General features: G+C 64.9%; 56 protein-coding genes and 1 pseudogene (1 of these 57 running past the window's edge). 27 read left to right on the forward strand and 30 right to left on the reverse strand.

Annotation, left to right across the window (positions count from 1 at the left end; translation table 11 throughout):
- The first annotated feature begins 291 nt into the window (after positions 1–291).
- Together LKE06_RS06580 and LKE06_RS06585 are read left to right on the forward strand one after the other, a co-directional pair.
- Positions 292–558, forward strand: coding sequence for a FitA-like ribbon-helix-helix domain-containing protein (locus LKE06_RS06580; RefSeq protein ID WP_227997732.1), 267 nt, complete (start codon positions 292–294; stop codon positions 556–558).
- Positions 555–977, forward strand: a complete 423-nt coding sequence (locus tag LKE06_RS06585) for a type II toxin-antitoxin system VapC family toxin (protein WP_227997733.1) — start codon at positions 555–557, stop codon at positions 975–977. The genes LKE06_RS06580 and LKE06_RS06585 overlap by 4 nt, the downstream gene beginning before the upstream one ends.
- A 210-nt stretch (positions 978–1,187) precedes the next feature.
- On the opposite strand, the gene LKE06_RS06590 is transcribed toward LKE06_RS06585, so the two are convergent.
- Positions 1,188–2,177, reverse strand: a complete 990-nt coding sequence (locus tag LKE06_RS06590) for an oxidoreductase (RefSeq protein ID WP_227997734.1) — start codon at positions 2,175–2,177, stop codon at positions 1,188–1,190.
- A 142-nt stretch (positions 2,178–2,319) separates the two neighbouring features.
- Positions 2,320–3,390, reverse strand: a complete 1,071-nt coding sequence (locus tag LKE06_RS06595; protein ID WP_227997735.1) for a DNA polymerase IV — start codon at positions 3,388–3,390, stop codon at positions 2,320–2,322.
- Positions 3,391–3,557: 167 nt separating this feature from the next.
- On the opposite strand from LKE06_RS06595, the gene LKE06_RS06600 reads away from it, so the two are divergent.
- Together LKE06_RS06600 and LKE06_RS06605 are read left to right on the forward strand one after the other, a co-directional pair.
- Entirely contained in the window at positions 3,558–4,166 is a 609-nt protein-coding gene (locus LKE06_RS06600; RefSeq protein ID WP_227997736.1) for a DUF1707 SHOCT-like domain-containing protein, read from the forward strand.
- A gap of 50 nt (positions 4,167–4,216) precedes the next feature.
- A pseudogene (locus LKE06_RS06605) lies at positions 4,217–4,662 on the forward strand (PaaI family thioesterase).
- 193 nt (positions 4,663–4,855) lie between these two features.
- Here the strand turns inward: LKE06_RS06605 and lon are convergent.
- The 3 genes from lon to LKE06_RS06620 all read right to left on the reverse strand — a co-directional run bounded on the left by lon (position 4,856) and on the right by LKE06_RS06620 (position 9,148).
- Positions 4,856–7,309: an endopeptidase La gene (gene lon, locus LKE06_RS06610; protein ID WP_308188309.1), complete on the reverse strand. Its 2,454-nt coding sequence runs from the start codon at positions 7,307–7,309 to the stop codon at positions 4,856–4,858.
- Positions 7,310–7,722: 413 nt separating this feature from the next.
- On the reverse strand, positions 7,723–8,646 hold the full coding sequence (locus LKE06_RS06615; protein ID WP_227997737.1) for an NADP-dependent oxidoreductase: 924 nt from the start codon (positions 8,644–8,646) through the stop codon (positions 7,723–7,725).
- 106 nt (positions 8,647–8,752) lie between these two features.
- On the reverse strand, positions 8,753–9,148 hold the full coding sequence (locus tag LKE06_RS06620) for a MerR family transcriptional regulator (protein WP_227997738.1): 396 nt from the start codon (positions 9,146–9,148) through the stop codon (positions 8,753–8,755).
- A 45-nt stretch (positions 9,149–9,193) separates the two neighbouring features.
- On the opposite strand from LKE06_RS06620, the gene LKE06_RS06625 reads away from it, so the two are divergent.
- From LKE06_RS06625 to LKE06_RS06655, 7 genes are all read left to right on the forward strand, one after another.
- The gene (locus LKE06_RS06625) at positions 9,194–9,391 is read left to right on the forward strand and encodes a hypothetical protein (protein ID WP_227997739.1); all 198 of its coding nucleotides are present in this window, start codon (positions 9,194–9,196) and stop codon (positions 9,389–9,391) included.
- A gap of 395 nt (positions 9,392–9,786) precedes the next feature.
- A complete protein-coding gene (locus LKE06_RS06630; protein ID WP_227997740.1) occupies positions 9,787–11,142 on the forward strand; it encodes a DUF445 domain-containing protein in 1,356 nt (451 codons plus the stop codon).
- 132 nt (positions 11,143–11,274) lie between these two features.
- Positions 11,275–12,066 carry a TIGR03084 family metal-binding protein gene (locus tag LKE06_RS06635; RefSeq protein ID WP_227997741.1) on the forward strand — a complete coding sequence of 264 codons (792 nt, stop codon included), beginning with the start codon at positions 11,275–11,277 and terminating at the stop codon, positions 12,064–12,066.
- 332 nt (positions 12,067–12,398) lie between these two features.
- On the forward strand, positions 12,399–13,160 hold the full coding sequence (locus LKE06_RS06640) for a hypothetical protein (RefSeq protein WP_227997742.1): 762 nt from the start codon (positions 12,399–12,401) through the stop codon (positions 13,158–13,160).
- 55 nt (positions 13,161–13,215) lie between these two features.
- The gene (gene lhgD / locus LKE06_RS06645; protein ID WP_227997743.1) at positions 13,216–14,403 is read left to right on the forward strand and encodes an L-2-hydroxyglutarate dehydrogenase; all 1,188 of its coding nucleotides are present in this window, start codon (positions 13,216–13,218) and stop codon (positions 14,401–14,403) included.
- 147 nt (positions 14,404–14,550) lie between these two features.
- Positions 14,551–15,021: an SRPBCC family protein gene (locus tag LKE06_RS06650; protein ID WP_227997744.1), complete on the forward strand. Its 471-nt coding sequence runs from the start codon at positions 14,551–14,553 to the stop codon at positions 15,019–15,021.
- A gap of 10 nt (positions 15,022–15,031) precedes the next feature.
- Positions 15,032–15,610: a ribonuclease H family protein gene (locus LKE06_RS06655; RefSeq protein WP_227997745.1), complete on the forward strand. Its 579-nt coding sequence runs from the start codon at positions 15,032–15,034 to the stop codon at positions 15,608–15,610.
- Positions 15,611–15,704: 94 nt separating this feature from the next.
- Here LKE06_RS06655 and LKE06_RS06660 read toward each other — a convergent pair whose 3' ends face one another.
- From LKE06_RS06660 to LKE06_RS06700, 9 genes are all read right to left on the reverse strand, one after another.
- A complete protein-coding gene (locus LKE06_RS06660) occupies positions 15,705–16,511 on the reverse strand; it encodes a hypothetical protein (protein ID WP_227997746.1) in 807 nt (268 codons plus the stop codon).
- An 88-nt stretch (positions 16,512–16,599) separates the two neighbouring features.
- Positions 16,600–17,778 carry an MlaD family protein gene (locus tag LKE06_RS06665; RefSeq protein ID WP_227997747.1) on the reverse strand — a complete coding sequence of 393 codons (1,179 nt, stop codon included), beginning with the start codon at positions 17,776–17,778 and terminating at the stop codon, positions 16,600–16,602.
- The gene (locus LKE06_RS06670; protein ID WP_227997748.1) at positions 17,775–18,878 is read right to left on the reverse strand and encodes an MCE family protein; all 1,104 of its coding nucleotides are present in this window, start codon (positions 18,876–18,878) and stop codon (positions 17,775–17,777) included. Before LKE06_RS06670 ends, LKE06_RS06665 begins: the two co-directional genes overlap by 4 nt.
- Positions 18,875–19,966 (reverse strand): MCE family protein, encoded by a 1,092-nt coding sequence (locus LKE06_RS06675; RefSeq protein ID WP_227997749.1) that lies wholly within the window; start codon positions 19,964–19,966, stop codon positions 18,875–18,877. The genes LKE06_RS06670 and LKE06_RS06675 overlap by 4 nt, the downstream gene beginning before the upstream one ends.
- Positions 19,963–20,958 carry an MCE family protein gene (locus LKE06_RS06680; RefSeq protein WP_227997750.1) on the reverse strand — a complete coding sequence of 332 codons (996 nt, stop codon included), beginning with the start codon at positions 20,956–20,958 and terminating at the stop codon, positions 19,963–19,965. Before LKE06_RS06680 ends, LKE06_RS06675 begins: the two co-directional genes overlap by 4 nt.
- Positions 20,958–21,986: an MCE family protein gene (locus tag LKE06_RS06685; RefSeq protein ID WP_227997751.1), complete on the reverse strand. Its 1,029-nt coding sequence runs from the start codon at positions 21,984–21,986 to the stop codon at positions 20,958–20,960. The genes LKE06_RS06680 and LKE06_RS06685 overlap by 1 nt, the downstream gene beginning before the upstream one ends.
- Positions 21,983–23,491, reverse strand: a complete 1,509-nt coding sequence (locus LKE06_RS06690) for an MCE family protein (protein ID WP_227997752.1) — start codon at positions 23,489–23,491, stop codon at positions 21,983–21,985. The genes LKE06_RS06685 and LKE06_RS06690 overlap by 4 nt, the downstream gene beginning before the upstream one ends.
- A 6-nt stretch (positions 23,492–23,497) precedes the next feature.
- Positions 23,498–24,361, reverse strand: a complete 864-nt coding sequence (locus LKE06_RS06695; RefSeq protein WP_227997753.1) for an MlaE family ABC transporter permease — start codon at positions 24,359–24,361, stop codon at positions 23,498–23,500.
- Between the two features lie 4 nt (positions 24,362–24,365).
- Positions 24,366–25,184, reverse strand: a complete 819-nt coding sequence (locus LKE06_RS06700; protein WP_227997754.1) for an MlaE family ABC transporter permease — start codon at positions 25,182–25,184, stop codon at positions 24,366–24,368.
- 563 nt (positions 25,185–25,747) lie between these two features.
- On the opposite strand from LKE06_RS06700, the gene LKE06_RS06705 reads away from it, so the two are divergent.
- Positions 25,748–26,419: a chymotrypsin family serine protease gene (locus LKE06_RS06705; RefSeq protein ID WP_227997755.1), complete on the forward strand. Its 672-nt coding sequence runs from the start codon at positions 25,748–25,750 to the stop codon at positions 26,417–26,419.
- 40 nt (positions 26,420–26,459) lie between these two features.
- Here LKE06_RS06705 and LKE06_RS06710 read toward each other — a convergent pair whose 3' ends face one another.
- Both LKE06_RS06710 and lppU read right to left on the reverse strand, forming a co-directional pair.
- Entirely contained in the window at positions 26,460–27,911 is a 1,452-nt protein-coding gene (locus LKE06_RS06710) for an MFS transporter (RefSeq protein ID WP_227997756.1), read from the reverse strand.
- 44 nt (positions 27,912–27,955) lie between these two features.
- Complete coding sequence (gene lppU / locus LKE06_RS06715) at positions 27,956–28,606, reverse strand: LppU family putative lipoprotein (protein WP_227997757.1); 651 nt, start codon at positions 28,604–28,606, stop codon at positions 27,956–27,958.
- Between the two features lie 216 nt (positions 28,607–28,822).
- Here lppU and LKE06_RS06720 point away from each other — a divergent pair, with 216 nt between their 5' ends.
- The 8 genes from LKE06_RS06720 (at position 28,823) to LKE06_RS06755 (ending at position 36,903) form a co-directional block, all read left to right on the forward strand.
- Positions 28,823–29,353, forward strand: a complete 531-nt coding sequence (locus tag LKE06_RS06720; protein WP_227997758.1) for a DUF6764 family protein — start codon at positions 28,823–28,825, stop codon at positions 29,351–29,353.
- 116 nt (positions 29,354–29,469) lie between these two features.
- A complete protein-coding gene (locus LKE06_RS06725; RefSeq protein WP_227999305.1) occupies positions 29,470–30,729 on the forward strand; it encodes a serine hydrolase domain-containing protein in 1,260 nt (419 codons plus the stop codon).
- A 46-nt stretch (positions 30,730–30,775) separates the two neighbouring features.
- Complete coding sequence (locus LKE06_RS06730) at positions 30,776–31,420, forward strand: cytochrome P450 (RefSeq protein ID WP_227997759.1); 645 nt, start codon at positions 30,776–30,778, stop codon at positions 31,418–31,420.
- A gap of 136 nt (positions 31,421–31,556) precedes the next feature.
- On the forward strand, positions 31,557–32,459 hold the full coding sequence (locus LKE06_RS06735) for a L,D-transpeptidase (protein ID WP_227997760.1): 903 nt from the start codon (positions 31,557–31,559) through the stop codon (positions 32,457–32,459).
- Between the two features lie 186 nt (positions 32,460–32,645).
- Positions 32,646–33,575, forward strand: coding sequence for a carbohydrate ABC transporter permease (locus LKE06_RS06740; protein ID WP_227997761.1), 930 nt, complete (start codon positions 32,646–32,648; stop codon positions 33,573–33,575).
- Complete coding sequence (locus LKE06_RS06745; RefSeq protein ID WP_227997762.1) at positions 33,572–34,438, forward strand: carbohydrate ABC transporter permease; 867 nt, start codon at positions 33,572–33,574, stop codon at positions 34,436–34,438. Before LKE06_RS06740 ends, LKE06_RS06745 begins: the two co-directional genes overlap by 4 nt.
- 18 nt (positions 34,439–34,456) lie before the next feature.
- Positions 34,457–35,782, forward strand: coding sequence for an ABC transporter substrate-binding protein (locus LKE06_RS06750; protein ID WP_227997763.1), 1,326 nt, complete (start codon positions 34,457–34,459; stop codon positions 35,780–35,782).
- Between the two features lie 44 nt (positions 35,783–35,826).
- On the forward strand, positions 35,827–36,903 hold the full coding sequence (locus LKE06_RS06755; RefSeq protein ID WP_227997764.1) for an ABC transporter ATP-binding protein: 1,077 nt from the start codon (positions 35,827–35,829) through the stop codon (positions 36,901–36,903).
- 15 nt (positions 36,904–36,918) lie between these two features.
- On the opposite strand, the gene LKE06_RS06760 is transcribed toward LKE06_RS06755, so the two are convergent.
- From LKE06_RS06760 to LKE06_RS06770, 3 genes are all read right to left on the reverse strand, one after another.
- Positions 36,919–38,946 (reverse strand): M13 family metallopeptidase, encoded by a 2,028-nt coding sequence (locus LKE06_RS06760; RefSeq protein WP_255648892.1) that lies wholly within the window; start codon positions 38,944–38,946, stop codon positions 36,919–36,921.
- A gap of 270 nt (positions 38,947–39,216) precedes the next feature.
- A complete protein-coding gene (locus tag LKE06_RS06765) occupies positions 39,217–39,360 on the reverse strand; it encodes a hypothetical protein (RefSeq protein ID WP_227997766.1) in 144 nt (47 codons plus the stop codon).
- Positions 39,357–40,235 (reverse strand): alpha/beta fold hydrolase, encoded by an 879-nt coding sequence (locus LKE06_RS06770; protein ID WP_227997767.1) that lies wholly within the window; start codon positions 40,233–40,235, stop codon positions 39,357–39,359. Before LKE06_RS06770 ends, LKE06_RS06765 begins: the two co-directional genes overlap by 4 nt.
- A 68-nt stretch (positions 40,236–40,303) precedes the next feature.
- Between LKE06_RS06770 and LKE06_RS06775 the strand changes: the two genes are divergently transcribed.
- Complete coding sequence (locus LKE06_RS06775; RefSeq protein WP_227997768.1) at positions 40,304–40,927, forward strand: winged helix-turn-helix transcriptional regulator; 624 nt, start codon at positions 40,304–40,306, stop codon at positions 40,925–40,927.
- A gap of 53 nt (positions 40,928–40,980) precedes the next feature.
- Positions 40,981–41,235: a tyrosine-type recombinase/integrase gene (locus LKE06_RS06780; RefSeq protein ID WP_227997769.1), complete on the forward strand. Its 255-nt coding sequence runs from the start codon at positions 40,981–40,983 to the stop codon at positions 41,233–41,235.
- Positions 41,236–41,363: 128 nt separating this feature from the next.
- On the opposite strand, the gene LKE06_RS06785 is transcribed toward LKE06_RS06780, so the two are convergent.
- The 3 genes from LKE06_RS06785 to LKE06_RS06795 all read right to left on the reverse strand — a co-directional run bounded on the left by LKE06_RS06785 (position 41,364) and on the right by LKE06_RS06795 (position 44,687).
- Positions 41,364–42,344, reverse strand: a complete 981-nt coding sequence (locus LKE06_RS06785) for an ABC transporter permease (protein ID WP_227997770.1) — start codon at positions 42,342–42,344, stop codon at positions 41,364–41,366.
- Positions 42,345–42,423: 79 nt separating this feature from the next.
- A complete protein-coding gene (locus LKE06_RS06790; protein WP_227997771.1) occupies positions 42,424–43,383 on the reverse strand; it encodes an RNA polymerase sigma-70 factor in 960 nt (319 codons plus the stop codon).
- Between the two features lie 113 nt (positions 43,384–43,496).
- Positions 43,497–44,687 (reverse strand): NAD(P)/FAD-dependent oxidoreductase, encoded by a 1,191-nt coding sequence (locus tag LKE06_RS06795; protein ID WP_227997772.1) that lies wholly within the window; start codon positions 44,685–44,687, stop codon positions 43,497–43,499.
- A 246-nt stretch (positions 44,688–44,933) separates the two neighbouring features.
- Here LKE06_RS06795 and LKE06_RS06800 point away from each other — a divergent pair, with 246 nt between their 5' ends.
- Positions 44,934–46,148: an NAD(P)/FAD-dependent oxidoreductase gene (locus tag LKE06_RS06800; RefSeq protein ID WP_227997773.1), complete on the forward strand. Its 1,215-nt coding sequence runs from the start codon at positions 44,934–44,936 to the stop codon at positions 46,146–46,148.
- Between the two features lie 239 nt (positions 46,149–46,387).
- Here LKE06_RS06800 and LKE06_RS06805 read toward each other — a convergent pair whose 3' ends face one another.
- Positions 46,388–47,113 carry a Scr1 family TA system antitoxin-like transcriptional regulator gene (locus LKE06_RS06805; protein ID WP_227997774.1) on the reverse strand — a complete coding sequence of 242 codons (726 nt, stop codon included), beginning with the start codon at positions 47,111–47,113 and terminating at the stop codon, positions 46,388–46,390.
- 146 nt (positions 47,114–47,259) lie between these two features.
- Here LKE06_RS06805 and LKE06_RS06810 point away from each other — a divergent pair, with 146 nt between their 5' ends.
- The gene (locus LKE06_RS06810) at positions 47,260–47,808 is read left to right on the forward strand and encodes a hypothetical protein (RefSeq protein ID WP_227997775.1); all 549 of its coding nucleotides are present in this window, start codon (positions 47,260–47,262) and stop codon (positions 47,806–47,808) included.
- Positions 47,809–47,812: 4 nt separating this feature from the next.
- Here LKE06_RS06810 and LKE06_RS06815 read toward each other — a convergent pair whose 3' ends face one another.
- Entirely contained in the window at positions 47,813–48,298 is a 486-nt protein-coding gene (locus LKE06_RS06815; RefSeq protein ID WP_227997776.1) for a DUF4190 domain-containing protein, read from the reverse strand.
- Between the two features lie 35 nt (positions 48,299–48,333).
- Entirely contained in the window at positions 48,334–49,122 is a 789-nt protein-coding gene (locus LKE06_RS06820; protein ID WP_227997777.1) for a pirin family protein, read from the reverse strand.
- A gap of 261 nt (positions 49,123–49,383) precedes the next feature.
- Between LKE06_RS06820 and LKE06_RS06825 the strand changes: the two genes are divergently transcribed.
- Entirely contained in the window at positions 49,384–49,860 is a 477-nt protein-coding gene (locus LKE06_RS06825) for an NUDIX hydrolase (protein ID WP_227997778.1), read from the forward strand.
- A 9-nt stretch (positions 49,861–49,869) separates the two neighbouring features.
- Positions 49,870–51,228 (forward strand): MFS transporter, encoded by a 1,359-nt coding sequence (locus LKE06_RS06830; protein ID WP_372477289.1) that lies wholly within the window; start codon positions 49,870–49,872, stop codon positions 51,226–51,228.
- A 58-nt stretch (positions 51,229–51,286) separates the two neighbouring features.
- On the opposite strand, the gene LKE06_RS06835 is transcribed toward LKE06_RS06830, so the two are convergent.
- On the reverse strand, positions 51,287–51,838 hold the full coding sequence (locus LKE06_RS06835; protein ID WP_227997779.1) for a hypothetical protein: 552 nt from the start codon (positions 51,836–51,838) through the stop codon (positions 51,287–51,289).
- Positions 51,839–52,124: 286 nt separating this feature from the next.
- Between LKE06_RS06835 and LKE06_RS06840 the strand changes: the two genes are divergently transcribed.
- A complete protein-coding gene (locus LKE06_RS06840; RefSeq protein ID WP_227999307.1) occupies positions 52,125–53,702 on the forward strand; it encodes a glycoside hydrolase family 183 protein in 1,578 nt (525 codons plus the stop codon).
- A 62-nt stretch (positions 53,703–53,764) separates the two neighbouring features.
- Here LKE06_RS06840 and LKE06_RS06845 read toward each other — a convergent pair whose 3' ends face one another.
- The 4 genes from LKE06_RS06845 to LKE06_RS06860 form a co-directional block, all read right to left on the reverse strand.
- Positions 53,765–54,625: a 5-oxoprolinase subunit C family protein gene (locus tag LKE06_RS06845; RefSeq protein WP_227999308.1), complete on the reverse strand. Its 861-nt coding sequence runs from the start codon at positions 54,623–54,625 to the stop codon at positions 53,765–53,767.
- 10 nt (positions 54,626–54,635) lie between these two features.
- Positions 54,636–55,349: a 5-oxoprolinase subunit B family protein gene (locus LKE06_RS06850; RefSeq protein WP_227997780.1), complete on the reverse strand. Its 714-nt coding sequence runs from the start codon at positions 55,347–55,349 to the stop codon at positions 54,636–54,638.
- 12 nt (positions 55,350–55,361) lie between these two features.
- Positions 55,362–56,102 (reverse strand): LamB/YcsF family protein, encoded by a 741-nt coding sequence (locus LKE06_RS06855; protein WP_227997781.1) that lies wholly within the window; start codon positions 56,100–56,102, stop codon positions 55,362–55,364.
- Between the two features lie 124 nt (positions 56,103–56,226).
- Positions 56,227–57,073 carry the 3' portion of a sulfate/molybdate ABC transporter ATP-binding protein gene (locus LKE06_RS06860; RefSeq protein WP_227999309.1) on the reverse strand. It continues 269 nt past the right edge of the window, so the window shows 847 of its 1,116 coding nt (coding positions 270–1,116); its start codon lies beyond the right edge, outside the window; it ends in the stop codon at positions 56,227–56,229.

The raw sequence follows: 57,073 nt of genomic DNA on the forward strand, positions 1-57,073 counted from the left end.
GATCGCCGGTCGTGTCGCATTAGACCGGCAACCATCAAGTAGCCAGCTTGATACATCTATGCCCCTCGGAGGCAATCCCGATCGGCGTGAGCGAAGTGGTGGCTCATTCCTAACTACAAAGCCACCATTTCACTCGCACCGACATCCAGACCACATCCGCAGCCTGTCCACCCTCCCGACTTGCCTGAGTCAACCGTGCATGACCGCCCGTATCCGGCCTGGCCCGGTGGCCGGAATGGCGCTAGCATTGACAGCATTGAATGCATCGGCTGATGGATGGGGGCATGGGGCATGGCTATGGAGGTTCTTGCGGTGGCGACACTGACGGTGCGCGGATTAGATGACGACCTACACGCCCGGCTACGGGTACGAGCGGCACATAACGGCAGGTCGATGGAGGCCGAGGTACGGGAGATCCTGCGGGAACAGCTCACCAATCCGGTCGAGCCAGGCGGGCTCGGTAGCCGTATCCATGCGCGAGCCGCCGCGGTCGGCGGTTTCGAACTCGAACTACCCCCGCGCAACGAGTACGCCCGTCCGGTGGAGTTCGGCGGGTGATCATCCTCGACACGAACGTGTTATCGGAACTGCTTCGGCCGCAACCGAATCCGAACGTCACCGCGTGGGTCGATTCGTTGCCCACCGACGAACTCGCGACGACGGCGGTGTGCGCTGCGGAACTCTGGTACGGCGCCGCACGCCTTCGCGACGGGCGGCAAAAGTCCGACCTCGCGTATGTCATCGACGGCATGATCAATAAGGACCTACGTGGCCGTATCGAGGTTTTCGATGTTCATGCGGCGGCACAGTATGCGCTGATCATGGCGGACCGCGAGCAAATCGGGCGGCCGATCAGCATCTTCGACGGGCAGATAGCGGCGATCTGCCACACCCGCAACGCCGTACTGGCCACCCGAAATACGAAGGACTTCGAGAAGACCGGAATTGACCTCGTCAATCCATGGCAGCCGACATGAAGGCGTCGACGTGACAGTCCACTTCACTCGCGCCGACGTCCCCGCACCCAAGCCACATCCACGGCCGGTACGCCTTCCCGGGTTGCCTGAGTCGACCCTGGCAGCCAGCGGAAGGTGATCGCAGATGCGGGCTGATACGGACGGGCACAGCCGGACGCATAGGGCCAGCCGGGGTTGCCGCTGTGTCGTCACAGGCTGTCTTGCCCGAGATCAGAATTCACCCGCGACACCGAAAACTGTGCGACCAGAGTGGGTTCCGTGTTGGATGGCGTGCAGGACCTTACCGGCGTCGGTGATGGGGGAGAAGTGTTCGATTGTCGAAAGATGTTGGGGGCGTAGTTCTTTGCCGAGCTTCGCCCAGAAGTCGCGGCGCTTTTCGATTGCGATACTGACGGAGTCGATGCCGAGTAGGGCCACGCCGCGCAGGATGAACGGCAAGACGGTGGCAGGCAGGGCAGTGCCGCCGGTCAGGCCGCTGACGGCGACCGCGCCGCCGTAGCCGATGGAGCTGAGGATGTAGGCGAGGGATTCGCCACCAACACTGTCGACGGCGGCGGCCCACTGAGCCTTGGACAGCGGTCGGACCTTGGCGTCACCGGGTAGCCGGCCGATCACCTCGTTCGCGCCGAGTTCGGCGAGTAGATCGCCCGCGTCGGTTTTTCCGGTCGAGGCGATCACCTCGAACCCGAGCCCGGAGAGGATGTCGATGCTGACGCTGCCAACCCCGCCGGTCGCGCCGGTGACCAGCACGGGGCCGTCATCGGGGGTGAGGCCACGGTCGAGCAACGACTGCACGCTCAGCGCGGCAGTGAAACCGGCCGTACCGAGGGCGGCGGCGTCGCCAGGGCTCAGCCCATCGAGCTTGACCACCCATTCGGCGGGGACTCTGGCGTATTCGGCGAAACCGCCGTTATGTGAGACGCCGATGTCATAGCCGTGCGCGACCACCAGATCGCCGGGGACGAAGTCTTCGTCCTCCGACGCGACGACCTCACCGGTGAGGTCGATACCCGGCACAATCGGGTACTTGCGGACCACACCCGCGCCCGGGGTGATGGCCAACGCGTCCTTATAGTTCGCGCTCGAGTAGTGCACCTTGATCGTCACGGTGCCCGGCCCGAGGAACTCCTCGCTGATCTGCTGCCGCGCCAAGACGATCCCACTGTCCGATTCGCTTGCGACCATCGCCCAGAACTCCATGTGGAAAGCTTACGAGGGTCGGTGCGCGCCGGGCCAGAAGCCGTGGCGAGCTACCGACCGATTCGCGAAACTGCGGATGACAGCCCTTGCCGATGACAGCGCAATGCGCTGATGCGGCCGGCACGGGTAGTCGAAAGACGGCTCACTCCGGGACCAATTCGAGGCGGACTCCCAGTAGGCGCACCGGGCGCTCGAGGTCGAAACGGTCGATGATCCGCAGGGCCGTTTCCACGATCGGGACGATGTCGGTGGCTGGTTCGGGGAGTTTTTCCTGCTTGCTTCGAGTGTAGAAGGTGTTGGTGCGGACGGTGACCGAGACGCGGACGCTGATGCGGCCCGCGGCGGCCATTTCCTCGGCGACCTCGGTGGCCAGCCGCGCGACCTGGGTGCGGATCTCCCCGGGATCGGTGAGATCACGCGGAAACGTCTCGGATTTGCTGCGGCCCACCGGAATTCGCGGCTCGGTCGTGACATCGGTATCGCCTTTGCCGTGGCCGAGGACCCACAGATAGGGGCCGGTGTTCGGGCCGAATTCGGCGGCGAGGCGCTGGCGATCGGCGGCCATCAGGTCGGCGACCGTCTCGATCCCCAGCTCGGCCAGGCGTGCGGCGATCCGGCTTCCGATGCCCCACAGCGCATTCGTCGGCCGATGCGCCATCACCTCGGTCCAGTTCTCGGCCGTGAGCCGGAAGACGCCTTCAGCCGCACCCGCGCCCACATCCGGTGCCGCTGACGACTTGCCGGTTGATTTGGCGAATCCGGTGGCGAGTTTGGCGGTGAGCTTGTTGTCGCCGATCCCAACCGAGCAGCCGAGATCCAATTCGGCGATAGCACTGCGTATCTCGCGAGCAAGAGCGGCGGGATCGTCGGTGTCGGCAGCGAGGAATGCCTCATCCCAACCCCAAACCTCGACGCGGCCGGGGAAGGTCCGCAATAGCGACATGACCTCGTCCGATGCCTCCTCATAGGTGGCCATATCCAGCGGCAGGAACACCCCTTCGGGGCATTTGCGCTGCGCGCTGCGCAACGCCATGCCCGCACGCACCCCGAACGCGCGGGCCGGATAGGACGCACACGTCACCACCTTGCGCGGCTCGGTCGGGTCACCATTGCCGCCGACGATGACCGGCAGCCCACGCAACTCGGGATGGCGACGGAACTCGACCGCCGCCTGGAACTGGTCGAGATCGACATGCAACAGCCACCTGGCCATCCGCGCCACCCGCCTCTCCGCGTCTCCAGTCTGCCAGCGCTACCTGCGGCGGCCGACGCTCCGAAGTGTCGTACGTGCGATATCAGCTCATGGTTGGTGAGTTCGGACGGTACTCCAGCGCGGGTCCGTCGTAGGATCGCTGGCACACGAGCAAGGGAAACAATCCGATGACCGACGCACAGGAGAACCTGCCCGCGCTGCCCGAGGTTCGGATCGGCGACACGGACCGGGAGATCGCGGCGCGCCAGCTGCGGATCGCCATGGACGAGGGCCAGCTCGACCTGATGGAGCTGGACAAACGACTCGCCTCGGTCTACGCCGCGCAGACCTCGACCGAGTTAGTGGCCGTAACAGCCGACCTGCCGGTGGCCGCCGCGGCGCGCGAGCCGATCGAACTCCGCACCGGCAGCGGGTCACGGGATAAGAGTGGTCATTGGATCGTCCCGCCCGAACTCACGGCCGAATGTAGTTCCGGCACAATCACCATCGACTTCACTCAGGCGCTGTGCACGCATCGCGAGGTGGTGGTGCACGCGGCGGTGCGGTCGGGCGCCATCCGGTTGCTCGTGCCGCACGGCTGGCGGGTCGATCTCGATCGAGTGCGCACCGGCAGTGGCGCCGTGCAGAACAAGGTGACCGAACCGCCGTTACCAGGCTCGACACTGATCCGAGTCGACGGGGAGATCGGTTCCGGCGTGATCGTGGCCGGATATCCACGCCCGCCAAGGCGATCGTTCTTGGCGTGGATACTTCGCCGCCCGCGCCCGGCGGCCTAGGACACTACGGCTTGGACAACGCTACGAATCACGAACCACGGAGGAGCCCTATGACCACCGAGACATTCGCCCTCGATCTCGGACTCGCTGAACAGGTACTCGCCGCCAGCCATTCGCCCAACTCGTCGGCACCGAAATCACCGCGTTCGGCGACGGGGCGGCGACACTGGTAGTCCCCATTCGCCCGGAACTCAGGCAGCAGTTCGGATTCGTGCACGGCGGCGTACTGTCCTACCTCGCCGACAACGCGTTGACCTTCGCCGCCGGAACCTCGCTCGGCGCGAACGTCCTCACCGGCGGTTTCACCATCACCTATCTGCGCCCGGCCGACGGCGCCCGATTGCGCGCCGAGGCGGCCGTCACCGGCGCGACGCGACGCCAGGCCGTCGTCAGCTGCTCGATCTACGCCGAGAGCGACGACACCGAACCAGTGCTGTGCGCGATCGCCCAGGGCACGGCCAGGACCGTCGAACGCGATCGCATCGAAAGGGACTGACCACTAGCGATGAGTCGCGCGGGTACCGCGACTCATCGCACTCGAACCCTAATACTGCGGTGCCCCAGCCGAATTAGTCACGCGTGTTGAGTTTCATCGCTTGTCCGCGCGGGATCGACCGGCCTATGCAGAGATTTTGGTGCCGAATTGTAAACGGGCCGTGCATGTTTCCATGCACGGCCCGTGCACCGGGTCAGGCGCTAGCCGCGAAAACCCTGCTGTCGGCTGCCGGTTCGGCGACCGGCTCGATGGCGTAGGCCAGGATGTCGGCCACATCGGCGACGGGGCGAACATTCAAGGCGGCCAGCACTTCTGCCGGGACGTCGTCCAGGTCCGGCTCGTTGCGGGCCGGAATGAACACCGTCTTCAGGCCGGCGCGCTGGGCGGCGAGCAGCTTCTGCTTGACGCCACCGATCGGCAGTACCCTGCCGTTCAGCGTGACCTCACCGGTCATGCCGACGTCCGCGCGGACCTGCCGGCCCAACGCCAGCGACACCAGCGCGGTGACCATGGTGACACCCGCCGAAGGACCGTCCTTGGGCACCGCGCCCGCCGGGAAGTGCACGTGGATATTGCGATCCAGCACCGACGGTTCGATGCCGATCTCCTCCAGGTGCGATCGCACGTAGGTCAACGCGATCTGCGCCGACTCCTTCATGACGTCACCCAGTTGGCCGGTCAGCGTCAGCGAACGCTCACCATCGGCGGCATTGGCCTCGATGTAGAGCACATCGCCACCGAGTCCGGTGACCGCGAGTCCGGTCGCCACACCCGCGACCGCGGTGCGTTCCACCGAGTCGGGGGTGAAGCGGGGACGGCCCAGGTATTCCTTCAGATCCCCCAGGTCGATCGTCAGCGACTCCTTGGCCACTGTGACCACGGCGGTTCCGTCCGGCACCAGTGCGTCGTAACCTAGTTCGGTTCCGTAGCCGAAATCGGTCACTACCGCATCGGATTCGGCAGCGGCCGAACCGATTACATTTTCCGACAGTCGAGTCGCCGCCTTACGCAACGCCTTTGCGATCAGGCGCTCCAGCTGCCGCACTCCGGCTTCTCGGGTGTAGTTCGCGGCGATCTCACGCAGTGCCGCGTCGGTGATGGTCACCTCGTCGGTGGTCAGCGCGTTGCGTTCCAGCTGGCGCGGCACCAGGAAGTCGCGGGCGATATCGACCTTGTCATCCTCGGTGTAGCCGTCGACGGTGATCAGTTCCATCCGGTCCAGCAGCGGGCCGGGGATGGTCTCCATGACATTGGCCGTCGCTATGAACAGCACGTCGGACAGGTCCAGATCCAGATCCAGGTAGTGATCGCGGAACGTGTGGTTCTGCGCCGGATCCAGCACCTCGAGCAGCGCCGCGGCCGGGTCGCCACGGAAGTCCGAACCGACCTTATCGATCTCGTCAAGCAGGACAACGGGATTCATAGATCCCGCCTCCTTGATCGCACGGACGATCCGGCCGGGCAGCGCGCCCACGTAAGTGCGCCGGTGACCACGGATCTCGGCCTCGTCGCGCACGCCGCCAAGGGCGACACGAACGAACTCGCGGCCCATGGCCCGTGCCACGGATTCGCCCAACGAGGTCTTGCCGACACCGGGCGGTCCGACCAGCGCCAACACCGCGCCGGAGCCACGTCCGCCGACAACGTCGAGACCACGCGAGGCGCGGCGCGAACGCACGGCCAGGTACTCGACCATGCGGTCTTTCACCTCGTCGAGACCGTGGTGATCGGCGTCCAACACCGCGCGTGCGGCCGAAACATCCGTTCTATCAGTGGTTTTCACCGTCCATGGCAGCTCGAGGACGGTGTCGAGCCAGGTCCGGATCCAGCCGGATTCCGGGCTCTGGTCACTGGCCCGCTCCAGCCTGCCGACCTCGCGCAATGCCTCCGCGCGCACCTCGTCGGGCAGGTCCGCCAGCTCGACGCGACTGCGGTAGTCATCGGCGCCATCGGGCTCGTCCTCGCCGAGTTCCTTGCGGATCGCGTTGAGCTGCTGGCGCAGCAGGAACTCGCGCTGACTCTTCTCCAGGCCCTCGCGCACGTCATCACTGATCTTCTCGGTGACCTCGGCCTCGGCGATATGCACCTTGGTCCATTCGATCAACGTGGTCAATCGCTGTGTGGCATCGGGAGTTTCGAGCAGTTCACGCTTCTGGTCGTTGGTCAGGTATGGCGCGTAGCCCGCGGTGTCGGCGATCGCCGACGGATCGGCCAGCTGATTGACCGCGTCGATGATCTGCCATGCCTCACGGCGCTGTAGCACCGAGACGGCCAGCTTCTTGTATTCGGCGGCAAGCTCTTTGGTGCGCCCATCGGCTGCGGGCGCGTCGACCGGCTCGGCCTCGACCCATAGCGCCGCGCCGGGTCCGGTCACCCCGTGTCCGATCTTCGCGCGCCGTTCGGCCTTCAATACCGCCGCGGGCGCGCCGCCGCGCATCCGTCCGACCTGTTCGATGGTGGCGACCACGCCGAAGGACGCGTAGCCCTCGGTCAGTCGCGGTGCCAGCAACACGGCCTCGGTTTTCGCCGCACGCGCGGCGTCGATGGCGGCCTGCGCCGATTCGTCCAGTTCGATGGGCACGACCATGCCCGGCAGCACGATCGGATCGGTCAGGAACAGCACCGGCAGGTTCTGTGGTGTAGTCACGTGTTCGACCCTTTCAAAGTTGAGCGATGCCCAGTCAACCCCGAGTGCCATGGGTTTGTTCCACTCCGCATCCGGAGTTCGCTGAGGGCGAATTGTAGGTTCCGGCGTGTCGTGTCAGTTTCCGGAACTTATGTCAGCGGGATGTCAATTTTCCGGAGTGATCCACCGAGAGAACATGTTCCAGATCCGTTATGCGGACCGATCATGGCGAGGACAGCTGAATGCCCGGTAATGCCGATTTCCGAGCATCCTCGCCGCGCCCGATCTGCCATGAACCTAGGCTCCCGTCTGGCTGTGCCGACCCTATCCGCACGGCTCGGCGAGACTCGGAGACCCAATCGGGCGGCATGGTTGTTACGCGATCCGCGGGGCTGGGTACGGCCCGCTCTTGGCGCCGGTCGACCGGGTACTTCTCATGCCACCTTGATGACAACCTTGCCCGAAGTGTGACCGTTCTCGACGGTAGCGAGGGCGGCCGGGGCGTCGGAGAGCGGATGGACCGCGGTGATCACGGGTGCGAGGAACCCGTTGAGGGCCAGCCGGGCGGACCGCCGCAGGTTCTCGCGGTCGAGGCGACGCTCGATGAAACGCCCACCGAGATCGGGCACAGACGAATCACCCACGGCGATGACGTTGCGGGCATCGCGGGCCAGTGCAGCGACCGTCCGCAGCGAGGTGCCTCCGACCAGGTCGACGATCCCGTCGAAGCCGTCCGGAACCAGCTCGCGTGCCGCGGCGAGGACGTCCGCGGCGGCGTAGTCGATGAACCGCACCCCGATGGCCTCGGCGTGCTCGCGCTTGGTGGTGCTCCCGGTGCCGATCACACGCAGCTCGCGCCCGACGGCCAGCCGGGCGACGGCGAGGCCGACCCCGCCCCCGACCCCGTTGACCAGGACCGTGGCACCGGCCGGGAGGCCGAGCTGGTCGAGCGCATCCACCGCGGTCGTCCCGGCCACTGGCAGCGTTGCCGCCACGGTCGCGGACAGACCCGCCGGGATGCGCGCGGTGTTCGGTGCGGACAGTACCGTCGTCTCGGCGTAGGTGCCGCCGCCGGTGAGTGCGAAGCCGAAGACCGCGTCACCCACCTCGAGCCCGTCGACGCCCTCACCCAGGGCGAGAACGGTTCCCGCTGCCTCCATGCCCAGTACGCGGGGAAACCGACGCCCGCCGTCGAGCCCGGGGACCAGACCCGAGCGCAGCAGATGGTCGAGGGGATTCACCCCGGCGACCTCGACCCGGATCAGTACCTCGCCGCGACCGGGGGCGGGATCAGGACGATCGAAGAGCTCCTGTACCTCGGGCCCGCCATACTTCCCGAAACCCCACGCCTGCCCCATCTTTGCCGCCTCCTGTGTGACCGACCCGGATGGTTCCGGGCTCTGTGGCCATCCTCATCCCTGACACTGATGTAAGGGGCAACTGACTGAGGTACAGGTCACAGCATCAGGCCGGCCTTGCCACCGGTTCCGGAGCTGTGGACAGCTCCGCCTGGTGCTGGCTGTTGGCCCTGATCAGCACGTCGAGCGCGTCTCGGGTCTCGATCAGGTGCGCGATGTCGGCGTCGATCCGGTCGCGCTCGCGCGTCATCATCGCGAACGCCAGCTCGACGACGCCCGAGTCACCAGGGGTCTCCACGCACGGCAGCACAGTCGCGATCACCCGGCTCGACATACCCGCGTCGAACAGCTGCCGGATAAGCGACACGCGCTGGACCTCGGCATCGGAATAGTGACGCTGCCCCGCGTCGGAGCGTGAGCTGCTCAGCAGACCCTGCGCTTCGTAGTACCGCAGTGAGCGCGGACTCACGCCCGTGCGCTTGGACAGCTCACCGATCCGCATCCCTGAGAGCCTACGCCCGCGTGCCCCAGGTTCAGCCCGCCGGCGATGGTGGCGACTCCGGCGCGGATTGTGTTGTGGCGGGCAGAGATCCGGCAGAAACAGGAAGTCGCGGCAGGTGGCAAGCGACACGACACTGAGGAATCCCACAGCGGAAAACAGCTGACCAAACCCACCCCCGCGCCGACGCCGACAGCCGGAACTTACAGCGAATTGCAGGTTCTCATCGAACTTGTCCTGCGGTGAGCGCGCCACCCTGGTGGTCATCGAGGGCCAAAGGCACCGACCAGCAGGACACCCACACGCCTCTGAAGCCGACGTCGACGAGGACAGCGAAGAGTCCGGCGAGGACAGCGATCGCTCCTCGGACAGCGACTGGGAGGCATAGACGAAATCGGGTTGGTGCGGCGGCATTCTGACGCCCCACCAAGTCCGCGCTGCTCGTGCTGAGGATTCCGACAAGATGGCGAGAATCCAGCTCGGACAACTGCATGAGAGACCGCAGGTCGGCTCAGCTCAGAACCGATAGGTTCAGCGAGTACCTACTCTAATTGTTCGCTGGCCCCGCGTTGACACTCCGAAGGAGCCAATGAGAATGTTGTGGCGTCCATAACACCCGGTCGGCGTGAGGGGGACCTGCGATGACAACACTCACCTCGGGCGTTTTCATCGACTGGGAGAATCTGACCGGGCAATCTAAGTTCGCCGTCGAGCTGATTTCGTTTCCAATCTTCAGCGCATTGGCAGGATGGCTCACCAACTGGACCGGCGTCCTGATGTTGTTCTGGCCGGCCATCTTTCGCGGAGTCCGTGTTCCGGGTCTACAGGTGCTGTATCCGTACTTTCCGCGCCGGGTTCAGGTGCTGCCGACCTTTTCCGGCGACGGACGCCGTTTCGGATTCCAGGGATTCATTCCGGCGCGCGCGGAGAAAATGGCCAGTATCTGCGTCGACAAGTCGCTCATGCGGATCGGCAGCCCGCGCGACTTCATCAAAGAATTGGATCTGGACGGCATCGCCGATTACATCGCCATGCTCGCGAGTAAACAGGTGAAGTCGATGGTCGACGAGGTGATGTACCGGGAGAACCCTGACCTATGGGGCGGCCTGCCGAAGACCATGAGGCAAATGGTCTACCAGCGGGTGGACCGGGAATTGCCCGCGATGTGCAGGCGCGCTTTCGCATCACTCGGTGACAATGTGGACCAGTTGATCGACGTCAAGAGATTCGTCATTCGCTATCTCCACGAAAACCCGTACATCCTGAAGGACCTGACCACCACTATCGCCGCTCCGGAATTGAAATTCATGGTCCGGATCGGACTGCTCGGAGCGCCGTTCGGACTGCTGCTCGCGCTATATCTGCATGTGCACCAGTCCATTCCGGTGCTCGGCTGGGTGCCGCCGTGGGTGATCGTGCTGCTGGCGTCGGCGGTGATCGGCGTGAGCGTGAACGTCATCGCGGTCAAGATGGTGTTCGAGCCGGGCGATCCACAGCCGCGCTACAAATACCTATGGCGACAGGCGTTGCTGGCCAAACGGCAGCCGCAGGCCGCGGTCGACCTCGCGCACATCCTGGCCTATCAGGTACTGACGCTGCCGAACCTGTCGAAGGAGCTGTTGGAGGGAACCAACGGCGACAAGACCAGGCAGTTGCTGGAGCGGTTGATCGCCGAGGAGATCCACCGCCAACTCGGCCTCACGACATCCCTGGTGCGCGCGGCGTTCGGACGCCGCCAATTCGACAACCTCAAGGTCGGCGCGGCAGGCGCGGTGGTCGGACTGGCTCCGACCATGGTCGAGGACGAGGAGTTCACCCTCGAGCAGGCCAAACAGATCGATGAATTCGCGGCGCGCAAGCTGCAACGGCTGACACCGGGGGAGTTCATGGAGATGTTCTACGCGTCGGTCGAACAGGACGCCTGGCTGTTGTATCTGCATGGCGCGCTGCTCGGGCTGGCCGTCGGCGCGGTTCACCTGACGATTTTCGGCTGGTAGTCGGCACTTTCCGGAGACCAAGGGCGCGCAGGCGTAAATACAAGCACGCGTGCTTGTATCTTTCTCGACCTGCTGCGATACTGAGACGCAACAGCGCACGCAGCGGTGTGCCCGCGACCGGCAAGGAAACAGATGGCTGACCTCGACGCGCTACTCGGCGACTTCGCTGCGGAATGCGCGGATCTGGAACAGATGGTCGCACCATTGGCGCCGCGGGACTGGGCAACTCCCACGCCGGCACCCGGCTGGAGTATCGCCCATCAGATCGCCCATCTCGCCTGGACCGACGAGGTGGCGGTGCTGGCGGTCACCGATGCGGACGGATTCGCGAAGCTACTGGTCGAGGCCGCACCGAAGGCGTTGACGTTCGTGGACGAAGGCGCGGAAGAACTCGCCGTCACACCCCCGCCGGAATTGCTCGCCCGCTGGCGTAAGGGCCGCGCCGCCCTCGCCGCCGCCCTCGCCACCGTGCCCACCGGTACCAAATTGGCGTGGTTCGGGCCGCCCATGAGCACGGCGTCGATGGTCAGCGCCCGGATCATGGAGTCCTGGGCACACGGACAGGACGTGGCCGACGCTCTCGGTGTCACCCGGACGCCTACCGACCGGCTGCGCACCGTGGCCCACCTGGGGGTACGCACCAGAAACTTCGCCTATTCGGTGCGCGGCAGGACGCCACCGGAAGCGGAATTCCGGGTGGAGCTCACCGGCCCCGACGGCGCGATCTGGTCCTGGGGGCCCGAGGACGCCGAACAGCGCGTGAGCGGACCCGCCCTGGACTTCTGCCTGCTCGTTACCCAACGTCGTCATCGCGACGACCTGGCGCTGCGCAGCACCGGCGCGGATGCCGCGGACTGGTTGACGATCGCGCAGGCGTTCGCGGGCAGCACCGGAGACGGCCGAACAGCGGGCCAGTTCACCTGACCCGCTGCCGTGGCAGGCGATCGCCAAACTTGGGTACGCCGTTAGTTTCGACGGTCGGACGCCGTTGGCCGGGTGTCTCATGGTGGCAGTCGAGAATGACGCTCGCCAGCTTTCTAGGTCTACCCAGCCGTTAGCAGGCGGAAACATGGACGACCCCCGGAATCCACCTGAGCGAGCGAGTTGTGCTGACAACACCTTTCCTACCGCATTGTGATGCTGCTCTCACCGATGCGGCGGCCCCACGCGTAACACCGTAACCTGGACAAGCGTACGGCTTTCAACGATGCGGGCCGCGCCGTTATAGGGGATATGACGGAGGAAGGAACAGCATCGTGACAGCACATAAGCCTGCCCAGGTTCTTCGACATGCCGCGATCGTGCTCGCAGGCACAGCCAGTCTCAGTCTCACCGTTGCCGCGGGCGCCTACATCGTGAACCAGATGGCAGATACCCACCAGCCGGGCACCACACTCTCGACGCCGCCAACCGCGGCCGCCAAGGAGATGGGCACCCACACCGTGCCGACGCTATCGGAGGCGCTGCGGTCCGGCGGAAACCGTGATCTCCCAGCCGCATTCATCCGCACCCACGCCGAAACCAGGATCGCCACGAACAGCGTGGTTCCGAATGCGGCAGCGCCGCAATCTGATTCGAGCACCGGCACACCATCCGCACTCTGCGGCAAGCTGCGGCTGGGCACCACGTATGTCGGCGCGCGGGTCGCTCCGGTCCGATCCGATACCGTCGCGTTCACCGTCGACACCAACGCGCTGAGCGCGCTGACGGATTTCCTGCCGTCCGAACCGCTCGCGCAGCGGCTCGACGTCGATTCCGATCCAGCGGCTTCCACCCAGGTCCGCGCCGAACTCGATACCCACGGCGAGGTCACGATGACCTTCTCCGATCCGGCCCTCGGTGAACACGCGATGCGGGTGAACCGCTACACCGCGCCCGCCCCGAATACCCCGAGCCCGGCGCAGGACGCGACCACACTTACCGATGCGGCGACCGTTTCACCCGAAAATGCTGCGACGCCGCAAGATTCGACAACCCATCCCGGCCTGACCACCGCGCCTGCCATCGTCGACGTCTAACCCCCCTCGGCGCGCCCTGGTGGCGTCACCGCCCGCCACCTGCTTTCGTGTGGTCATGGGCAATTCGACCGACTTCTGCGTGATCGGTGGCGGGATCGTCGGGGTGGCCACCGCGCACCGCATCCTGCGGCGCCATCCAGGGGCGAGCCTCGTGCTCGTCGAGAAGGCCGCAGCACTGGCCACCCATCAGACCGGACACAACAGTGGTGTCATCCATTCCGGAATCTACTATCCCCCAGATAGTTTGAAAGCCCTGCTGTGCAGGCAGGGCGCGCAGTGGACAAAGGATTTCGCTGCGGCGCACGATATTCCGTTCGAGGTATGCGGAAAACTATTGGTGGCCACCGACTCCCGCGAATACGAGCGAATGCTCGCGCTACATGAGCGGTCGGTGACCAACGGGGTGGATGTCGAACTGCTCGACGCCGCCGAACTCGTCCGGCGCGAACCTCGGGTTACCGGGGTCGGCGCGCTGTTCGTGCCGAGCACCGGCATCGTCGACTACACCCGCGTCACCACCGCGCTGGCCGCCGAAATCGCGGCCGAGGGCGGACAGATCGTGCTCGGCGCCGAGATCGATTCGATCAGCGAGACCCGCGAGACGGCGACCGTATCGGGCCCGTCGGGGTCGTGGACCGCACGCACCCTGGTCGTATGCGCGGGACTTCAGGCCGATCGAATGGCCCGGATGGCAGGCCTGCGCACCGACTTTCGCATTGTGCCCTTCCGTGGTGAGTACTACCAGTTACCGCCGGAACGGGCCGGATTGGTTCACACACTGATCTATCCGATCCCCAACCCCAATCTGCCGTTCCTCGGCGTGCACCTGAGCCCGACCATCGACGGCGAACTCACCGTAGGCCCCAACGCGGTGCTCGGACTGTCCAGGGAGGGCTATCGCAAAGGCAGCTTCGACATCCGTGACGCCCGCGACGTGCTCGGCTTCGCGGGCACGGCGAGGGTGGCCCGCGCGCATCTGCGCACCGGCGCACGGGAACTGCGCAATTCGCTGTTCAAGCACGGTTATCTGGCCGAATGCCAACGGTACTGCCCTGAACTGACGGTCGCGGACCTGCGACCACGCGAAGCCGGAATCAGGGCACAGGCGGTGTTGCGCGACGGCACGCTGGTGCACGACTTCCTGATCGAGCGGACACCCCGGTCGATTCATGTACTGAACGCGCCCTCTCCGGCGGCGACCTCGGCCATGCCGATCGCGGAGTATCTGGTCGACCAGCTCTGAGCGCGATCCGACAGCAAACCGCGCAACACGCGTCTACCCGATCAGCTGAATACCAGACAACCCCTGAAATAAAGAGGAGATCTGTAGTACTTTTAGCGGCAGCCGTGGAACCCAACGCGAACGCCGCTAGTCAGGCAGGGAGGGCCGATGGGCCACATCAAATACGCGAGCGATGTCGGCGCGCCGGTCGAGGTTGCCTTCACCTATACCGACAATCACCTGTTCGTGCCGGACTGGATGTTCGGAGTCGCGGGCTTCGAACCGGCAGGCGAGGTCGACCACGGCATCGGCGCGACGTATATGACCACGGCACGGTTCGCACTCTGGCACCCCACGGCAACCTGCGAGATCACCGAGTACCGGCGCAATGTGGTGATCGGGTACACGCTGCGCGGGCGGCTTTCGGGAACCCTGACGCTGCGGTTCGACCCGCTCGGCTACGGACGATCGGTGCTGACCTCCGAAGCGGAGTACGCTCCACCGAGCGGCTTCGCGGGCCGCCTGTGTATCGGCCTGGTGGACTCTGCCGTGAAATCGGCGCTGCGCCGCACCGAGGCGCAGTTACGAAGGGAGATAGAGGAATTCCACGGTACCGATCTTGTCGGTCGGATTGCGTAGGGTGCCAGCCATGATCATCGTGAGCACCGACGGATCCTGCCTCCGCAACCCCGGCGGCGCCATCGGCTGGGCTTGGGTCAATCATCAGGGCTCGGCCCGCAACGGGGGAGCCGCATCCGGAACCAACCAGATCGCGGAGCTACGCGCGGTGCTCGAGGCGATCGTCGCGCACCCGGGCGAGGAACCCCTCTTCATCGAAAGCGATTCGCTATACGCGATCAAATGCGCGTCGGAATGGATCTCGGGCTGGCGTCTCAACGGCTGGCGCACCGCCAGCGGCGGCGCGGTGAAGAACGTGGAACTCATCAAACAGATCGACCGCGCCATCGCCACCCGGCCGGGCCCGGTCCGATTCCGTTGGGTACGTGGACATATCGGCAACTACTACAACGAAAAGGCCGACAAACTCGCGGGCGAGGCGGCCAGGCAGGCCGCGGTATCGGCTGCGGGCAGTGAGGTGCCCACCGCGGAATTGCCTGTCGTACCGGAACTTCCGGCGGCTACCGACGAATTAGAAAAGACTCCCGGACCGCGGGCCGCGGGGAAGCCGGTCGCATCGACGGCGCCTCAGACAATGACTTTGTTCTGAGTCCGTCGGCGCGAACGGAGCGCAGGCCCGCCCGAAAAAACCTCCGGCGGTGGAGGCATCAGCCCCACCGCCGGAGTTGCTTGGCGAGGATCGGTCAGTTATTGCCCATCTGCTTCAGGATCGGCAGATCGAACTTATTGACCAGCCACTTGTCGCCATCCTTCTCCAGGCCGGCAACCACGACGAGTTCGACGTGGCTCGGCGGCTTGTTGGCGGCAGCGGTGTTGACGTTGCTGGTGGTCTGGCCGATCACCACGAGCACGGTGGCGTGCTCGGCGTCACCGGACTGGAAACCGCACTGCATGTCGTAGGTGGACGACGTGGCCTTCGCGTCCACGACCACGCCCTTGAGGTCCTGGCCGAGCTTGCTGAAGGTGTCCTTCCACTCGCCGGTCGAGGCACCGTCCACCTTCGTCAGGTAGTCGTCGATGGTCTCCGGGCTGTATGTGGAGATCAGCCGGCCGTACTCACACGCGGCCTTGCTGGCGTCGGCCTGCGCGTCCAACTTGTCGCCGCGATCCTGCGCCCGCAGGTAGAACACAACGACGGCGGTCACCGCCGCCACCAGCAGGATGCCCGCGACGAAGGCGGCGAGCACCGTGACCGGCCCGAAGCTGCGCTTTGCGGAGTCAGCCTTGGCAGCAGCCGCGTCAGGAGCGTTGTCCGCGGCCGGAGCGGTCACCTTCGCGGTGACCTCCGTATCGGCCGCCGGATCCGTTTCGGCCCACGACTTTCCGAGATCGATCGTCTTATCGTCGGCCGCCTGGTCCTGCGCCGCCTTGTCGTCGGTCGCGGCGGTGGCGTCGGCGGCAGTGGTGGTGGTGTCCTCGGCCCCCGTTTCCTTATTCAGTTCGGGGTTCTCGGTTCCGTCGTCCTTGGAACCGGCGGCATCATTGGACATCGATACAAACCTGCACTTTCCCGGCACGCTCATCGCGCACCGATATTGCCTTGTCAGCCAGCGAAACTACCACCGGACCAGGGTTTACTCACCGTACCGGCGGAAGCGTGATGTCATTCGGGTCCGCACCCGGCGGCATCTGCGCACCGTTGTCCGGAACGTTCGGCCGCGGCGCATTGGCCGAACCGCGAACTTGCAGCCCGGGCGGCGGGTTCTCGCAGTAATTCCACTTGGGCAGTGAGCCGTCCTGGATGACCTCGTTGCGCACCGGCGTGTGACTGTACTGACAGACCGGGCGCATCCAGATATCCACAATGGTGAAGAACTCGTTGTCATGCGCGGGCACGCCCGCGGCGGACAGGCCGAGCTGCAAGGACGGGAACAGTGCCCGCAGCGCCGGGATGCGCAACTGCGCGGCCTTGGTTATCGCCGAGAAGTTGGCGGCCAGACTTGTGATCGGATCGGCGGTCTTGTCCAGCACGGCGCCCAGGCTCGTCAACTGCCCCGGTGCCTGCTCCAGGATCGTCTGCAGCTCGGCGTTCGCATTATTGAACTGGTCGAACAATACGCCGGAGTTATGGGTCAGCGTAGCCAGATCGGGCTGGGCATTCGAGGTGGTGTCCGCGATGGTGCTCAGATTGTGGATTAGATTCGTGGTCTGTGGCAGCAGCGAATCGAGACCCGCCATCGCCAGGCTGATGCCGTTCACCATGCCGCGCAACTGATCCGGGCCGCCGCTGAGCGCGGTGTCGAGTTCGGAGAGGATGATGCCGAACTTGTCCGGGTCGATCTGCGCGATGAGCGCGCTCGAGTTGTCTAGCACCGACCACACCGGGGTCGGCGTCTTGATGGTCTTCGGATCGAACTCGATGACCGAGCCGTCACGCAGGTACGGACCCTGCTCGCTGCCCGGCCGGAAGTCGATGTACTGCTCACCGGCGCCGGACAACGCCTGCACCGCGATCGCCGTATCGACCGGAATGTGGTAATTCGAGTCGATCTGCGCCTTGGCCACGATGGACTGGCCGCGATCGGTGAGCTCGATCGAGGTCACCTTGCCGATCCGATACCCGCGCAACGTCACGTCATTGCCCGGCTGTAGCCCACCCGAACGGTCCAGGCTCACCGTGACCGTGTAGTTGGACTTCAGCGGATTCACCCGCATGACGCTCACCAGCAGATACGAGGCGCCAACGATGAACACGAGCACCAGTCCCAGGCTCGACAGCACTAGCTTGCGCCCGAATACCTTCTTCTGCCAGGTCACTTGTAGGCCCCTGTCACTCGCGCTTGGATCAACTGAAGGACGGTGATCAGGCTGCCCACGGTGTCCTGCACATCGCGCAGATCCTGGAGCTTGCCGTGCGCCGGATCCGAGAGCACGCTGAGGTCGAGATTGGTTAAGGTTGCGTAGACGGCGAGGCTGTTGCCCGCGAGCGTCGCGTCCAATCCGGGCTTCACCTCATGCAACGCGTCCAGCGCCGGGCCGAGCGTCTGATCGGTGCGTGAGAGCGCGTCCATCAGTTGTTGCACGTTGCCGAGCAAGCTACCCAGCTGATCGCCGGAGCTGTTGGCGTAGTCGCCGAGTGCCGCACTCGTCACCGAAATCTTGGACAGCAGATCGCCGATGGCCCGATTGTTCTCCGCGACCGCGCCGATCATCTGCGGCAGCGTGTCGGCCACCTGACCGAGTTCGGCACGCTTGGACTCGATTGTGGTTGCCAGTGTGCTGAATTGGGCCAGCACGCTGTCGACCCGCGCGGAGTTGTCGTTCAAACTGCCGATGACACCGGTCATTTCGGTGATCAAGTGCGCCACTTGATCACCGCGACCGCCGACGATGGAGTCCATCTCGGAGGTCAGCTTGCTCAGCGCGGCGATACCGCCGCCATTGAACAACATGGAGACAGAGATCAGCAGTTCCTCGACCGTGGCACCCGCGGAGGTCTTGTCCAGACCGAGGGTGTCACCGTCGTGCAACGGCTGTGCGCCGGATTCGGCTTTTGGCTTGGACACCGCGATGAATACGTCCCCCAGTGGGGTGGCCTGTCGCAGCTCGGCCGTCGTACCGACCGGCAACTCGATGTCCTTGCTGATGGCCATGTCGACGATGGCCTGGAAATTCTTGGTCCTGATGTTGGAGACCACGCCGACATCGGAGCCGCCGATCTTCACCTTCGCCTGATCGGGCAGGTTGAGCGCGTTCTCGAAAACCGCGTGCAGAGTGTAGGTTTCGCCACTGGCACCGGGTTTGGGCAGCGGCAACTTCTCCACCGTGAAACCGCACCCGGAGGTCACTGCCACGCCGGTCGCGGCGGCCACCGCGATCAGTGTGCGGCGCACCTTCCTCGTCAGCCGGTTGGTCATTTCGTCATCCCCAGCAGTGCTGCCGTAACACCGAGGTCGGGTCCGAGATCTTCTAGTTTTCCGGTCCGGCACCCGTCCGACTTCATCTGAATCCGTTCACAGAACACGCTCAACAGCTCGCCGTTGAGGAAGGTCTGAATCGCGCCGTGCAGCCGGAGATAACCCTGCTCACGGTTCATCGACCGATCGAGGTTCTGCATCAGCAATGGTGCGACGTCGGCAATCTCGGTGACGCCACGCGCATTGGCACGCAGCTGATCGGTCACGGTGGTCAGACCGGTAAGCGAGCTCGACAACTGATCCTGGTACTGCGCGAACGCCGAACTGGTGTTGTTCAGGAAGTCGTTGAGCTGTTGCACGGTCGCCTCGAGGCCGGGCGCCTGATCGGCGAGCAATCCCGACATCTGCGTCATCTTGTTGCTGAAATCGCGGACCGACTGGTCATTGTCGGACAGCATTGTGGTCAGGTCATTGAGTTTGACGATGATATTGGAGACCGCGTCCTTGTTGTCGACGCCGACCTTCAACGCACCCGACAGCGCGTTGAGGGTGTCGCGCATCTTCTCGCCCTGGCCGTTGAGCATTGGATAGAGCACCTGGCCCGACAGCGGACCGAGACCCTCCTGACCCGGTTCCGGCTTCAACGCGGCGGCGAACTGGTCAATGGTCTTGATCATGGTGTCCAGCTCGACGGGCGTCCTGGTGCGTCCCTTGGGCAGGTGCGTACCGTCGGCCATGATCTCCCCCTGGGTGTAGACCGGGGTGAGTTCGATGTGCCGGTCGGTCACGATCGAAGGCGAAATGATCGCCGCTATCGCATCTTTCGGAATCCGCACATCGGAGTTGATCGTCATGTGCACCTCGACGAGGGTGCCCTTCGGGATGATCTTGTCGACCTTGCCGACCTCCAGCCCGAGCACGGTGATCGGGTTGCCCTCGTACATGCCGGCGATGTTCTCGAAGTCCGCGGTGATGTGCATGCCATTGCCGAGCGCGTTGTCCACCGAACTCGGCAGAATCGAGCAGCTGCCGACGGCCAGCGCGGCGGCGCTGATCATCAACGTCTTTGCGACGTTACGGAATTTCATCCCTGGCACCCCTCGATCATGTGCGCGAAGCACAACCAGTTGTCCGGGAAGACCCACGGCGCGCCGACGTCACCGTAGGGGCCGTTGCCGAACACATTGTTGAGCTGGCGCACCGTCACCGGCATGATCTGCAGCATCCGGTCGAGGTTGTCCTTGTTCTTCTGCAGCCCCTCGGCCATGGTGTTGAGCTGCTCGATGGTGGGGCCGAGTTGGTTGTTGTTCTCGGCGCCGATCTGCTGTAGCTGCTTGCTCAACGTCGCCACATTGTCGAGCAGCTGTCGCAGCAGGCCCTGACGCTCCATGACCCGGTTCGCGATGGCCTCGCCCTGGGTGATCACCAGCAGCACGCTGTTGCGGTTGTCGCCCAGAATCTGGGTGACCCGGTCGAGATCCTGGAGCAGTCCGTCGACCTCGGTCTTGCGCGAGTCCATCACCTTGGCCAGCGCGCCGATACTGTCGAGCGCCTGCACCGTCAGCTGCGGCGTCCCGTCCATCTGCTGGTTGATCATGTCCAGCGAGGTGGCCAGTTGCTTGGTGTCGAGCGCCTCGAACTTCGGGGTACCGACCTCGACCACGTCGGTCAGGTTGTACGGAACCGCGGTGTTGGACAACGGAATCCGATCGCCCGTCAGGCCCGAACCGTCGCCGGGCTCGACATCGACGTACCTGGCGCCGAGCAATGTCGCCATCTTGATCGACGCGTGCGCGTCCGGACCGAACTTGACGCTGTCGTTCACGCTGAGGGTCAGCAACACATGCCCACCCTCGAGCTTCGCACTCTTGACTTGACCACTCGGCACACCGGCCACATTGACCTTGTCACCGACCTTGATGCCGGCTGTCTGGGCGAACTCGGCCTTGATGGTGTTCTCACCGACGCCGATCATCTTGAAAACACTCGAGCCGACCAGCAGGCCGATGACGAGCACGGCGCCGAGCACACCGAGCCAGAAGTTGCGGTTACTCGCGAACCTTGACCTGAGTTCCGTCATCATGGGCGGCACACCGCCGACTGTCCGTTGCCGCCGATCTGTGGGAGCAGACCGCGGGGGAGCAGGATCCCGTACAGGGATACATCGAGGCGGCACAGGTAGGCGTTCGCGTAGGCGCCGTCCTGGGTGAACTTGCCGAGATCCGCCAGGGCCCCAGGCAGGTCGATCGCCGCCTGGTCGAGCTCGGCGCCGTTGGCGAGCAGCAGCGCTAGCGCGCTACTGGTGGAGTCCTGCGCATCCTTCAACTTCGGTTGCACCTTGTCCATCATGTCGACCAGGGACGTGGTCGCTGCAGCGATCTGCACGGTCGACTGTTGCAACGACTGGCCCTGGTCGTACAGACCGCCGATCAGTGACCGGGTCTGGGTCACCAAGGTCTCCAATTCATCACCTCGCTTGGCCAACCCCGCCATCACGCCGCTGAGGTTGGTGATCACATCACTGAGAATCGCGTCTCGACGCTGGAAATCCGTGGCCAGGGTGGCGGCCTGGGTGATGAATGAGCTCAACGAAACACCATCACCCTGCAATGCCTGGATGAATGTCTCCGAGAGCCGGTTCACCTGCTCGGGCTGCAACACCTGGAACAGCGGCTGGAATCCGTTGAGCAGCGCCGACACGTCGAAGGACGGTTCGGTGCGCTCGAGCGGGATGCTGGCGTTGTTCTGCAACGGCGCCGGGCTGGTCGCCTTGCCCGGCGCCAGCGCGACATAACGCTGACCGATCAGGTTCTGGTACCGCACCAAGGCTTTGGTGTCGTCGTACACCGTCTGATTACGCTGCACGATGAACGTCACCTTGGCGTCGTTCTTGCCGTCGAGCTCGATCTTCTCGACCTTGCCGACTCGCACGCCCGCCATGCGGACGTCATCGCCCGCACGCAGTCCGAGCACATCGCTGAATGTGGCCGAGTAAGTGTTGGTATCACCGGCGACCACGCGGGCGAGGGTATTCCAGACGACGACGGTCACCAGGACCGCGACCACCGCGAATACACCGAACCCGATCAATGGTTTGCGAATGCTCATTTGCCCTCACCGCTTTCGGTGACCTGCAGGGTGCCCCCACGCAGCGCCGAACTCAGCAACAGGTATTCGGCGGTCGTCGGGCGACGGCCGAGCAGCGCGATGATCGCGGCATCTCCTTCGTACGCAATGGGACCGGCCGACGGAACGCTCGCCGGGGCGGCGGGCGTGGCTGGCGAATCGGGCGCGGCGGCCGGCGCCGGGGCGGCGGCCGGTGCGTTACCCGGGGCGGGCGGGAACAGCTGGGGGAAAAGCCCCTGCAACGGTGTGCCTGCGAACGGGCTGGTCGGCAACGGCGCGTTCCCGGCGGCATCGGCAGCGCCGCCCGGCGAGTTCGCGCCCAGAATGTCCGGCAGACCCGCGGGCAACGGCAGCTGCGGCAGCCCCGCGGCCGAATCGAGGCCATGCCGCATGGACTCCGGCAGGTAGCCCGGATCCGAGACCGCCGGTGCGGTGGCGCAGCTCGGACCGGCCATGCTGCCGTAACGCGGGCAGTCCCCCTGGTCGTAGGGCCGGTACGGGGTGAGCGTGATACCCGCGTTCCACACCATCTGCCGCTGTGGACCCCAATGGAAGGTCGTATTCAGTTTGCGCAGTGAGTTGTTCAGGTTCGCGACCGTCGCCGTGATCGCCGCTGGATCCGAGACGAGCGCGCCGAACATATCGTTGGCGCCCGCCGTCACCGTCTTGCCCACATCACCGTTGCGGGCGAACAGACCGTTCACGGTGTCCACCGTGCCCGCGGTTCCGGCGATCAGCGCGATCATCGCCTGCCTGCGGTCGGCGATGGTCTGCGCGGTCTTCACCGAGCTTCCCAGCACGTCGACCAGCTCCGGCGCCGACTGGTTGAGCGCCTGGAAGGAGTTGGAGAAATCATTCAGCAGCACACCGAGATTCGGGATCGCGTCGTCGACGGACTGGATCCAATGATCGGTCCGTTCGACAGTGGAGCCGGGCACCCGGCCGCTGCCGTCGAGTGCCTGCGATAGCGTGCCGAGCACGCGACCGAACTGCATCGGGTCGATCTTGTCGAGGATGGTGCGCACGGTGGTGAGCGTGTCCTGCAGCGCGATGGTGCCCTGGCTGCGGTCCTCTCCGATCTGCGAACCTTCGTGCAGGTACTGGTCGGCGGGTCCATTGAAGACAAGTTCGACCGAGGTAACGGCGAACAGGTTGCTCGGCACGACGCGGGCAGTCACATTGGACGGAATATCGGTCGCGAACTCGGGTTCGAGTTCGATATTGACCTTCTGCTCTTCGCCCTTGGCCGCGACGCTGACGTCCTGGACCGCTCCGACCAGCACGCCGCGGAACTTCACGTCGGCCTGGCTCGGTAGTCCGTCACCGGTGGTGGTCAGATTCGCGACCACATTCACCTTCGGTACGAAATAGCCGCGGTATCGGGCCATCAGGAAGCCCAGTACCAGCGCGAACACAACCAGCCCACAGACGCCCGCGATGAGCAGCTGCCGCATGGTGGGTCCGCGCCCGCTCGGATCGATGATCATCTCGCCCTACCCCGAGATCCGGATGCCGGGGTTGACGCCCCAGATCGCCAATGTCATGAACAGGTCAGCGAATACGACCACGATGATGCACATCTTGATCGCCCGCCCGGCCGCCACGCCGACGCCCTCCGGGCCGCCCGAGGCGAAGAACCCGTAGTAGCACTGGATGAACGTGGTGATCGCGACGAAAAGAAGTGCTTTTGCCAGCGAATAGAGCACGTCTGTCGGGATAAGGAATTGATAGAAGTAGTGCGAGTAGGTGCCGCTCGAGGTACCGCCCAGTAGCTGCACCGTTATCGAGCATGAGATGTAGGCCATCGCGAGGCCGAGGCAGTAGAGCGGGACGATGGCGATCATCGCCGCGAACATTCGCGTACTCACCAGGTAGGGCAGCGGCCGGATGGCGATGGAGTCCAGCGCGTCGATCTCCTCGGAGATGCGCATTGCGCCCAACTGCGCGGTGAATCGACAGCCGGCCTGTGCGGCAAAGGCCAACGCCGCCAACAGTGGTCCCAGCTCTCGAGTGGTGGCAAAGGCCGAGATCGCACCCGTGAGCGGGCTGAGGCCGAGCAGATCGAGGGAGGTATAGCCCTGGATGCCGACGGTCATACCGCCGAACGCACTCAGGATCACGACGACACCGATGGTGCCACCGCCGACGACCAGACTGCCGTTACCCCAGGTGACGTCCGAGAGCAGCCGCCAGACTTCCTTCGGATACTGCTTGAGCGCCAACGGAATCGAACCGATCGAGCGCAGGAAGAAGAACACCTGGTGGCCGAGACGCGCGATCAAATCGACCGGCGCCTGCGCGGTCTTCTTTATTTGGCGAAGCGGCCGCAGCAGCGGCGGCACATAAGTTGATGACACCGGCTCAGACCACCTGTGGGGGGAGGATGACGTTATAGATCTGCGTGATGATCAGGTTCACCCCGAACAACATGATTACCGAGCTGACCACCGCAGAATTCACCGAGTTCGCGACGCCACCGGGGCCGCCGCGAGTATTGAGTCCGGTATCGCAGGCGATGATGGCCGCAAGCAACCCGAAGATCACCGATTTCACCAGTGCCACAAGAAGATCGACGGTAACCGCAAACGAGGAAAAGGTGCCGATATAGGAGCCCGGCGTGCCGCCCTGGGCGAAGATATTGAATATGTAGCCGGTCAAGAATCCGACAAAAACGACGAAACCGCAGAGCAGCACACTGACCAGCATCGCCGCGCCGAGGCGGGGCGCGACCAGGCGGCGCATGGGATCTACGCCCATCACCTTCATTGCGTCGATCTCTTCACGGATGGTGCGCGAGCCGAGGTCGGCGCAGATGGCCGATCCGACTGCGCCCGCGATCATCAGCGAGGTGACCAGCGGCGCACCTTGCTGAATGATGCCGAGGCCGTTGGCCGCACCGATGAACGAGGTAGCGCCGACCTGGCCCGCGACCGCGCCGACCTGGATGGAAACGATCACACCGATCGGGATGGCGACCAGCAATGTCGGCGCGGCGGCAACGCTGGACATGAACGCGCACTGCCGGACGAACTCGTTGAAGGGAAAGCGGCGGCGGAATATCGCGATGAACAGCTCGGCGACGGCGGCGATTCCCATGGTGATCTGCCTGCCGAAGGTCTCCAGCGACCGCTTCGGGTGATCCTCCCAGTAACCCTTTGCCCAATCGACCGCGTTGCTCATCCGCGATTCCGAGGGTGGACTCTTGGTCGACTGCACTGGCTAACCCCTCTCGACGCCGGTAACCAACCCCCGACGACTGGTTTGCTTGACGCACCTTACTACGGAGTAGTGCAGAACACACCATCATCATGTGATTGCAGTCATAGACCATCATCACCGTGAAGAAAGCTATGGAACTGGGTCCGAAAGTTGGTGTGACACCAAGAGTTAACGGTCGAAATTCTAGAACAAGTTACAGTCTTCATACGCCGATCAGAGGCACATTTCGTGGTATATCAACACCATTAGCCAGGATAATTCTCATTTAAAAGCGCATTCGTTTCAGAGTGCCGATGAGGTCGCGCGAAGTCGCGTTCGCGACACAAAAAAACTCGACGCGGGATACACTTCCTATAGAGAATTGCTATTGAGCGTAGACGGATACTTTCTACCCGAAATGTCGAAAAGTAAGGTATACGAGGCGTTACCCACATCCGGGCAGTACAGGGCGCGCCCGAAGCCGGATACTGACACGATGGGTGCGACAGATTGATATTGTGCTGGCTTCCGACGTCTGGAGGGACATGTTCAGCAAACTCGCCAAGGTGGCAAACGCCGCCTTCGCCGTAGCCCTGGGTGCGGCGATGCTCGCGACGGGCGCAGGTGCCGCCGAGGCAGCCGGTCCACCGGTCGTGGGTGGTGGTTCCGGGATCGTCATCGACAACCAATTCGAATGCACCGTAACGACTGTCGGCTACGACGGCGCCGGCCGGCTGGTCGGCCTGACGGCCGGGCACTGCGGCGATGCCGGGGCACAGGTGTTCTCCGAGGCCGACCGTGGCGCAGGCCAGATCGGCCGGTTCGTCTACTCCAATCACGACCTGGATTACGCCGTGATCCAGTTCGACGCGGACAAGATCGTTCCGGTCAACCGAATCGGCAACGTGACCATCACCGGAATCGGCGGTCCCGCCCAGTTCCCGTCGATTGTCTGCAAGGAAGGCCGCACCACCGGCAACACCTGCGGCCTCGCGTGGGGAGACGTCTTCGGGACGAATATGGAGACCTGGTCGCAGATGTGCGTGGTCGAGGGCGATTCCGGCGCGCCGGTCGTCATCGGGACGACGCTGGTCGGCATGGTGAACGCCTATCTCGCCGTCGCCTGCTTCGGTCCCGAGGTCGGCACCAATATGAGTTCGATCGTGGGCGACATCAACGCGCGCGGCGGCATAGGAGCAGGCTACCGCCCGGTCTGATCCGACCGCCAGGAATCAATGAGCGGGCCTTCGGGCCCGCTCATTTTTCGTTGTGGGCCGGTGCCAACGCCGGGGCGGCGAGTGCGCATTGCGGCATGCAGTCGACATTGTCGAGTGTCGGGGCGCGGCGCGCGGGTCGCAACAGCAGCGCGGCCAGCAGCGCGCCCGCCACCAGCAGCCCGACGCAGATCCATATCGCGACACCGAACCCGCGGTCGAATTCGACCGGATCGCTGAGCGATCCGGATATACCGGCCAGCCCGGGCAGCGCCGCGACAGCCAGCAACTGAGCCGTTCTGGCGACGGCATTGTTGACGCCCGAGGCGATACCGGCCTCGCTGGCGGGCACCGCGCCGAGCACCGCCCCGGTGAGTGGGGCGACCAGAACCGACAATCCCAGACCGAACACCAGCACGCCGGGCAGCACATCGGTCAGGTAGGTGGTGTTCGCTCCGATGCGCAGCAGGAGAACCAGACCACCGGCGGCGAGTAACGGGCCTACCGTCATCGGAATGCGCGGGCCGTGTACCTGCGCCCAGCGACCCGCAGGTGCCGAGAGCACCAGCATGATCAGCGTGATCGGAACCGTCGCGACCCCCGACATCAGTGGCGAGTACCCGGCGACCAGCTGCAATTGCATGACGAGCAGGAAGAACACCCCACCGAGCGCGGCGTAGACCACGAGCGTCACCAGGTTCGCCGCGGTGAAGACACGCGACGTGAACAGCGAGGGCGGGACCAGCGGGTGATCGCTGCGCATCTCGATGACCACGAAGACAGCGAGCAGCACCACACCGGCGAGCATGAGTAGTGGCGTCGAATCGATCAAACCGAAGGTCAGCGCGCCGAGCCCGAGCGCGACCACCACGGCGCCCGGAATATCCAGGTGCGCGGTGGCATTCGGGTCGTGACTCTCCGGCACGCGGCGCAGCGTGACCAGCACGACGACCAACGCGAGCGGCACATTGATGAAGAAGATCGATTGCCAGCCCGCTACATCGATGAGCCAGCCGCCTAGGAACGGCCCGAGCGCGCCCGCGACACCACCGAACCCAGACCACAGGCCGATGGCCGCACCCTGATCGCGTCGGTCGATGGACGAGGAGATCAGCGCAAGACTGCCCGGCGTGAGCATGGCACCCGCCACGCCCTGCAGGATGCGAGCCAGGACCAGCATCTCGATATTCACCGCGGCACCGCACAGGATCGAAGCGAGCGCGAAACCGATGGCGCCCCAGACAAAGATCTTACGTCGGCCGAAGTGGTCACCGAGCGACCCGCCGAGCAGGATGAACGACGCGAGCGTCAGCGTGTAGCCGTTCAGCGTCCATTGCAGTCCGGCGACATCGGTGTCGAGCGACTCACCGATGCGCGGCAACGCGATATTGACGACGGTGGCGTCCAGCGACGCCACCGACGACCCCAGGATGGTGGCCAGCAGGATCCAGCGCCCTCCGGCCGAACGCAAGCGGGGCGGCTGCGAGGTACTCACCGAACCAACTTATGCGCGCAGCCACACATGCCGGTCCGGTTACATCAGAGTTCTTTGACGCAGACCACGAAATGCCGCTCCGGATAGGTGAAGCCGGTGCCACTGTCGCAGGCGTCCGCGTCGTCGGCGTTCTGCGCGATATCGGTGACCTTGATGGCCTGGGTACCGTGCTCGGTGCAGTCGATGCGCTTGGGATCTTCCCCACCGACATCCATGCAGCCACCGACAATCCAGTCGATGTCGAGGCACAGGGCGCCCTGCTCGATGCCGTTGAGAGTTTCCGCGTAGTAGTTGTCGCGGTCGCTGACACACTGGGTGTTGACCGGTGCCTTGCCGATCACCTTGTAGTTCGAGGATCGGCTGCCACAGGACGCCTTCGCGATGGTCGCGTCGGAGATGGTGCCACCCAATGTCACACAGTCACCGATATTGGCATCGAAGTCGACGCTGCCGCCTCGATCGGCGGAGGTGGGCGTCGACTTGCCCGTGGTCGGCCTCGACCCCGAAGAAGGCTTGGCCCCAGAGGTTTTCGGTGACCCGGTGGTAGAAATCGCATCAACGGTTCCGCCGTCCATCGCGGGCTGCGCGGAGCCGCTGATGGTGGAGCCGCAACCGGCCACCGCGACCAGCGCTACCGCGGCCACCGCGGCGAATGCGGCGAGCACGAGGTGACCCGAAGGTAGTTGACCAGACACGTACAGTCCTCCCGAGCTGAACGCTCCGAACTCACACCCCCGTCAGAATCCGAAGTTAGACATATTCAGAGCTTGAAATACCACGCCATGCATACACCATCGGCGCGGCAAACGTCGACTCGGCGACCCACCGACGCGGTCGACCCATCGGTTTAACCACGATCCCAGCAACCCGTCTGGGTATGGTTGAGGAGTCCGATGTGAAAGGAGTTGTCCGTGAAGCTGATCAGCGCAATCGTCTGCACGACCGCCGCGATGGGCACCTCCCTGTTACTGCCGACAGTGGCCTCAGCAACCGATGTGCATTGCACCTCGGAGCGGGGGTCGGACATCACGGTTATCGATGGGCGTACCGGATGCCGGGCAGCCAGCGACACCCACGGCCGGGCAAGCTCCGCGGGCTATGACGGAATCGGTTACGCGAACGCCACTGCCGGCGCGGACGCCTACGGTATCGGCGCCGCGGGCGGTATCGGCGCCAGTGAAGGCATGGGCGGGATACCCATCGCGATCGGCATCGGCGCCGACGCACTCGCCCTTACTTCGATAGCCGATACGCGTCAGGGTGACAACGGCAGTCGGCTGGTCGCCGTATCGATCGCCTTCGATGGATCCCGGGCAGGCGTCGAGACCACCAACAGTGCGGTGGTATGCCTCGGCACGGCGGCATTCGCATGGAACTCGGCGACCGGAGCCACCTGCCTGGCTACGCCGTTCGGTCGCTGGCAAACCCCCACTAGCGATTAGTCTGAAAGACCGGCCGCTGAGTTCGTGTCCGCATCGGCCGACCCTGCGGTCAGGAGGTGCGACCCGTGGTTTCAGCATTCCCACCACCTAGCAGGCAGCTGGCTGCGCCGAAGGAAATGCTCGTCGACCCTCGGTTCCTCCGGCTCGCCGACCATTTCTTCAGCATGTTCACCCAGCCCAGCCGCGGCGGGGGTGCACTCGCGATCTATCTGGACGGCAAACCGGTGCTCGACATCTGGGCCGGATGGGCCGCCAAGGACCGGCGGTGGAACGGCAGGAATGTCGCGCTCACTTTCTCCACCGGCAAGGGCGTGGCCGCCACGGTGTTGCACCGTCTCGCCGAACGCGGACTGATCGACTATGACGCGCCGGTTGCCCAGTACTGGCCCGAGTTCGCCGCGCACGGCAAGCAGGACATCACGGTGCGCGATGTGCTCTCCCATCGCGCCGGGCTACACCGAGTGCGCGGATTGGTGCCCGGCCGCGAGGGCATCCTCGACTACGACGCGGTGGTGCGAGCATTGGCCGACAGCCCGGCCGACCCGCGACGCATCCGCAGCTCCGGCTATCACGCGATCACCTTCGGATGGCTGGTCGCCGAGATCGTGCAGCGGGCGACCGGCGAGAAGTTCACCGACGTGGTGCGGCACGAAATCGCCGTACCGCTCGACTGCGACGAATTCTGGTTCCAGGTACCGGAATCCGAGCGGTATCGGATCGCCAAGATCTTCCCGCACCTGAGCCCACCCGGAATCCGCTGGAACACCGCGTCATCGGTGCTGTCCTGGGTGCGGCCGATCCGCGGACTCGCCGAGGCCGGTATGCCGGAAAGCTTCGACGAACTGGTCCGCGACCCACGGGTACACGACGCGGTGATGCCCGGCTGGAACGGTGTGTTCTCGGCGCGGGCGCTGGCCAGGATGTATGGCGCACTGGCGAACGCGGGACGGGTGGAGATCGGTCCGGAGCCGACCGACGTGCAGGGGCACACGGCCGGCCGACAGGAACGTGGTGACCAGGGAGTCCGGACTGTGCAGTTCCTGAAACCGGAGACCATCGAAACCATCAATCAGGAACAACCGGCCGAGCATCGCGACTATGTGCTCGGGTTGCCATTGCGTTTCACGCTCGGATACCACCGTCCGGTGCTGATGTCCAAGCAGCAGCCGCGAAAAGCGTTCGGGCACTATGGTGTCGGCGGATCCGGCGCGTATGCCGATCCGTTGCTCGGCATGTCGATCGCGTTCGTCACCAACCGGCTCGGCAATGCCGTCACCGCGCTGGGCGATGCGCGGCTGGCTCGACTGGCCGCCATAGCGAGCGGCATCGTGCGCAAACACCGATCGGACGCGGCCGCGCCGACGGACCATCCGTAGGCCGCCGGTTCCGAACCGGCGGACCGGCAAGTTCGTAGCAGTAGGTATGGACGTGGCTACACCTCCGCTCGGCGGGGACCGAGCAGCGCCGGGCGCACGCTCCGTGCACCCAGGCTGGTTGTGGGTCACCGAGCCGTTCACGTTGTGCGGAGTCGAGCTCGCGCCGGGCGACACGATTGGTCTCGCGGTACCGCTGCTGCACACCGCGCCACAGGTGTGGCCGGATGCGGCGCGGTTCCGACCGGAACGGTTCCTCGAGCGCCGCTATGGCCCGTTCGAGTTCGCGCCCTTCGGCGGCGGGCATCGGCGCCGTGTCGGGGCATCGCTCGCCGACGAATTGCGGATCGTACTGGCGACGAGCCTCGGGCGCGTACGGCTGCGACCGGCACCGCGGTGCGCGCGAGATCGGGCGCCGCTGTCGCCTGCCGCACAACATCGCGACCGGTCCGCGCCGCTCGATCTCCTTCGACGTCGTGGCGTGATTATGCGTGATTTACATCACGAAGGCGTTTGGTGTTACCTACAACCGTCCACGTGGTCTGTCGCGAGCTCGCAACGAGACTCGCCGGTCCGACCGGGATCTTTCACGAAAGTCGGTGATCACCAACGGCATATGTGGCGCTCGACACACTACATGGTCGGCTCGAATGAATTTGAAACACGGTTGGCTTCGAACCGCGCGCAACGGTAGGAAGGGACGTCGGGGTGTATCACCGGGGCCGCTACGTGGGCTCCGCAAACAGTATCCGTGGGGTGCTCAATAGCTCCGCGCCTATGAAAGATCTCGATCGCCACGCGCGCACGAGAAATGGAATGGACGAGAACCTATGTACGTCGCTTTGCCCGCCAGATCGTTGCCGACTCGCCCACAGGGATCGCGGCTAGCCCGGCGGATCCGCCAGGGCGTGCTGTTGTCCGCAGCGCTCGCGACGGCAGGTGCCGCGCTCGTCGCGCCCGCCCAGGCCGAACCCCTGCTGCCCGGCACCGGCTCCTCTTCGGCCGCCGCCACCGACCCGGCGCCGAAGGCGAACTTCGCACCGCCGTCGATCAATATCAACGACGGCGACACCGTGGGTGTCGCGCAGCCGATCATCATCAACTTCAAGGAACCGGTCACCGATCACGCGACCGCCGAGAAGGCCATCGCGGTGACCTCCTCGAATCCCGCACCAGGACACTTCTACTGGTTCAACGACAAGCAGGTGCGCTGGCGGCCGAACGAGTTCTGGCCCGCCAACACCGATGTCACCGTCGCGGCTGGTGAAACCCACAGCGCCTTCCACATCGGCGACGCGCTGGTGAGTACCGCCGATGACGCCACGCACACCATCACGATCACCCGCAACGGCGAGGTGGTGAAGACCATGCCGACCTCGATGGGCAAGACCGACCACGAGACCCCGAACGGCACGTACTTCGTCGGCGAGCAGCTGCGCAAGATGACGATGGATTCGTCCACCTACGGTGTGCCGACCACCGACCCGGAGGGCTACAAGCTCGAGGTCGAATACGCGACGCGCATCTCCAACAGTGGCATCTTCGTGCACGCGGCCCCGTGGTCGGTTGGGCAGCAGGGTGTTTCGAACTCCAGCCATGGCTGCTTGAACGTGAGCACCGAGGACGCCCAGTGGTTCTTCGAGAACGCCAAGAGGGGCGACCCGGTTGTCGTCGAGAACACCGACGGCGGGACGCTGAACTCGCGTGACGGCTACGGCGACTGGAACGAATAAGGACGGTGCTGGTGCGGGCTGACCCGCCTCCATCATCAAAACGCGAGCCGAACACTACGATCGAATTCGGGCAAAAGCCCAATCGTGGTGTTCGGCTTTTGCTTCACTTGCCCGATGCGCGCAATGTTCAACGGTTTGGCGCGGAGCGTTAACCGACCGTTTGCTGCGTTCCGTAATGTCTCCGCTGTGCGAACCAGGCCGGAGCGAGTATTGCCGCAACCCCGTGGCCGCGGCCTCCGTAGCCGCCCATGGCAGGACTACGCGCTGTTCCTGGTGCTGATCGTTCCGAACCTCGCGCTGCTGACATTGTTCGTCTACCGACCGTTGCTGGACAACATTCGGCTGTCGTTCACCGACTGGAACATTTCCGATCAGTTCGTCACCTACATCGGGTTCGACAACTACCGCGAGTGGTGGGGACGATCAGATTCTTGGCAGATCGTCACCAACACAGTGGTTTTCACGCTGGCCGCAGTCGTCGGCAGTATGATGCTCGGGCTGGCGCTCGCCCTGTTGCTCGACCGTAAGTTGTTCGGGCGCAATGTGGTCCGCTCGGCGATCTTCGCGCCATTCGTCATTTCCGGCGCCGCCATCGGCGTGGCGTTCCAGTTCATCTTCGATCCCAGTTTCGGCCTGATCCAGGACCTGTTGCACCGCATCGGAGTCGATAAGGCACCGGACTTCTATCAGGACCCGCACTGGGCGCTGTTCATGGTGACGGTCACCTACATTTGGAAGAACCTCGGCTACACCTTCGTCATCTATCTGGCCGCTTTGCAGGGCACACGGGCCGATCTGATGGAAGCCGCCGAAATGGACGGCGCGAGCCGGTGGACAACCTTCACCAAAGTGCTACTGCCACAACTGCGCCCGACGACGTTCTTCCTCTCCATCACGGTGTTGCTGAATTCGTTGCAGGTCTTCGACATCATCAATGTGATGACCCGTGGCGGGCCGCTCGGCACCGGCACCACCACGATGGTCTACCAGGTCTACCAAGAGTCCTTCCGGAACTTCCGCGCCGGCTACGGCGCCACAGTGGCCACCATCATGTTCCTGGTGCTGCTGGCCATCACGCTGATCCAGGTTCGGATCATGGATCGAGGCGAGCGATGAAAACCGTTGGGCCAACCACGGCTTCGTACCGGACCCGCCAATCGGCGGTGCAGCTGCTGGGCTACGGCGCCATGCTGTGCGTGCTGGTCATCGTCGGCGTTCCGCTGTTCTGGATCATCATCACCTCGTTCAAGGCGCGCCCGGATATCTACACCCAACCGGCGGTGTACTGGCCGCACAGCTGGCATCCGGAGAACTATGCCGACGCCACCACCACACTGCCGTTCTGGACGTTTTTGCGTAACTCGCTGATCGTCACCGGAATCGTTTCCGCGGTGAAGTTCGTACTCGGCGTGTTCAGCGCCTACGGCCTGGTGTTCCTGCGATTTCCCGGCAAGAACCTGGTGTTCCTCGTCATTATCGCCGCGCTCATGGTGCCCAACCAGATCACCGTGATCTCCAACTACGCGCTGATCGCGCAGCTCGGCTGGCGAAACACCTTCCAGGGCATCATTGTTCCGCTCTGCGGCGTCGCCTTCGGCACCTTCCTGATGCGCAACCATTTTCTGTCGCTGCCTGTCGAAGTGATCGAGGCGGCCCGGATGGACGGCGCCAACTGGTGGCGGCTGCTCACCAGGGTGGTGCTGCCGATGTCCGGGCCGACGATGGTCGCGTTCGCCGTCGTCACGCTGGTCAACGAATGGAACGAATACCTCTGGCCGTTCCTGATGGCCGATGACACCGCCGTCGCCACATTGCCGGTCGGACTCACCCTGCTGCAGAACACCGAGAACCCGAGCGTGACGAATTGGGGGCCGGTGATGGCGGGGACGCTACTGACGATGCTGCCAATTCTGTTGGTGTTCCTGCTGTTACAGCGCCACATGATCAAGGGCCTCACCTCGGGTGCGGTCAAGGGTTAACCGATACAGGAGAAAGCAGTGTCCACTTCACAATTCCCCGCACTGTCGCGGCGCGGATTCATCGGGTTGGCCGGCGCGATCGCCGCGGGCGCGGCACTGACCGCGTGCGCGGGCGGCGGTAGCGGTACGCAGTCCGGCGACGCCAACACCATCACCTTCTGGTCGAATCACCCTGGCACCTCGAAGGAAGTCGAGGCAGAACTGATCAACCGGTTCCAGGCCAAGTGCCCCGACCTGAAGGTGAACCTGGTCGACGCGGGCAAGAACTACGAGGAGGTGTCGCAGAAGTTCAACGCGGCGCTCTCGGGTGGCGACCTGCCGGATGTCGTTGTGCTGTCGGATGTCTGGTGGTTCAACTACGCACTCAACGGCACCATCGAGGCGCTCGACGGGCACTTCGGCGACGCCGGGGTACAACTGGACGACTATGTCGACTCACTCGCCGCCGACTACCTTTTCAACGGCAAGCACTACGCGCTGCCCTATGCCCGCTCGACACCGCTGTTCTACTACAACAAGGACGTGTGGGCGAAGGCCGGTCTGCCGGATCGGGGCCCGCAGAGCTGGCCCGAATTCGACGAGTGGGGCCCGAAACTGCAAGAGGCCGTAGGTGACGGCAAGCTCGCGCACGGCTGGGGCGACGCCAAGAACTACCTCGCCTGGACCTTCCAGGGGCCGAACTGGACCTTCGGTGGCGCCTACTCCGATCAGTGGACGCTCCAGTTCACCGACCCGAAAACCGTTGCGGCGGGCCAGTTCCTGCGCGACATGATCCACACCAAGAAGTACGCGGGCATCAAACCGCAGATCGCCGTCGACTTCGGCACCGGAGTCATCGCCTCCACCATCGCCTCCACCGGCGATCTGAAGAGCATCCAGAACAGTGCGAAGGGCAAGTTCGAGTTCGGCACCGCCTTTCTGCCACACCCGAACGGTCCTGGTGTCACCACCGGTGGTGCTGGCCTTGCCATTCCGGCCCGCATCTCCGATCAGCGAAAGGTGCACGCGCTGAAGTTCATCGAGTTCATCACCAACTCCGCAAACACCGCGTACTTCTCGCAGGGCACCGGTTATATGCCGGTGCGCAAGTCCGCCGTGACCGATCCGAGCGAGGTGGACTTCCTGGCGAAGAACCCGAACGCCAAGGTCGCGATCGAGCAATTGTCGGTGACAAAATCACAGGACTACGCCCGGGTCTTCGTACCGGGCGGCGACCAGATCATCGGCACCGGACTGGAACAGGTCGGTCTCCAGAATGCCGACCCAGCAATGGCTTTCGCTAATGTCGCAAGTCAGCTGCAAGCCATCATCGACAGGCAGATCACCCCGAAACTGCCGAAGTAGTTTCAGGCGACATCGCGCCGCAATCAGATACGGAGATCGACAGCATGGCAACAGTGCACTTCGACGGGGTGACGCATCTGTATCCCGGTGCGCCGACGCCTGCTGTCGATAACCTGGACATCGATATCGCCGACGGGGAATTCATCGTCCTCGTCGGCCCCTCGGGCTGCGGCAAGTCCACCAGCCTGCGAATGCTCGCCGGACTGGAATCGGTCGAGTCCGGGCGAATCGTCATCGGCGGCAGGGACGTAACCGGCCTGCCGCCACGCGCCCGCGATGTGGCGATGGTGTTCCAGAGCTATGCCCTCTACCCGAATATGACCGTCGCCCAGAATATGGGTTTCGCGCTGCGCAATGCCGGAATGAACAAGGCCGACACGGAAATTCGGGTTCGAGAAGCCGCGAAAATGCTGGAGCTCGAGCAATTGCTCGATCGCAAACCGGCCAAGCTCTCCGGCGGCCAGCGACAGCGAGTCGCCATGGGCCGCGCCATTGTTCGCCGCCCGCAGGTGTTCTGCATGGACGAGCCGCTGTCCAATCTCGACGCGAAATTGCGGGTGAGCACCCGATCCCAGATCGCGACTCTGCAGAAGCGTCTCGGCACCACCACCGTCTACGTCACCCATGACCAGGTCGAAGCCATGACCATGGGCGATCGGGTGGCGGTGCTGCGCGATGGGAAGCTCCAGCAGATCGCCGCTCCGCGCGAGCTCTACGACAATCCGGTCAATACCTTCGTCGCGGGCTTCATCGGTTCCCCCGGTATGAACCTGCTCGACGCACCGGTCCGCGACGGCGTCGCCGTACTCGGAGATCTGCGAATTCGCTTGCCGCACAGCGTGCAGACCGATCGCGTGGTCGTCGGCGTCCGGCCCGAATCATGGGAGATCACCACCGAGACCGACGGCCTCGCCGTCGCCGCCGAACTGCTCGAGGAGCTCGGCGCCGAATCATTCGTCTACAGCCACGCCAGTAGCGACGAATGGAACAGCCGCTCCGGCAAGGTAGTCGCCCGCGTCGACCGGCGTTTCCGGGTCACCCTCGGCGACCGCCTCCGGTTGCGCCCGAAGCTCGACGAAATCTTCTTCTTCGACGGCGCAACCGAACAGCGTCTGCGCTGAGGTGGTTCGCGGCTGCTACCAGATCCGCACGCGTTCGGCTGGGTCGAGATAGAGCTTGTCGCCGGGCTCGACACCGAAGGCTTCGTGGAAGCTGTCGATATTGCGAACCACCGCGTTGCAACGGAATTCGGGCGGCGAGTGTGGATCGACGGCGAGGCGGCGAATGGCCTCCTCGGTACGCGCCTTCGTGCGCCACACCTGGGCCCAGCCGAGGAAAACGCGCTGTAGGCCGGTACGTCCGTCGATAACCGGCGCCGGTGCGCCGTCGAGCGAAATCTTGTATGCGGCAATGGCAATCGAGAGCCCGCCGAGATCGCCGATATTCTCGCCGATAGTGAATTCACCATTCACCGTGTGCTCGGTACCGAGTTCCTTGGGCGAGAGTACGTTGTACTGGTCGATCAATGCCTTTGTCCGCTTACCGAATTCGGCGCGGTCATCGTCGGTCCACCAGTCGATCATGTTACCGTCGCCGTCGTACTTGGCGCCCTGGTCGTCGAATCCGTGCCCGATTTCGTGACCGATCACCGCACCGATGCCACCATAGTTGGCGGCGTCGTCGGCATTCATATCGAAGAACGGCGGCTGCAGAATCGCCGCAGGGAAGACGATTTCATTCATGCCCGGGTTGTAATAGGCGTTCACCGTCTGCGGGGTCATGAACCATTCGTCGCGGTCGACCGGACCGCCGAGCTTGTTCAGGTCGCGGTCGTGTTCGGCCGCGTAACCGCGGCGATAGTTGCCTACCAGGTCTTCCGGGTCGATGACGATGGCAGAGTAATCCCGCCAGGTATCCGGATAGCCGATCTTCGGGGTGAACTTCTCCAACTTGGTCAGCGCGGCGGCCCTGGTGTCAGGGCCCATCCACTCCAGATCGGCGATGTTACGGCGGTATGCCTCCCGAAGATTGGCGACCAGATCCACCATCCGCGCCTTGGCTTCCGGCGGAAAGTGCTCGGCCACATACAATTTGCCGACCGCCTCACCGAGCAGGTCCTGCACCAACGACACACCGCGCTTCCAGCGTTCCCGGTTCTCCTTGGCTCCGGTGAGGGTACGGCCGTAGAAGTCGAAGCTCTCCTCCACCAGTGGGTCGGTGAGATACGCGGCGCGCGAGCGGATTACCCGCCATGCCGCCCACGCCTGCCAGTCCGCCAGCGACTCACCCGCCCAGGTCTGGGCGAAGGTGCGCACATAGTCCGGCTGGCGCACCACCACTTCCGCGAACAGCTCGTGGCCTGGTGCGGACGTACCGTCGGCGAGCGCGGAAGTCCACGCGGTCCAATCGAATTCGGGATTCTCTGCTGCCAGCGCGTCGAAGGTGGTCAGGTTGTAGCTCAGTTCGGCATCCCGGCGACGCACCACGTCCCAGTGACCCGCCGCGAGCTTGCACTCCAGCTCGAACACCCGCTGACCGACGGTATCCAGATCGGCCGGAAGCAGGCCCGCGACCTGCTGGTCGGCGGCGGCCAAGACGAACATGCGGCCGATATGCTCGATGTAGCTGGTGCGGATTTCGGCGAATTCGTCCTGCCGGTAGTAGGACTCGTCGGGCAGGCCGATGCCGGACTGGGCGGCGTGCACCAGATACCGGTTGGAATTCTTGTCGTCGGTGTCGACATAGACGCCGATCGCGCCGCCGACGCCGGTGCGCTGTAACCGGCCGAGCAATGCGGCGAAGGCGCTGCGATCGGCGACCTCCTTGATAGCCGCGAGTTCGATCACCAGCGGCGCCAGACCGACGGCCGCGACGGCGTCGATGTCCATGAAGCTGGAGTACAGATCGCCGATCTTGCGGGCGTCGGTGCCCGGCTCGGGCGCCGCGGCGGCCGCATTCTGAATGATCGTCTGCACGTCCAATTCCGCCTGGTCGTAGAGCGTCCGGAAGGCACCGTCCACCGCTCGATCGGCGGGTATCTCATAGGTGTCGAGCCAGACGCCATTGACGTGCGCGAACAGGTCATCCTGTACCCGCACGGCCTCGTCGAGGTAGGTCAGATCAATACCGGAAGGACTTGTCAGCTCGGAGGTCACGATCTCCAGTATGCCGATCCTGGCGAGCGGTCGCCGAGAGGTCGCCGACGGCGCTGTCGGGTCTCAAAATTCGTGGCATCCATCACCTGGCCAAACTGGTCTTTTCTGATTTGTCTCACGCGGTGGCCAGCGGTGTTGTCTCAGTTCGATGGCATTTCTTCACTCCGGTGAGCGTCAGTTGTTTGCATCGGCGCTCAGTCTTGTGATGGTCCCACCGCCTCCGCCAAGGATCCGTTTCCCGAGGATGTCACGGGCGCGGTCGGCGAAGGGGTGGCTGGGTCAAGACTCAGGCCACAGTCCACGGGTGCCCGCGTCGAGCTCGCTCGCCATGCTGGGCAGCGCGACATTGACGATTGTGAGGTCGCGGTTGATGGCGAGCGCCGCGACATCAACCGATATAAGGATTCCCGCCTTGCGACTCATCCGGGTTCTCTCATCCGCCAGTCGCGGATCGCGGCCGCGAACCGGTCGGGTGCGTCGGATTGCACGAAGTGGCCGCCGCCTTCGATGATCACGGTGTGATGGTCGGGGAACAGCTGCTCCCACCGCCGACGCTCCTTGTCCCCGAACACGACGTCGGCATTACCCCAGATGATGAGCGTCGGGAGCGACGCGAGGTTGGGGAGGTTGGCTTCGACCTCAGCGAGAAGTGCGCGGCTGGCGGTAATGCGCCGGGGCAGGACGGCGGTCGCTTCGCGCCGATCCGGCGTGGCGAGAGCCTTCCGGTAGTGGTCCATCTCCTCGGCGGTCGGCTTCCGCAACCGGTGCCCGATGGGGATCGTCGCATTGACGAACAGGTTGAGCTGCCTGATCAGCAGACGCCCCACCGGGCCGCCCATCATATGAGCGGCGATGTGCGCCTTCGGATCACCATTCGGCCAGCCCCACGTGTTGGTCAGCACCAGACGCTCGAAGACGGCGGGCCGCTGCCCGACGGTGGCGAGGCCGATGGGGCCGCCCCAGTCGTGGGCCACGAGAGTGACCTTGCTCAAGGTCAGGGCATCGACGAAGGAGGTGACGACCTTGATGTGTTCCTCGGGCAGATGCCGATAGTCCGGTCGGGCCGAGGACAGGCCGAAGCCGGGGTAGTCGAGTGCGATGCACCGGAACTGGTCTCGCAGGGCACCGATCACGTCGCGATACACAAACGACCAGGTCGGGTTGCCGTGCAGGAACAGCAGTGTGGGCCCCGAACCTTCGTCTACGTAGTGGATTGTGTGCCCGTCGATAGCGACGAACCTGCTCTGGAACGGGAACAGTTCATCGTCGACCCATTCCGGTCTTTCCGTCTTGGTCATGACTTCACCCCAATTCGCGACTTCACTTGATATAGTCACGCTAACTTTAGAATGTCAAGTAGGTGAAGATGAGTCGAAGTTACGGCCAGTACTGCGGTCTTGCGCGGGCGCTCGATGTCGTGGGCGACCGGTGGAATCTGCTCATCGTCCGCCAGCTCCTGGTGGCCCCCGCCCGCTACCGCGAGTTGCTCGATGGGCTCCCTGGCGTGGCCACCAATCTGCTCTCCGACCGGCTGCGCGATCTCGAGGCCGCCGGTGTCGTCGAGCGACGGCTGGCCGAAGAAGGCAATGCCGTGACCTACGCACTCACCACGTGGGGTGCCCAGTTGCGGGAGCCGATCGACGGGCTCATCCGGTGGTCGACACCGCTCATGGTGCGTGGCCCCGCCGGTGACCGTTTCCGCCCCGAATGGCTTGCCGTGGCTCTGCCTGCTCTGTTAGGCAGCAGGGTGAAGGTAGATCGTTCATCGACGGTCGGGGTTGCAATCGACGGACAGCTGTTTCAGGTGCGGGCGACCCGTTCGGGCCTGGATGTCAGTCCGCACGATGGTCGAGCGCTCGATGCCGTCATGCGCGCGGAGGCCGCGATCGTTCTCGGCCTGGCGGCAGGCATGCTGGGCCTCGACGAAATCCGTGCGCTCGTCGACATCGAAGGCGATGAAACCGCCTTGCGAGCCATCTTCAATGCGTGACAAGCCCCAACGATGCGGCTCCGCACTGATGACGACCCCAGCAACGTGCCCGGTTGTCGTACCGGCGGGCGGCGACCCTGTTCGAGGAACACACCGAGCGGATGAAGCGAGGCCCGTTCACGCTGCATCAACTACGGCACAGCAAACTGGCCCACGCCGCGGAGGCCGGTGCCTCTATCCCGATGCTGATGGCGTTGTCCGGGCATACGTCGGTGCGCAGCCTGGCCAAGTACACCAGGGTCTCGGCCGAGGCACTAGGACGATGGCAGGCATCGACGGACCCCGCATCGCGGCATCGAGACCGGTGAAGGGGGGCCGCTGTCGGAGCGGCCCCGGGCTAGCGAGACGGTGCGGCCGGGTCGGGCAGGCCGGCGAAGAGCTCGGTGAGTATCGCGTTGTCTTCGTCGCTGCGGGTCACGTGGCGACGGTTTGGGAATTACGCTTGCTGATACTCCTTTCGAATTGCACGTTCAGGGTTCGAGGTGGCGCGGTGTGCGCGCAGGCCGCCGATCAGGCACAGCGCCGCCCCGAGCGTGGCCCAGACGACCAGGACGGTGACGGCGAGGGGAGCGCCGCGACCGTCGAAGAAGGCGGTCGACCGCAGTAGCCGACCACCCGCCCCGGGCGGCAGCAGCTGCCCGAGTGTGCCGGACCAGCCGGGCAGCATTTCGGGGGCGGTGGCCGTCCCCGAGAGCGGGTTGCCGATGAGCATCATGATCACGGCGCCGATCCCGATTCCGGCGTATCCGAACAACGATTCGAGCCCGAGAACGGTCAGGGAGACCGCCGCGATGCTCAATGCGACGGCACCGGCATTGGCCGGGTAGGAGCCGCTGAGCGAGCCGAACCAGAACTGCAGGATCCCCGCCACGGCTAGGCCGCCGGTGACCGCGAAGGCCAGTGTTCCGGCGACGCGGCGACCGGTGCCGCGCACGAGCCTGGTCAGCAGCACCGCGGCAAGCAGGCCACCCATGACCAGCGGCAGGGCACCGGCGGACAGGCCGGCGCCGCGCGGGTCGTCGGTGGGCAGGGCGGCGAGGTCGCGGACCGCGACCGGCGTACCGGCATTACCGTCCTGTCCGAGTCCGGTCGCCATGGTCTGCAGGGTTTGGGCGACCGCGGTGCTGGCGGCGGAGGCGACGATGACCTGCGGGGTGCCGGAGCTGAGATCTATCGCTCCGTACACCTGCCGGTCGCGGATGAGTTGTTCCGCGCCCACCGTGTCGGCGACTTCGGTGATATCGAAGCCGCCCGACGCACGCTGCTCGAGCGCGGTCCGGACCTGGGCGACCGCGGTGGTCGGCCCGGCGACGGCGATCGGCACATCGTGCACCGCACCGACGGCCAGGCGAAGGCGATGAGCAATACGCTGGTGATCGTCGTGAGCACGACGACGGCTGTGGCCACGGTCGGCCATCGTGACGGAAGCGTGTCGGTGGCGAGGGGCGCCCGTGTGGTCATGTCTACTCCCTTGAACGGTCAGGTCGTGGCCGGTGTCAGCGCAGGGTGAGTGGGGTTTCGGCGTCGATGTGGGTCAGCTTGTGCGGGTTACGTACGAAGTAGAGACCGGTGATGCGGGTGTCCTCGACCCGCACCGCGATTACACCGTCGAGTTCCCCATCGACGTGCAGCGTCAATGCGGGGCTGCCGTTGATCGCGGTCGGTTCGACAGTGAGCGCGACGTCGTGCTTGGTGAGGCCCCCAACCATGAACCGCGCCACCTTGTCCGCACCGATGACGGGCCGTGGGGTGGCCTGCTTGATGCCGCCGCCGTCGCTGATCGCCACCACCTCGGGGGCGAGTACGTCGAGCAGGCCCTGCAGGTCCCGGGTCTCGAGCGCGCGCCGGAACGCTTCGACAGCCGCTTGCGCCTCGCGCGCGGTGACCGCGCGGCGCGGTCGGCGGGCTTCGACGTGGCGGCGGGCGCGGTGGGCGATCTGGTGCACGGCGGTGGGGGATTTCTCCACCGCGGCCGCGATCTCGTCATAGCCCAACCCGAACGCTTCGCGTAGCACGAATACCGCTCGTTCGGTCGGGGTCAAGGTCTCGAGCACGACCATCAGCCCCATCGACACGCTTTCGGCGAGTTCCACTTCGGCGGCCACATCCGGAGTAGTGAGCAACGGCTCCGGCAGCCAGGAGCCCACGTACGCCTCCCGGCGGCGCTTCACCGAACGCAGCCGGTTGAGCGCCTGCCGCGTGGTGATCCGAACCAGGTAGGCGCGCGAATTGTCGACGTGCGCCGCGTTGACACCGACCCAGCGCAACCAGGTTTCCTGCAGGACGTCGTCGGCGTCTACCGCGGATCCGAGCATCTCGTAGGCCACGGTGAACAGCAGATTGCGGTGCGCGACAAACGTTTCCGTCGCCGCGAGGGTGGCATGGTCACCGTCGCCGAGGCTCGCGGTCTCGCCCTCGGCCCGCCGTCGCCCGCCGGATTCACCTGTCGTGTGCATGAATTCCTCTCCTGGAGGTGGTCGTGGGGCCGGTACGGGCGCACGATGCGCGGCGTTGTCGATTCGAACGCTGCCGCACACCGTGCCACTGGTGATAACGGCGAAACCGGCGTCTACGCGCTCGGTGTCGTCACGTTCTCATTCCGGGCTCTTAGCAGGGCGGGCCGGTGTTCACCATCCTTCGGCCAGTGGTGCGAGCCGGGCTTGTGCGCCTCGGTCACCAGGTGCTTGATGCTGGCGGTGCAGGAGAACTCCTTGAGCTTGCGGCCCATGAACCCGGTGAAGTACAACCGCTTTGCCGTGTCGTCCTTATGAAGGAGTTGGAAGATCCCGACACCGCGGCCGAAACTGAAGCACATGGCCTGGAATGCCAGGTCGATCGGCGCCGGCCGCTGATCCGCGATCCGGGCCAGCACTGTGTCGGCGGCGTGAGCGCCCAGGCATCCAGCGATGTAGGCACTCATCCGGAACGGCAGGTCCGACGGTGCCGACGCGTCGCCCGCCGCGATGATGCGATCGCTGTCGATGCTGGTCAGTGTCTCGTCGGTGAGCAGCCGCCCGGCGGCGTCGGTACACAACCCGCTGCGGTCGGCCAGATCGGGCACACCGAAACCGGCAGTCCAAATGGTGACCTGACTTGCCAGGGTGCGGCCGTCACCGAGTTCCACGGTTCCCGACCTCACCGCGGTGGCCGACGTATCCGGGCCTTCGATCACCTCGACGCCTAGTTTGGTGAGGTATTTGCGGGCTGTGCGCCGAGCGCTGGAGTGCAGGTACGGGCCGACGACACCGCCGCAGACCAGCCTGACACTGCGCCCCTGTTCCGCGAGTTCCGCAGCGGTCTCGATACCAACCGGACCGCCCCCGACGACCGTCGCCGTGGTCGTCATAGGCGTGTCGAAGAGCACCGACCGCAGCCGCTGCGCGGCCTCCAAAGTCGCGACTGGATAAGCGAATTCGGCCGCGCCTGGCACCTGCGGTCCGCCGCCGAGGCTGCCTACCGCGTAGATCAGATAGTCGTAGCCGATGCTGCCCCCCTCGGCGAGGGTCACGGTGCGCCCGGTCGCGTCGATGTGCGTCGCATTGTCGACCACCAGCTCGACGCCCTCGGCGAGTACCTCCTGGTAGTCGACGACCGCATCGTGGGTCCCTCCCACCAGCTGGTGCAGCCGCAGCCGTGGTACAAAGACCTGCCGCGGATTGATCACGGTCACCGTCACGTCGTCGCGCTGCCTCACACGATTGGCCGCCATCACTCCTGCGTATCCGCCGCCGACCACGACTACCTCGATGCTCTTGCCCATCGTGTCTCCTTCGATCCGGGTGGGTCGAGAACAAGACACCGCATCGAGGAAAATCCTGACATCTTGTGACGTAGATCACAGTATCGTTCGGTCTGCGGGCTCGGCGTTCGACCGACGCACCACATGGAGATCGTCAGCCGGATGAGGCTCCGGAATGTGATACGCATCACTCGTCAAGGCTGTCAGAAAATCGCGACTGGGGGTGTCTTGTTCAGCAAGCACGCGAACCAGACAGGAGTCTCAACCATGAAGCACCGCATCGTCGTTCTCGGGGCCGGATACGCCGGAGCCTTCTCCGCCACATTCCTGGCACGCCAGCTCCACTCCGACGACTTCGAGATCACCGTCGTCAACGCCGAACCCGATTTCGTCGAGCGGCTGCGCCTGCATCAGCTCGCAGCCGGGCAGGAGCTGCGCCACCGGCCGCTGGCGAAGGTATTCACGGGCACCGACATCCGGCTACGACTGGCACGCGTCACCAGCGTCGACGCCGAGCATCGGACCGTCGCCGTCGCCGTCGCCGTCGCCGACGGCGACGGCGACGGCGACGGTATCGACCGGCTCGAATACGACACCCTCCTCTACGCGCTCGGCAGCACCACCGCAGACCACGGCGTTCCCGGCGTCGACGAGCACGCCTACCATGTGGCAGCGCGGCCGGCCGCGCTGCGCCTGCGCGCACGCCTGGACGAGCTGGACGAGGGCCGGCACGTACTGGTGGTCGGCGGCAACCTGACCGCGATCGAAGCCGCCACCGAGTTCGCCGAATCCCGTCCAGGGCTTCGGGTCAGCCTCGCCACCAGCGGCGAACTGGGCGGCTGGCTGGGCCCCAAGGCCCGCCGTCACATGCTGCGCGCCTTCGACCGATTCGGTATCACGGTCCACGAGCACACCGCGATCGAGCGCGTCGAGGAGGCTGTGGCGATCGCCGCCGACGGCACCGCGTTCACCGCCGACGCGACCGTGTGGGCCGCAGGCTTCGCCGTTCACCCGATCGCTGCGGCCAGCGGCCTGCAGGTGGAACCCAACGGACAGATCACGGTCGACCGTCAGATGCGGTCGGTCTCACACCCGAACGTCTACGCCGCCGGTGACAGCGTCTTCGTCATCGGCGACAATGGCCTGCCGTACCCGATGTCGTGTGCTTCGGCGGGACCCACCAGCAAGGCGGCGACGGCTGCGATCATCGGGGACCTGACCGGCCGCAAAGTCGCGCCGACCACCTTCTCCTATATCGGCAACCACATCAGCCTCGGCCGCAACGATGGGCTCTTCCAGCTGGTCGACGGTGACGCGCGAGCGAAGCCGGGAGCCCTACGCGGCCGGACGGCCGCACGCGTCAAGTCGGCGATCATCAATACCGCCGCCTGGGCTGTGAGCCACCCGACCTTCGGAAAGCCGAATCATAAGTACCGCTTGGCCGCCACTCGGAAGCACTCACCCAGCCGGGCCGCCGCATAGGGGAGTGCCCATGGACACTGCCACCGTGGTGGTGGGGTCAGCTTCAGGATTCCGGGGCCAATCACCTGCCGCAGCGACATCGGCAAGTGCTCGGCGTAACGGTCGAGAACGGCTTCGACCGCATCAGCACCCGGAGGGGTCTCGGGCCGGGGCCGCCAACCAGGCTGCGGTCCAGGGGGCGCTTGCTCGGCATGGGCGCACCTCCCACCATCCAGAGTGCGCCAAGGCGTCCTTCCACCTCAACGAGCTGGATGAAATCGGCGGAGGCGACCGCTGCCTTGAACGCTCGCGAAGTCGATCAGATGGAAACTCGAGCCGCCGAGCACCGCGGTGGCGGCAAATGGGATCACTCGGACCTCGATGCTGTCGAGTTCGTCGATCAATTCGGCTAGATGGTCGAGCTGGCCGCGCAGCACCTGCGGGCCTCCGGTCTGCTGTAGCAGGGTGCCTTCGCCGATCACCGCGATCAGCTCGATCCGGTTGCGGCCACGCAGTCGCTCTTGCCTCCGCATCCGAATAGCAACCAACTGTTCGACCTGGACCGGCCGGATCATCACATCCGCACTGATGAGCGCGCGGGCGTAATCCTCGGTCTGCAGCAGCCCGGGGACAACGAGGCTGTCATAACTGCGAATGCTCTGCGCGCCCGACTCCATCCCGTAGAGCCGCTGTAGTTCCGGGCCGATCAGCGCCGACGACTTCGCCCACCAGCCGCGCTGTTTGCTGGCCTCGAGCAGCGTGAGCAGCTGGTCTTGCTCCTCGGTGTCCAGCTCGAGCAGTGCGAGCACGGGGGCGATACTATTGGTCGTCAGCACCTGCCTGCCCTTTTCCACGTGCGACCAATTGGCCGGAGTGAAGTCGGCGCGTTTGGCGAACGTGGCCGAATCGAAGCCCCGCTGTTCGCGTAGTTCCCGCAGGCGCAGCACCAATTCCCAGCGGGCAACGGTAGGCGAGACGGGTGCCATGTCCGGACACAGTACCCGAGCAACTTTCCAGCGTTTGACTGTTGTCAAGGCAGTTGTGTCGGTCTAGGGTCGATTTCAGCGTTGTTTTTCCGCATGGCCGATCCACCATTCACGCCGATCCACTCAGCATCGAGGCGAGGTTCGTCATGAGCGCGTCAGGGAGCTATCGGGTGTTCGGGCGGGCGGATGTACAGCCGTTGACGGCCGCACAGGATTTCACGGCAATTCAAGACGCCATCGCCCGCTGTCGGCACTATCGCAAAGACCACGGACTCTACGGTGTCGTCGATCCCACGCTCGGTCGGATCATGTTGGAAATCGGGGCGGTCGGCGCGGTGGTGATGCCGGCGGTACTCGGCGAGCAGGTACGCGAATCGTTGAACGGTGGGCAGAAGCGCGGCGGGCCAGGATATGACACGCGCGGCGACCGGGGTGGTCCGATCATCGCGCACCCCCGCTCGGGCCGTTGGACCTTCCTGACCGGTCCCACCGACGACTCGTATCTCGATGATGCCCTGTTCTCCGACCTGTTCCGGGTTTGCGCATCGCTCGCGCTACCGGGCAGTCGCATCGTGCTGCCCTCACCCACCGACGAACACAGCCGATACCGCACCTGGATCGCACCGCCCGAGCGCGACTTTCGCCCCGAGCTCGCCGAGGTGGTCGCCGCGACCCGAGCCTGCGCGGTGCACTAGCCGATCAGCGGCCGGAAGTCGGCGCCGGAGTGGGGGTGACGCTGTAGCGGTTCTCCAGCGTGTTGCTCCACTCCCGGCTGCACTGGTCGATCTTGGCCTGATCACTGCCTGCATTGTTAATGCAGTCCACGTAGTCCTTACCGCCCGAGTTGACGAAGAAGCTCCAGCCGACCACCGTGAGCAGGATCGATGCCACCAGCGCGAGCACACCGAGGATAAGGCCCGCGACCGCCATTCCGGTGCCGCCCGCGTTCCCCGATCGGGTTTTCACGAAAGCGATGAGACCGAAAATTATGGCGAGGACGCCGAAGAGGTAGCCGCCGACCAGGGTCAGGATGGCGGGTATGGCAGTGATGCCGAGCACCAGTGCGGTGATTGCCAGACCCTTGCGCTTGGGCGACTCCTGCCAGTAGCCAGGTTGGCCCTCGTACGGACCGGGCGGCGGATACGGACCGGGTGGCGGATACTGACCCGGCGGGTACTGCGACATGGATTTCCTCTCGGTCCGGCGGATGTCCTCGAACGCTACTGAGAACCCAGGCGCGCGTGCATTTCCCACACCATGATCTCCGAGGGCCTGCGCGCGATGACACGTTGGCCGCCGGACCTGGTGAGACGCACGGCATCGCCCTCGTAGAGGACGCCGACGCCTTCCATCTCCACCTCACCGCGTGCGACGAAGAAGTGCAGGTACGGAGCTTCTGGGAGCTTGATCAACCGCTCGGCATCGGGTTCGGTACCCGTCATCCTGGCCACATGCAGCGCGGCGTGGCTGCTCGCGATCGCGATGGCGGTGCGGTCGCGATAGCGCGGCAGACCCGAGGCCACCGTGACAAGGCCGCCGCCGACGAGTTCGTCATCGATCTCGAGCTGCTGGTAGCCCGGGTCTGATCCCGGCTCGTCGGGCACCACCCACATCTGGACGAAGTGCACGGGCTCGTCGTGTTCGGCGCTCGTATTGTCCAGCCGCCAGGAATCGTTCTTTTCCGAATGCAGGATCCCGGTGCCCGCGCTCATCCGCTGTGCGAGCCCCGGATAGATGACACCGCTGTGGCCGAGCGAGTCCTGGTGCACCAGGCTGCCATCGAGCACCCACGTTACGATTTCCATATCGCGATGGGGATGGGTATCGAAGCCCTGACCTGGGGAAACGATGTCCTCATTATTGACGAGCAACAGGCCGTGGTGGGTGTTTTCGGGATCGTAGTGCTCCCCGAAGGAGAAAGAATGCTTCGAATCCAGCCAGGACACTCGCGTTTTCATGCGGTCGCCGCCGCGATGTATATCGATGTGGGGTGTCGTGAGTGTGGACATTATGGTCCTCCTCTCGCCGACCGTGCACCGATCGCCTTTCAGGGTAGGAGTACTTCCGACGCGGTACTCCGAATTCTTAGTAAATTATCCTGCACTCGGCATTTTACGCGAGAGACCAGTGGGTGAACGGTAGGCAAGGGAGAACCAACCGGTAGGTCGTATCGACCTACAGTCGGGCTGGATACCGCGGCCGACGACCGGCCCACCCGCAGACCGTTCCCTAACATGATGTGCCGCAACGAAACCGGAGGTGACGATCGTATGCGACCCGAGGCGCTCGCACGCATCGAGCGGCAACTCCGCGCCGAAGCGCGACACGACGACATCACCGATTTCGTTGTCGGTGTCGCCGTGTATCGCGACCACAAACTTCTCGTGGTGCGGCGAGTTCCGGACGACTATCACGGCGGAATGTACGAACTACCGGGTGGGGGAGTGGAATCAGGGGAAACGTTCGCCGAATGTGTGGTGCGGGAACTATTCGAGGAAACCGGTTTGCGAGTGCGGCGCATTACCGACTTCCTCGGCGGATTCGACTACGCCACCAGGAGCAAAGCGAGAGTGCGCAAGTACGGCTTTGTCGCAGAGGCGGAACCTGGCGAGGTGGCGTTGGCGCCGGGTGAGCACGACGCGTTCGCCTGGATCAGCGCCGACGGACTCGACGAACTACCCATGGCGCCCGATATGCGCGAAGCGGTCCGTGACTGGGCATCCACCCGGCAGCCGGACGCGCGGTAGCCTCACGGCGTGTCTACTGGTCGCCCCGAAAGCTGTGTGCCCGCGGACAAGCGGCCTATATCGCTGCGGATCGCCCTGGCTCAGAGCCCCGGCGTGCTGCGTTTGGCGCTGGTGCGCTTCACCGGTCAGTTCGGCGACGGCATGTTTCAGGCGGCGCTGTCGGGGGCCATTCTGTTCAATCCGGAACGGGAGACCGATCCGCTCGCCATCGCGGCCGCGTTCGCGGTGCTGCTACTGCCGTACTCGTTGATCGGTCCGTACGCCGGTGCATTACTGGACCGCTGGGATCGACGAGCGGTGCTGCTGGTCGCAAACATGCTGCGTGCGGTGTTGATTGCCGCGGTTGGTGTCGGACTGCTCGCCGGTGCGGGCGAGACCCCGCTGCTACTGCTCGCTCTTGCTGTGGTCGGTGTCAGCAGATTCGTGCTGGCGGGTGTATCCGCCGCGCTCCCACGGGTGCTCGACCAGCACTGGCTGGTGCCCGCGAATTCGGTACTCGCGACGGTGGCGTCGGCCTGCGCGGGCGTCGGCGCCGCGGCGGCGGTGTCGATCATCGGCCTGATCGGGACCGGTGATTTCGCCTCAGCGATCGCGGTGGGTGTCAGCGGTATCTGGTCGGTGATCGGCGCGGTCCTCGCGACCGGGTTCGGAGCCCAGGTACTCGGCCCGGAGGCGAGAACCTCGGCCAGGGACAGCGTCGTGCGGGCCATCGCCACCGGCCTGCACACCGGTGCGAAAGCGGTGTGGGGATCGATTCAGGTCACCACGGCGATGCTCGGCATCGGCGCGCACCGGATCGTGTTCGGCTGCAATACGCTGATCATGGTGCTGGTCCTACGGCAGGCACCGACCGACAGCAGTGGCATGAACAACGGCCTGACCCGGTTCGGGGTCGCCATCGGCGCCACCGCGGCAGGCATGTTGGTGGCCGCACTCGTCGCACCACTGCTGATCTCTCGGCTCGGGCGGCCACGGACCGTCATCGTCGGCCTGCTCACCGCGATGGTCGTGCAGTTGGCGCTGGTCACGCCGACCGCGCTCGCCGAGGCCGGCCCCGCCGCGCATCGGGCGCATCAATTGCTGCTCGCCGGTGCCTTCCTCTTCGGATTAGCGGGCCAGACGATCAAACTGACCGGCGACGCGACCATGCAGATCAATGTGGACGACACCCGGCGCGGTCAGGTATTCGCGCTACAGGACACGGTCTTCAATATCGCGTTCGTATTGGCGATCGCCATCACCGCGCTGGTCATCCCGGCGGACGGGCGCTCGCTTGCGGTCGTATTGACGGGCGCCGGGATCTACTGCGCCGGAATCGTCGCCATCGCCCTGAATTCGCGCCGCGCGAGGGTCGCCGGGTCCACCTAGTCGTCATCGGCACCGACGGGATGTGGGGTCACGCTTCGGCAATAGGCCCGAGCGCAGGTCATCGGGTTACGGTCAGGTCATCGGCCACGCTCAGGTAATCGGCTTGCGTCGGCGGAGTCGACTCGGCGGGACCCGCCTCGAGAGCGGAGGCGGAGCGGAGGTCGTGGAGGGCGCCGACCTGATCTAGTGACGCACTCTGATCGGACCACGGCAGTGCGCCGGTGTAGCCGGGTGCACTGATCTTCTGCGCTACAACATGTTCCGGCGCGAGGCCCACGGTCGGTTCGGGCTCGCTGCGCACAATCCAGTCCAATTGCTCACTGCCCGCGTCGGATTCGGTACCGGTTATCAGGTGGTCCCAGGTGCCGAGGCCGAAGGGATCGGTATAGAAGTGATCGAGGACGCCGTCGTCATCCAGATCCAGGGCAGCCACGTCGGCGATGCCGGTGCCGTGCGAATCCCACATCACGTCATCGGCCAGGCCATCGCCATCGAAGTCCAGCTGTATCGCGTCGGTCGTGCCCGGACCGGCCAACTCCACGTTCGCCTGCGATGACCAGACGTGGACCGCACCGTCACCCGTCCCGAACACGTACTCGATCTCGTTCATACCCGTTTGGACGCAACGACAGCGGCGCCGGTTCCCGCTAAAGAAAATCAATTCCATCCGCCCGCCGTCCCGCATTACCTCGTGATGGTCCGGTACGTTGATTATTCGCCGCCCGAATCGACATGGAGGCAACAGCAGATGGCATGCCAGCCGAGCGGGTCGGGCACATCTACCCTCCGTCCCGCGAAGTGACGACAGAACCGCCACCGACGTGACATCCCGAACCGGACTCAAATCCCCCTGCGCCCCAGCGTTGTTCGGCGTGCTCCTTACCGGGCTGCTGACCATGCCGACACCGGTCGCCACCGCGGCGCCATTTCCGTGGGCCCCGCCGCCGGTCAACAGCTGCGGCGAAACCGGCTTCGACCCCTTGAACCGCGAGCCCGATCCGGCGACTCCGCCCGCGCCGCCGCTGCCCCCAATGCCGCCACAGATCGACATTCCGGTGCCGATTCCGGAGATCACGCCGGTACCGGTACCCGATCCGCCGCAGGACAACACCCGGATCGATCCGGAACCGCTGCCAGCGGACCCCTGCCACAACCCATGCCCGGATATTCGCGACACACCGAAACCCGACGAGCCGTCGACCGAACCCGATCCGGCACCCGCACCCGCGCCTGCGCCCGGTTCTGGTTCAGCGAGCGGCTCCGGCTCGGGGTCCGGTAACGGATCGAGCTCCAGCTCGGGTTCAGGTTCGGGTTCGGGCGGACCTATCATGTTGCCGCGCATCCAGATCCGCCCGGAAATCGAACCAATTCCGATCCCGGTACCAGGAGGCGAAGGCGATCCGCCGCAGGCCGCCCCGCCGCAGGTGGTCCATCCGGCCGAACCCGGCCCACTATCCGGCGCCGTGGCCGCACCGCGCGTGGAGTCGGTGGACCTGGTCGGCCAAATGACCGGGCACGGCTCGGAGAATCGCACCGACATGCGCTGGCAGGTCGACGGCACCGATCTCGGCCTCATGTGGGAGACCGAGCCCGGCCAGGTCGCCGTCGTATTCGGCGACACCTTCGGCGCCGGCTGGGGCGGTAGCGGCGCCGGAGGCGCTGGTGCCGACCAGGATTGGCGCAGCAATGTGCTCGCCTACAGCACCGACCGCGACCTGTCCGACGGACTGCGCATCGATACGATGGTGCAGGACAGCCGCTGCCACGCCGCCGAACTACTCGGCAGCCGCAAGATCAAGAACTGGGAGACGACCACCATCCCGACCTCCGGGTTCGCCATCGGCGATCGCCAGTACCTCAGCTACATGTCGGTGAATCGGTGGAGCCGGATACCAGGCATGTGGTGGACCAACTTCGGTGGTCTCGCCTACTCCGACGATGACGGCCGCACCTGGGTCAAAGACCAGCATGCCAAGTGGGACAACTTCTTCGGTGTCGGCCGATTCCAGGTCGCGGCGATGGTGCCCCAGGGGGACTATGTCTACATGTTCGGCACTCCCAACGGCCGCGTCGGCGTGATCGGGCTGGCCAGGGTACCGAAGGCCGAGGTGCTCAATAAGTCAGCCTATCAGTATTGGGTCGACGGCACGTGGGCGCCTGCCGCCGAAAACCGAGCCACCCCATTGGTTCTCGGGATGGCCAGCGAGTTGTCCGTGCGCTTCGATGAGCATTCGGGGCAATGGCAGATGGTCTATCTGGATTCGGCGCGCGGCGCGATCGTGATGCGCACATCGGCGACACCCCAGGGCACCTGGACCGATGGCGTGCCGCTGGTGTCGACCAACGACTATCCGAAGGCATACGGCGGCTTCATCCACCCGTGGTCGACCGATAAGGACCTGTATTTCGCCATGTCGGCGTGGGACAGCTACAACGTGTATCTCATGCACGCCCAACTGGATCCGCCACGCTGAGGCTCGCACCGGTGCACCCGACCTCGGCCGTATCGCCGAGATAGGCCGTGCCACCGGCCGATTCAATGAGCGCGACGAAACCGCAGGCCCTGCCCCGGCCGGGCCTGCGCCACCGCATCGACGTCGGCATCGAGTACCACCGCGATCACCGGGTAGCCCCCGGTGATCGGATGGTCGGCCAGAAAGACCACCGGCTGTCCGCTCGGCGGGACCTGAATCGAGCCGAGCGCCATGCCCTCGGTGGGCAATTCGCGCGATATCGCGCGTTCGAGAGGCGGCCCGGTTCGACGATCGAGCCGCGCGCCGACCCGATCGGTGGCGCTGGACACCGCCCACTCACCCTCGAAGAGCACGTCGGCGTCGGCGAACCAGTCATGCCGTGGCCCGAGCACCGCCCGGATCGTGCGCGTCGTCACGGGCAGAGCGGTAACCGGCGCGAACTCGACATTCGGAAGCCGTTGTGGCACCGAACCGATCGGGAGACGATCGCCGGGCCGCAATAGCTCCGGTCCGATCCCGGACAGGGTGTCATGGCTGCGCGAACCGAGCACCGGAAGCACGTCGATGCCGCCGCGGACCGCTACATAGCTACGCAAGCCCGCCGGTGCCATGCCAAGCCGCAATCGCTGTCCCGCAGCTAGTTCCAGCACGCTGGCATGGCCGACCGGTATGCCGTCGACGGTGGCGGGCGCGGGCGCACCGGTCACCGCGACGGTGACATGCTGGTCCGCCCGCAATACCAATCCGCCGAGCAGGACCTCGATTCCCGCATACTCCTCCGGATTCGCGACCAGTCGATTGGCCAACCGGAACGACGCGCGGTCGGCGGCACCGGCCGGGCCGACACCGAAATCGAACCAGCCCGGCCTGCCCAGGTCCTGGATGGTGGCCAATGGACCGACCCGCTCGATCACGATCACGATCACCGGATACTCACCCTCGCCGACCCGCTTCGATGAATCGCACCGCGGCACCGGCGCGGATCATGGCAGGCGGATCACGGTCGACATCCCACATCCGCAGATCGGTGGTGCCAATAAGCTGCCAGCCGCCGGGCGTACTGCTCGGGTAGACGGCGGTGTACCCACCGGCGAGGGCGACCGCACCTGCGGGTATGGAGGTACGCGCCGCACTGCGGCGGGGGACCGAAAGGCGACTGTCCAGCGATTTGAGGTAGCCGAAGCCGGGAGCGAATCCCATGAAGGCGCAATGCCATACCGTTTCGGTGTGCGCGGCGACCACTTCCGGGACGCTCAATTGCAGCAGGCGGCACACGTCATCGAGATCGGCACCGTTATATCTGACCGGAATCAGCACCACATCGTCATCGTCCGAGATTGTTCCACGTAAAACAATATACGAATCCTGTTGCTGCCCTTGTCGATAGATTGCCGACAGCAGCTTCGCCATCGCCGTGCGTACGGGTTCGACATCCCTGACCGAAAGTAGCGTCACCAATACGGTTTCCGCTGCGGGCAATATATCCTGCACTCCGGGAACCCGGCTGGAACGCAGCGCCGCAACAACTTCCGCGACACTGTGATGCCCGGCCGGAGTAATCAGCAGTGCCCGATCTCCAGCGGCACGAATGAGTTGCGCCGGTTCGAGATCCGTCGTGACGAGACGTGCGCGCTCGGAGGAATCCATGCGACACCGACCTCAGCCGAACGACTCCAACGAGACCCCGACATCGTCGAGGGCCGCCCGGATGAGCCGTGCCATCTCCACCGCGGCAGGCGAATCGCCGTGCACGCAGATACTCGCCGCACTCACCGCCACCTGATCGGAGCCGTCGACGGTGCGCGTGGTTCCCGACATGGCTATCGAGACCGCCTGGACCACCGCCTCGTCGGGCCGCAACACCGAGCCGACGACACCCCTGGGTGCGAGCAATCCCGACGGTGTGTAGGCGCGATCCGCGAAACCTTCGCCGACAAAACGTATCTTGGCGTCGTCCGCCGCACGTTCGAGCTGGGTGCCTGCGGGGCCGAGCAGTGCTAGGTCCAGATCGTATTCGGCCATCGCGGCCAGCACCGCGTCGGCGACAATGCGATCCTTCGAGGCCGAATGATACAGCGCACCATGCGGTTTGACGTAACGTACGCGATCGCCCTCCGCTCGCGCGAACGCGTCCAGGCTGCCGATCTGATAAAGCACCTCGTCACGCAGTTGCGCCGGCTCCACCGAAATCTCGCGGCGCCCGAATCCGGCTAGATCGCGGTACCCGATGTGCGCGCCGATCCTGACCTGTTTTGCCACCGCGAGCGCGCAGGTGCGGCGCATGACCGACGGGTCACCCGCGTGGAAGCCACAGGCGATGTTCGCGCTGGTGACGATTTCGAGCATCGCCGCGTCGTCACCCAAGCCTTCGCCCAGATCACTGTTCAGATCCAGCGACATGTGCCTCCTTCCGGTGCCGCCCGACCTCACAGGGATACACCCTGCTTACACTCCAGCGTGTCACGTTCCGGCGGCAAAGTCCCATTTGCTCGACCGAAAACCGAGAATTATTCCTCGACCGGCCTCAGCACGGATAAACCTGCACCTCCACGGCCTTGACCGCGAGATGAACCCACATACCCGGACTCAGATCCAACTCCGCGACCGCGGCCGGGGTGATGTCGGCGACCAGGCCGGCACTGCCGTCGGAACTATCCGCCGCCTGCACTCGAACCATGCCACCACGGTCGGTGAGCTCGGCGATCCGGACCGCGAAGGTGTTGCGAGGGCTGCCCTCCGGCGGCTGCCGGTGTACAGAAACCGCGGTAGGGGAGAAGACCGCGGCTGCGGGTTTGCCCGGCTGCCAGCTGCGGTCGGCGCGGCCGTGCACCGCCACGTCACCGGCGTGTACCACGCCCTCGACCCAATCGGTGTCCGGACCGCCCGCCGCCGCACCGGCCTGCCCGACGATCAGATTGACACCGGCGATCCGCGCCGCGAAAGCGCTGCGCGGTCGCGCGAGCACCGCCGCGACCGGTCCGGACTCGACGACCCGTCCCGACTCGACCACCACCAGCCGATCGGCCAAGGTCAGCGCGTCGATAATGTCGTGGGTAACCAAAACGGCACAGCGTCCACCGCGTCGATCCTCGGCACCGGCGATCGGCTCGCGCAACACCCGGCGCAGTAGCGCGCGCATTGCCGGGGCCACGGCGACATCGAGCGCGGCCATCGGCTCATCGAGTAGCAGCAGCCGAGGATCGACCGCGAGTGCCCGCGCCAGCGCCACCCGCTGCGCCTGCCCGCCCGACAGTTCCGCCGGTTTGCGCGACGACAGCTCCACCGCGTCGACAGCGGCTAGCCAATCCTCGGCGACCTCGCGCGCACCGCGCACCGGCAGCCCGGAACTGCGCGGCCCGAACGCGACATTC

The organism is Nocardia australiensis, from assembly GCF_020733705.1.
In the GTDB taxonomy this organism is placed as follows: Bacteria; Actinomycetota; Actinomycetes; order Mycobacteriales; family Mycobacteriaceae; genus Nocardia; species Nocardia australiensis.

What these genes read in the sequence shown, in the direction of transcription:
- LKE06_RS06620 (WP_227997738.1), bottom strand. Translation starts at nt 9,148, where the DNA reads ATGCGGATCGGTGAGCTGTCCAAGCGCACGGGCGTGAGTCCGCGCTCA.
- LKE06_RS06825 (WP_227997778.1), top strand. Translation starts at nt 49,384, where the DNA reads ATGCGACCCGAGGCGCTCGCACGCATCGAGCGGCAACTCCGCGCCGAA.
- LKE06_RS06735 (WP_227997760.1), top strand. Translation starts at nt 31,557, where the DNA reads ATGTACGTCGCTTTGCCCGCCAGATCGTTGCCGACTCGCCCACAGGGA.
- LKE06_RS06850 (WP_227997780.1), bottom strand. Translation starts at nt 55,349, where the DNA reads ATGGATTCCTCCGAGCGCGCACGTCTCGTCACGACGGATCTCGAACCG.
- LKE06_RS06745 (WP_227997762.1), top strand. Translation starts at nt 33,572, where the DNA reads ATGAAAACCGTTGGGCCAACCACGGCTTCGTACCGGACCCGCCAATCG.
- LKE06_RS06650 (WP_227997744.1), top strand. Translation starts at nt 14,551, where the DNA reads ATGGGCCACATCAAATACGCGAGCGATGTCGGCGCGCCGGTCGAGGTT.
- LKE06_RS06810 (WP_227997775.1), top strand. Translation starts at nt 47,260, where the DNA reads ATGAGCGCGTCAGGGAGCTATCGGGTGTTCGGGCGGGCGGATGTACAG.
- LKE06_RS06595 (WP_227997735.1), bottom strand. Translation starts at nt 3,390, where the DNA reads ATGGCCAGGTGGCTGTTGCATGTCGATCTCGACCAGTTCCAGGCGGCG.
- LKE06_RS06685 (WP_227997751.1), bottom strand. Translation starts at nt 21,986, where the DNA reads ATGAGCATTCGCAAACCATTGATCGGGTTCGGTGTATTCGCGGTGGTC.
- LKE06_RS06855 (WP_227997781.1), bottom strand. Translation starts at nt 56,102, where the DNA reads ATGTCGCTGGATCTGAACAGTGATCTGGGCGAAGGCTTGGGTGACGAC.
- LKE06_RS06725 (WP_227999305.1), top strand. Translation starts at nt 29,470, where the DNA reads ATGCTCGTCGACCCTCGGTTCCTCCGGCTCGCCGACCATTTCTTCAGC.
- LKE06_RS06795 (WP_227997772.1), bottom strand. Translation starts at nt 44,687, where the DNA reads ATGGGCAAGAGCATCGAGGTAGTCGTGGTCGGCGGCGGATACGCAGGA.
- LKE06_RS06800 (WP_227997773.1), top strand. Translation starts at nt 44,934, where the DNA reads ATGAAGCACCGCATCGTCGTTCTCGGGGCCGGATACGCCGGAGCCTTC.
- LKE06_RS06705 (WP_227997755.1), top strand. Translation starts at nt 25,748, where the DNA reads ATGTTCAGCAAACTCGCCAAGGTGGCAAACGCCGCCTTCGCCGTAGCC.
- LKE06_RS06820 (WP_227997777.1), bottom strand. Translation starts at nt 49,122, where the DNA reads ATGTCCACACTCACGACACCCCACATCGATATACATCGCGGCGGCGAC.
- LKE06_RS06625 (WP_227997739.1), top strand. Translation starts at nt 9,194, where the DNA reads ATGGTGGCGACTCCGGCGCGGATTGTGTTGTGGCGGGCAGAGATCCGG.
- LKE06_RS06815 (WP_227997776.1), bottom strand. Translation starts at nt 48,298, where the DNA reads ATGTCGCAGTACCCGCCGGGTCAGTATCCGCCACCCGGTCCGTATCCG.
- LKE06_RS06700 (WP_227997754.1), bottom strand. Translation starts at nt 25,184, where the DNA reads ATGAGCAACGCGGTCGATTGGGCAAAGGGTTACTGGGAGGATCACCCG.
- LKE06_RS06785 (WP_227997770.1), bottom strand. Translation starts at nt 42,344, where the DNA reads ATGGCCGACCGTGGCCACAGCCGTCGTCGTGCTCACGACGATCACCAG.
- LKE06_RS06775 (WP_227997768.1), top strand. Translation starts at nt 40,304, where the DNA reads ATGAGTCGAAGTTACGGCCAGTACTGCGGTCTTGCGCGGGCGCTCGAT.
- LKE06_RS06730 (WP_227997759.1), top strand. Translation starts at nt 30,776, where the DNA reads ATGGACGTGGCTACACCTCCGCTCGGCGGGGACCGAGCAGCGCCGGGC.
- LKE06_RS06600 (WP_227997736.1), top strand. Translation starts at nt 3,558, where the DNA reads ATGACCGACGCACAGGAGAACCTGCCCGCGCTGCCCGAGGTTCGGATC.
- LKE06_RS06690 (WP_227997752.1), bottom strand. Translation starts at nt 23,491, where the DNA reads ATGATCATCGATCCGAGCGGGCGCGGACCCACCATGCGGCAGCTGCTC.
- lhgD (WP_227997743.1), top strand. Translation starts at nt 13,216, where the DNA reads ATGGGCAATTCGACCGACTTCTGCGTGATCGGTGGCGGGATCGTCGGG.
- LKE06_RS06630 (WP_227997740.1), top strand. Translation starts at nt 9,787, where the DNA reads ATGACAACACTCACCTCGGGCGTTTTCATCGACTGGGAGAATCTGACC.
- LKE06_RS06635 (WP_227997741.1), top strand. Translation starts at nt 11,275, where the DNA reads ATGGCTGACCTCGACGCGCTACTCGGCGACTTCGCTGCGGAATGCGCG.
- LKE06_RS06680 (WP_227997750.1), bottom strand. Translation starts at nt 20,958, where the DNA reads ATGACGGAACTCAGGTCAAGGTTCGCGAGTAACCGCAACTTCTGGCTC.
- LKE06_RS06765 (WP_227997766.1), bottom strand. Translation starts at nt 39,360, where the DNA reads ATGAGTCGCAAGGCGGGAATCCTTATATCGGTTGATGTCGCGGCGCTC.
- LKE06_RS06835 (WP_227997779.1), bottom strand. Translation starts at nt 51,838, where the DNA reads ATGAACGAGATCGAGTACGTGTTCGGGACGGGTGACGGTGCGGTCCAC.
- LKE06_RS06615 (WP_227997737.1), bottom strand. Translation starts at nt 8,646, where the DNA reads ATGGGGCAGGCGTGGGGTTTCGGGAAGTATGGCGGGCCCGAGGTACAG.
- LKE06_RS06805 (WP_227997774.1), bottom strand. Translation starts at nt 47,113, where the DNA reads ATGGCACCCGTCTCGCCTACCGTTGCCCGCTGGGAATTGGTGCTGCGC.
- LKE06_RS06675 (WP_227997749.1), bottom strand. Translation starts at nt 19,966, where the DNA reads ATGAAATTCCGTAACGTCGCAAAGACGTTGATGATCAGCGCCGCCGCG.
- LKE06_RS06580 (WP_227997732.1), top strand. Translation starts at nt 292, where the DNA reads ATGGCTATGGAGGTTCTTGCGGTGGCGACACTGACGGTGCGCGGATTA.
- LKE06_RS06660 (WP_227997746.1), bottom strand. Translation starts at nt 16,511, where the DNA reads ATGTCCAATGATGCCGCCGGTTCCAAGGACGACGGAACCGAGAACCCC.
- LKE06_RS06790 (WP_227997771.1), bottom strand. Translation starts at nt 43,383, where the DNA reads ATGCACACGACAGGTGAATCCGGCGGGCGACGGCGGGCCGAGGGCGAG.
- LKE06_RS06770 (WP_227997767.1), bottom strand. Translation starts at nt 40,235, where the DNA reads ATGACCAAGACGGAAAGACCGGAATGGGTCGACGATGAACTGTTCCCG.
- LKE06_RS06755 (WP_227997764.1), top strand. Translation starts at nt 35,827, where the DNA reads ATGGCAACAGTGCACTTCGACGGGGTGACGCATCTGTATCCCGGTGCG.
- LKE06_RS06840 (WP_227999307.1), top strand. Translation starts at nt 52,125, where the DNA reads ATGCCGACACCGGTCGCCACCGCGGCGCCATTTCCGTGGGCCCCGCCG.
- LKE06_RS06670 (WP_227997748.1), bottom strand. Translation starts at nt 18,878, where the DNA reads ATGACCAACCGGCTGACGAGGAAGGTGCGCCGCACACTGATCGCGGTG.
- LKE06_RS06590 (WP_227997734.1), bottom strand. Translation starts at nt 2,177, where the DNA reads ATGGAGTTCTGGGCGATGGTCGCAAGCGAATCGGACAGTGGGATCGTC.
- LKE06_RS06655 (WP_227997745.1), top strand. Translation starts at nt 15,032, where the DNA reads ATGATCATCGTGAGCACCGACGGATCCTGCCTCCGCAACCCCGGCGGC.